We start from the raw sequence: 57,671 nt of genomic DNA on the forward strand, positions 1-57,671 counted from the left end.
CTGCTCAAAGCTCGGCTCGGCAAAGCCATAGGCAAAGCGCAGCCCGTCCCGGCCCGCCACGGTGCCGTGCTCGGCGCCGCCGGGCACATAGATGGCGATCCCGGGGCGAATCTCATGCGGGATGCCGTCGATGGTCACCACCCCGGCCCCCTCCAGCCCGAAATAGAACTCTGCCGGGTCATGGCGGTGCGGCAGCAGGCAGCCGCCGGGGCCGAATTCGGCGATGCCCAGCACCATGTCGCGCGGCGCGTCCTCGCTGCCGTTGATCAGCGTGCGCCAGCGCACTTCGCCGTAGGCCGGATCCGTGCCGCCCGCCAGCGGCACCTGCGCAGCATCCACCGCCAGCGGCGCATGCGGCAGGTTGGAGGGCTGATGCAGCTGTTCCGCATCGCCCAGATCGGCAGCCAGGGTGGTCAGTTCTGCAGTCATCGCAAGCCTCCTCGTCCTGCCGCCCAGTTAGAGGCCTTCCCGGGTTTCGCTCAATAGGGTAAAGCTGCACAGTAATATACGCTGAGGTTATGATAGATGGAGCGCCTTCCCAGTTTTTCCGGGCTCACCGCCTTTTATGCCGCGGCGCGCCACGGCACCCTGACCGCCGCCGCGCAGGAGCTGAATGTCTCGCAGCCCGCGGTGTCGCGCCGGATCGCGGCGCTGGAGGCGGACCTGGGCTGCGCCCTGTTCGACCGCAGCCGCAAGCCTGTGCGCATGACCCCGCAAGGAAAGGATCTTCTGCAGGCCCTGCACAGCGGCTTCGGGCAGATCGAGGCCTCCGTGGCCCGCCTGCGGCAAAGCGCACAGGGGCGGGTGGTGACGGTTTCGGCCCCGGCCGGCTTTGTCGCCTTCTGGCTGATCCCGCGTCTGGGCGCGCTGGAGGATGCCTTTCCCGGGGTGACAATCCGCATCCTCAGCCAGGAGTATGGAGAGGCTGTCCGCCCCGGCGATCTGCTGATCCGTTTCGGCCTGCCGGAAACAGGCGCCGGGCAGGAGCTGCGGCTGCTGGGGGATGAGGTCTTTCCGGTCGCCAGCCCGTTGTATCTGTCGCGCCTGGGGATGGCCGCGGACCGCCATGATTTTGCGCGTATGACACTGCTGACGATGGAGACCGCCCGCAGCCAGTGGCACGACTGGCCCAGCTGGTTTCAGGAGGCGGGGCTGGCAGTGCCGTCCGGCGCCCGCGCGCTCGACTTCAATTCCTATGCGATGCTGGTCAACGCTGCGCTGGCCGGGCAGGGGGTGTGCCTGGCCTGGGGCGGGGTGCTCGACAGCTTTCTGGGCACCGGCGCGCTGGTGCGTCTGCAGGGGCCAAGCGCCAGCTCCGCGCGCGGCTACTTCGCCTCTGCCCGCGATGGTCTGGCGGCGGGGCGCGATGTGCGGGAAATTCTGGCCTGGATCACCGAAAAGGCAGCCTAGCAAGCGCCGCCCGGGGCGGGTGATCATTGACTCATGCTGCACAGGCACAATAGAGGGAAGGGCCGGATGCATGGGGCGTCCGGGATGATCACGCGGCACCCCGATAGCTGACAGAACTGCCGCCGATGGAGAACACAAATGTCTGATGTGCGCGAAGAAGCTCTGAAGAGCAAAGCCTGGCCGTTTGAAGAAGCCCGCCGGGTTCTCAAACGTTATGCCAAGGGCGCGCCGGAGAAGGGCTATGTGCTGTTCGAAACCGGCTATGGCCCCTCCGGCCTGCCGCATATCGGTACCTTCGGCGAGGTCGCCCGCACCACCATGATCAAGAAGGCGTTCGAGACCATCTCGGACATTCCGACCCGGCTGATCTGCTTCTCCGACGATCTGGACGGCATGCGCAAGGTGCCCGGCAACGTCCCCAACCAGGAGGCGCTGGCAGAACACCTGCAAAAGCCGCTGACCTCGGTGCCGGACCCGTTCGGCACGCATGAGAGCTTCGGCCACCACAACAACGCCATGCTGCGCCGGTTCCTGGACACCTTCGGGTTCTCCTACGAGTTCTACTCGGCCACCGAATTCTACCAGTCCGGCCAGTTCGACGAGATCCTGAAGCGCGCCGTCGACAAGTACGACGACATCATGGCGATTATGCTGAAGTCCTTGCGCGAAGAGCGCCGCCAGACCTATTCGATCTTCCTGCCGATCCACCCGGAAACCGGCCGCGTGCTTTATGTGCCGATGAAGAAAGTCTGCGCCGAAACCTATACTGTCACCTTCGACGACGAGGACGGCAAGGAATGGACCCTGCCGGTGACCGGCGGCAACGTGAAGCTGCAGTGGAAGCCGGACTTCGGCGCCCGCTGGGCCGCTCTGGAAGTCGACTTCGAGATGTACGGCAAGGACCACTCCACCAACACGCCGATCTACGACGGCATCTGCCGGGTGCTGGGCCAGCGCGCGCCGGAGCATTTCACCTATGAGCTGTTCCTCGATGAAAACGGCCAGAAGATCTCCAAATCCTCCGGCAACGGCGTCTCGATCGACGAATGGCTGACCTATGCCTCGACCGAGAGCCTGGCGTACTTCATGTACCAGAAGCCCAAGACCGCCAAGCGGATGCATTTCGACGTGATCCCCAAGGCGGTGGACGAATACCACCAGCAGCTGCGCGCCTACCACGGGCAGGACCTGAAGGCGCAGCTCAATAACCCGGTGTGGCACATCCACGGCGGCGACGTTCCGCAATCGGACATGGTGGTCCCGTTCTCGATGCTGTTGAACCTGGCCTCCGCCTCCAGCGCCGAGGACAAGGAAACCATGTGGGGCTTCATCAACAAATACGCCCCCAACGCCACCCCCGACACCCATCCCGGCATGGATCAGGCGGCGGGCTTTGCGGTGGCCTATTTCAACGACTTCGTGAAGCCCGCGAAGGAATTCCGCTTGCCCACCGATCAGGAGCGCGCGGCGCTGCAGGATCTGGCGGATGCGCTGAAATCGGCGGACGCCGCCCTGGCCGCGATTGCCAAGAAGAACGAGATCGCAGGCAACGACGACCCGCTGCCCGAGGCGGATTTCGCGGACGAGGAATTCCTGCAGTCGGTGGTTTTCGCAATCGGCAAGATCCACGGGTTCGAGCCGCTGCGCGCCTGGTTCTCGGCGATCTACGAGGTGCTGCTGGGGGCCTCCCAGGGTCCGCGCTTCGGCGGCTTCATTGCGCTTTACGGCGTCGAGGACACCATTGCCCTGATCGAAAAGGCGCTGGCAGGCGAGCTGGCGTAAGCCTGCTCAAAGAACCAATTCTCAAGGGCGCGGTCTTCCGCGCCCTTGCTGTTTCAGCCCTGTTGCACAACGCCGCGCACCGCGTGCAAACGTACCGGCCTACGGCTTCCCTCTGCGCAAGAAAATTACCAGATCGCAAAAAAAGTTTTGACGCCACGTCACTCTGTCCTAACTTATGAAAACGGACCGGGAGGGACAGATGCGCAGTGTTCTGTTTGCGGGGGTTGGTATTTTTCTTCTGACCTTCCCGGTTTTTGCCCAAAGGGAGCCGGTCACAGCAGTGATCGGCTCTCAGTTTGAAGCCTTCCTGAACAATGATACCGAAACGGCGTTCTCCTTTGCCTCGCCGAATATCCGGCGCCTGTTCGGCACCCCGGAGCGTTTTGGCGAGATGGTACGCCAGGGCTACCCGATGGTCTGGCGCCCGGCTGAGGTGCGCTATCTAGACCTGCGCGACGTGGCCGGCAGCCTGTGGCAGCGGGTGATGATCACCGATCAAACCGGCGCCGTGCACCTGCTGGATTACCAAATGGTTAAGATGGAAAGCGGCTGGAAAATCAACGCGGTACATCTTCTGAAAGGGCAGGGTGACAGCGTCTGAACCCAGGGCAGCGTACGCACCGCTGGGCGGATTTTAAGGCCGCTCCTGTACTTCCTTTTCCCCGAACGCGAAATGCGCAGCAGGAAAGGGAACTTCCATGAACAAGGCAATCACCGAAGGTCTGCAGCTGATGCCCCCCGCTTTTGCGGACGGGCTGGATGTCTGGTCCAGCGGCGACGGCACGCCGGGGTCGGACACCTATGACGGCGCCGCCAATGCGGTTTTTGTGGCGGCGGATGCGGATTTCGGCGGCTGCCTGGAGATGCAGAAGACCGAGAACACCCAGAAGCTCCGCTTCATGGGCCAGACGCCGCTGGAGCCGGGCTGCTACCTGCAGATCAAGGTCCGCATCAAGGCCGTGAGCGGCGCGCTGCCGGCGGTCCGCGTCGCCGGCTGGGCGGGGGCCAGCGGCGGCAGCCACATCGGCGGCGTGTCCGAATACGGGATGCAATATGCGCTCACCGAATACGGCAAGGTGCTGGAAGTGACCGGCATCGTCGGCAGCGGCGAACGCGGCGGGGTGGAGATGGTCTGGGGGCGCGATGCGGCCTACGGCCATTTTGGGCTCGACCTGACGGGCGCCAACGGCGGCGTTGTGCGGATTGACGATATCGAGATCACCGACATCACCAGCGCCTTCCACCGCAAAATGCTGAGCGTGGTGGACGTTACCGACTATGGCGCGGTGGGCAACGGCAGCACCGATTGCGCAGCGGCGTTCGAGGCCGCTGATGCCGCCGCGGACGGGCGCCGCATCCTGGTGCCCGCGGGCGAATTCTATCTGGCCAGCACCGTGTCGCTGAACCACGAGACCGTATTCGAGGGCGCCGTCGACATGCCGGACGACCAGATGCTTCTGCTGACCAAGAACTTCGACTTTCCCTCTTACGCCGCCGCCTTCGGGGATGAGGGGCTGGGCTTCCGGAAGGCGTTCCAGGCGCTGATCAACAACTCGGACCATGAATCGCTCGACCTGATGGGCCGCAAGATCAGCGTCACCGGCCCCATCGACATGGCCGCGGCGGTGCCCAACAAAACCTCCTATGCCACCCGCCGCATCATCCGCAACGGCCAGATCGAGGCTGCCGACAGCGCCGCCTGGGACAGCGAAGCGGTGACCTCGCAGGCGACCTACAGCGCGTCTGACGCCCGCAAGCTGACCAATGTCGCCAATATCGCCAATATCGCGGTGGGCGCGCTGGTGGAGGGCGCCGGAGTCGGGCGCGAGGTCTATGTGCGGTCCAAGAACACCGGCGCGGGCGAGCTGACCCTCAGCGCCCCGCTTTACGATGCCGAAGGCACCCAGACCTTCACCTTCACCGACTTCAAATACCTGGTGGACTTCAGCGGCTTCAGCTCACTCAGCAAGTTCGGCGTCGAGGGCATCGAGTTCCAGTGCAACGGCCGCTGCAGCGCCCTGCGCCTGGCGCCTTCCGGCTCGGTGTTCGCGGTAGACAGCTGCTTCATCTCGCGGCCCAAGGACCGCGGCATCACCTCTATCGGGACCGGCTGCCAGGGCATCCTGATCGACAACTGCCAGTTCCTGTCGCACGAGGATCCGCTGGACGTTTCCGACCGCGTTAGCATCGGCCTCAACGTCAACAACAACGATGCCAAGCTGCGCAGCAACCGGGCCACCCGGTTCCGCCATTTCGCGGTCCTGGGCGGCGGCAACAACACGGTGACGGGCAACCATTTCTTTCAGGGCGACAGCGTCGCGGGCGGGGTGCGCACCGCCGGGCTGGTGCTGACTTCCAACAACTGCACCTCCACCGTGTCGGACAATTACATCGACAACTGCTTCATCGAATGGACCAACGAGTGGGACCCGACGCCGGACTTCACCGGCGGCTTTTCCTTCAGCGCGCTGTCGGTCACTGCCAATGTGTTCCTGTCCGGCGACGTCGCGCCCTGGTTCAGCTATATCGTGATCAAACCCTACGGCAGCGGCCACTACCTGAACGGCCTCACTGTCACCGGCAACAAGTTCCGTTCGCTGAACGGCAGCATCGACCGGGCGGAGCGGGTCGATACGAGTTTTTCGGACCTCGACTTCAGCCGGTCCAAAAATGTGGTTTTCAGCGGCAACATGTACCACAACGTCTCCATCCAGTCGGCCAATCCGCTGCGGGTGCTCCACGGCCAGTCCTCGGCGTCCGCCACCTGGACGGTCCCGGCCGGGGGCGAGCTGCCGTTCCAGGGACATGCGCGCTATGTCGACAGCGTGATGGCGCTGGGGCCGCTGCAGACCAGCGGCAACAGCACCCGCTACATCGCCCCCTACGCCGAGGTTCTGCAGGGCGCCGACAGCGACGAGATCCGCCTGCGCTGGCAGGAGGCGGTCAAGGGCGAGGTGCAGGTGCTGATACGGATGGACAGCTGATGTCAGCCGCTGGGCAGCAGGTCGGCGGCGGCAAGGCGGAAGGCCTTGCCGAACCCGCCGTTCAAATGCGCCGCCGTGATGCGGAAGCGGACAAAGCTGAAGTCGGCGAACTGCAGGTACAGTTTGGCCTTGGGATGCTGACGCAGATAGCCTGCCGCCAGCGCCGCGTGCTCCGGGTCCTGGCGCGGCACAAACTCTGCTGCCGCCATCAGGCTGAGCCGCGGATGGGTCAGCGCGTCGCCCTTGGCGCCCGGCTCCCCCACCATGAGCGAACAGGCCGGATGCTGCCGCAGCGCCTGGGTGTGCTGCGCCAGATCCGAGATCAGGCTGAGCGGGGCGCCCTGCGGATCCAGAGCGAAAGCCACCCGCGTCACCAGCGGCTGGCCTGCCTCCAGCATGACGCCAAGCGCGGCAAAGCGGGCCTCTGCCATCAGGCTGCGGGCGAGGGCGCGGGCCTCGTCATCGGTGGGGCGGATCGGGGTCGCCATGGGGGCCTCCTGCCGGCGGGGGTCTTATCAGAACTTCTGCCACAGCCCCAGTTTCAGGCCAAGGCTGCGTTCGCCTGCCTTGCGGTGCTCCAGCCCCAGGATCAGCTCGCGCCCGGATTTCAGAGGATAGCGCAGCGACGGTGTCAGCGTGTAGGAGAGCTGCCCGCCCTGCGGCTTGGCGGTCTCGATCTGCAGCATCGGGGCGATTTTGCCGGGCCGGTGCATCCCCAGCGTGGCGTCCAGCTTCCAGACCGTCTGCAACCCGCTGTTGCGCAGCTCGTAGGCGGCGTCGATCGCCAGCCAGCCGCTGGCGCTGCCGGTTTCAAACCCGCGCCCGTAAGACAGGGTGGCGCGCTGCATCATCATCCACAGGCCATTGTCGCGATGGCCGCCAAAGGCGGCTTCCGCCGCCAGCCTGGAACGCTTGCCGGCACCCAGCGGCAGCCGGGCAAACACCAGCGCGTGGCCGTACAGGTCCCCGGTGCTGTTCAGATCCACCCCCAGGGTCAGCTTGGGGGTGAGCCCGTAAGCGCCGTAGTAGCTCAGCTCATATCCGTTGCGGCCGCCGGCCTGGCGGTATGTTGCGCTGGCCGCGGCAAACCCCTGTCCCGGCTGCTCCAGCCAGGCGCCGGCAGCCGCCGTCTGGGCCAGCATCACGGCAAGACAGGCTGTAGAGGCAGATTTCATTCCGAAACCCCCGTGCGATTGAAGCAAGGGTTCGGGTTTATGGTTAAGGTTGTGTTAACCGCGGCGCGCGCTGCTTTGGCGTGTTCCGGAAAAAATGTCGTGCGCTTTATGCGTGAACAGGCGTAGGCTGGAACAGAGTCAACGGAGAAGCCCATGCCGAACATAGCAAAAACCGCGGACATCCAGACCGTTATCACCACATTCGAGATGACGCCGGGCACCTGCCAGGACCTGCTGGAGGCGCTTGAGGACGCCTATGCAGAGTTCATTTCCAAGCAGCCCGGGTTCATTGCGGCCGGCCTGCATGTGAATGACGCGCAGACCCGGATTGCCAATTACTCGCAATGGCGCCGCCGCGAGGATTTCATGGCGATGCTGCGCTCCCCCGAGATGCGCGAACGCAACCGCAAGATCAACGAGCTGTGCCGCAGCTTCGAGCCGGTGATGTATGACGTGGCCGAGGTGTTCGGGGCCTGAGGCGCCTCCGCACCGCGCGGTCCCGGCCGTTCAGAGGCCCGGCGCGATGATGCCGCCGCGGCCCGGCCGCACCGCCGCCGCGGCGCATGATCCCGGTCAAACCGCAGCGCCGAAATCCGGTGTAGGCTTTCAGCGAAGGGAGAACTGCCATGTATCATAATATTCTGGTGCCGATCTCATTTGACCCGGAGCGCGACGTGACCGGGCCGCTGAAGGTGGCGCGCCTGCTGTCCGCACCGGGCGCCAAGGTGACGCTGCTGCATGTGATCGAACAGGTTCCGGCCTATGCGATTTCCTATGTGCCGGCGGATTTCATGGAAGACACACGCGTGGCGCTGCAGGCAGAGCTGGACGGGCTGGCCAAGACCCTGCCCGACGCCGAGGGGGCGCTGATCGAAGGCCATTCCGGCCGCACCATTCTGGACTGGGCAGAACAAAACGGGCCGGACCTGATCATCCTGGCCTCGCACCGGCCGTCGATGCAGGACCTGCTGTGGGGGTCGACCTCAGGCCACGTGGTGCGCCACGCGGCCTGTGCCGTGCATGTGGTGCGCTGAGCCGGGCTGCGCTGAGCCAAGCCCGGCTGGCGGTGCGGCCTATGCCGGAACCGCCGCTTTCAGGATCTGCCAGGCCAGCCGGATCATCGCGCCGGGCAGCAGGGCAGAGCGCAGGAGAACCTTGTTGGAATTCACCGCCTCGGCAATGCGGGCGTAGTGCACCTGCTTGTTCGCGGGGGAGCGCAGCAGGATGGTTTCGGCCTGTTTCATCGCCGATTCCGCCTGCCGCTTGATTTGCGGCACCGCAGCGGGTTTCACCGGGCGGTAGAGGTTCAGCCCCTTGCGTTTGACCGGCTGGCCCGGGTCCAGGTTCTGCTTGACCGACCGGGTCAGCGTTTCCTCCACCAGCACCAGCGCCTCGCGGGCCTCGGCATAGGCCTGGTTTCCGTCCAGCTTCTGCGCCGCCAGCTTGTAGGTGTGGCGGAAGCAGTCGAACTTGTAGACTTGGGGCAGCTCGCCGCAGCGGTCGAAGCCGCGGGTCAGGGTGGTGACCACCGCCTTGGTGGCCCGGGAACTGAGGCCGCTGCGCTGGCCGCCGCCGCTGTTCATGCCCATGCCGTCACCGCCGCCGCCGCCCCCGCCGCCGCTGCGGGCCAGAACCGGGGTGCAGGCGAGGATCAGGGCCAGGAGCCCGGCGAGAATGTTTTTGCTGCTCATATGTGCCTCCGTGATTTGCAGGCAGCTTACCATGGGTCAGCTTTCTGAAAACCGGCGGAGTTCTGCAAATTCGGCGTGAATGCGGCAGGGTTGCCTTGCAGCCGCAGCGGCGGGTGCCCACCTCGGAATGGGAGACACAGGACAAAGGAGAGCGGAAAATGAGATGCCCGATCGACGGAACCGAACTGCGCATGACCGAGCGCGCAGGCGTCGAGATCGACTATTGCCCGGACTGCCGCGGGGTGTGGCTGGACCGGGGCGAACTGGACAAGATCATCGAACGGTCGGCGCAGCCCGCGCAATCCGCCCCGCAGCCGCAACGTTATGAGGAGCGCGGCCGGGATCACACCCCGCGCCACGAGAAGACATACTACAAGAAGAAAAAGAAGAACTTCCTGGAGGATCTGTTCGACTTCTGACCGCCCGTATCTGAGGGCCCGTACCTGAGGGCCTGTGGCGCCGCCCCGGCTGTCTGGGGGCGGCTGGCCGCAGGCATCAGTGCATGGTGCAGAAGGAGCCGTGTTTGGCGTCCTTCATCAGGGTGTCGAAATCGGAGCCCTTCATCTCGACCAGCGTCTTGTGGTCGCCGGCCTCGAACCAGACCTTGTCGAGCCCGCGCAGGCTGTCGTCGATCACTGTCGGCACCATATAGGCGGCGCCGACGCAAGGCGCCGCACCCGGGTCGCAGTCGTCAAAGACCTGGTCCAGCTCGATCTCCGGCGCGAGGCCGAGGCGGCGGTCGATCATCGACTGCAGCTTGTGCAAGTCGACCTTGTGGTTGGAGGGGATCACCGCCAGGAAGGGGCCTTCCTCCATGTGGATCAGCACCGATTTGGCCAGGTGGTCGCCCGGCACATGCGCGGCTTCGGCGCATTCCGATGCGGTGGCGGTATAGGGGTGGCGGACGGTGGCGAAGGGCAAGCCCTGTGCCTCCAGATGATGTTTCAGGCGTGAGGCAATCATCGAAGGGTCCTCCTGTCTGGGGCGGGACCCCGGCAGCGCGTGGCGCGGGTCATGGGCGCCGCGGGAGCATCCAGGCTCGCTGATCGGGCGGCGGCATCAGATCCGGGCGCAGCAAGCGGCAAGCCGGGGCGCGCGCAGGTTTCTGGTGCCCATCAGTCTGCGCCCGAAGGGGTGAGTCGGGCAAGAGGGGCGGGCGGCGGGTGTTGCGGGGTGCAAATGAAAAGGGGTTTCGCTGCGAAACTTTGTTTGTTGATAGGTGGTTAATGCGTTTGGGGTGGTTTTCGGAGGCCTTGCACGGCTTTGCTGTGCATCGCGCCCGACCCGCCCCCCAAGGCGGGCGCGAACGCCCACCCTCGGGATCGGGCGCGGGAGATCGAAAAAGATAGCTACCTGTAGGCTAGTCGCTTCAGAGCGCCTTCGTACAATTCAATTAGTATCTTCATGTCATCTACATCGTTAAAGAAGGCTTGGGAGTCCACTCCATTTTCAGGAGTAAGCCCGAGTTCCTTACGCACATGTCCCAGCCTTCCTTTCCCAACTTGGTTTTTCCAGCCAGGGAAACCGAGAACGCAAACGCGGCGTGTGACCCTTTCCCTTTGCTCTTTGCGGAAAAAACTGCCTTTCCTCGTTACTACCCACTCGGAACGCATAACATCAATTTGGTTGTCATGAGGGTTTTCTAACCAAGCGTCGTAGCGCTTTAAGATTTTGTCGAGTTCTCTGTACGTAATGAGGTACTGTCTGCGGTCAATTTTTCTGGTGTTTTGCTTGAGCCAATGAGCCAAAAAGCGAACTTCCGGGTCGCTCCCTTTTTTCTGCAGGTCTCTGTAGCGGGAAAACTTGGAAAGACTGTTGTTTGCGACATGTACAGTCATGTCTTCAAGTTCCTTTTCAGAAACTCCAATTATCAGCCCATTCTGGTAAAGGTACTGCACAGTACTGAGGTACGCAGTTCGTTTGTTGGCGTCGTGAAATGGATGGTTCTGGATCAAGCCAAACAGCAAAGTAGCTGCTTTTTCAGGAATGGTTTGCCATTTCTGCTCACCACCAAATCCAACAAATTGACGACTCAAGGCTGACATAAGCAAGCCTGTGTCTTTGGGGCCAAAGCCTCCGACACCTTCTCCTTCCCCTTGTCTTAAGAAATAATCAACTATAGCAAAGTGTGCTCTTAGCACTTCCGAAGCCTTAAGTTCACCAGCGGAAGTATTCTCTTCAAAGTACAATACTTCCTGCATTGAGCGGTCATACAGGAAGTGAAGCTCAGGAAGTAGTTCGTCTCTAAAGTCTAGCAATGTGACCATCTCATTGTGTGAGCGGTCTAAAGAAGAATTTGCACTGTGGTTGTCAAGTTGTGTTCCAGTTCGCCTGCCACTCTGACGTAGATGTCGCAGGCGTTCAGAAGCTAAACCCTTCAATTATATAGGCTTCAACCCATTACGAAAATTTCTTCTGCGATTTCCCCCGGTACGCCCGCGTCCCCGCTTTCCCCGCCGTTGACCGCCCACGCGATTTGACGGCGGCTTCGGACGCGGCCTCTACCGCCGATTGCCTTGCCAGCGGGTCGTCGGAGATAGCGAGGTCGACCGCCTCCAGCCGTTTGATCTCGTCGCGGAGCCGTGCGGCTTCTTCGAACTCCAGGTTCTCCGCCGCCTTGCGCATCTCGTCGCGCAGGCCGTTCAGATGCGCCTCCAGGTTGGCGCCGTGCATCGGCTTGCCGATCTGGGCGGTGACGCGGTTCATGTCCACATCGCCCTCGTAAAGGCCGGCCAGAACATCCTCGACGTTTTTCTTGACCGTCTCGGGCGTGATGCCGTGTTCGAGGTTGTAGGCGATCTGCTTTTCGCGGCGGCGGTTGGTCTCACCCAGGGCGCGCTCCATCGAGCCGGTGATCTTGTCGGCATACATGATGACGCGGCCGTCGGCGTTGCGGGCGGCGCGGCCGATGGTCTGGATCAGCGAGGTCTCGGAGCGCAGGAAGCCCTCCTTGTCGGCGTCCAGAATGGCGACAAGGCCGCATTCGGGGATGTCGAGCCCCTCTCGCAGGAGGTTGATGCCGATCAGCACGTCGAAGGCGCCGAGGCGCAGGTCGCGCAGGATCTCGATCCGCTCCAGCGTGTCGATGTCGGAGTGCATGTAGCGGACTTTGATGCCCTGTTCGTGCAGGTATTCGGTGAGGTCCTCGGCCATGCGTTTGGTGAGGGTGGTCACAAGGGTGCGGAAACCGTTGGCGGTGACCTTGCGCACCTCATCCAGCAGGTCGTCGACCTGCATCGAGACGGGGCGGATTTCAACCTCCGGGTCCAGGAGGCCGGTGGGGCGGATCACCTGTTCGGTGAAAACGCCGCCCGCCTGTTCCAGCTCCCACGCGGCCGGGGTGGCGGAGACGAAGACCGACTGCGGGCGCATGGCGTCCCATTCCTCGAACTTGAGGGGCCGGTTGTCCATGCACGACGGTAGGCGGAAGCCGTGTTCGGCCAGGGTGAACTTGCGCCGGTGGTCGCCGCGGTACATGCCGCCGATCTGCGGGACGGAGACGTGGCTTTCGTCGGCGAACACGATGGCGTTGTCGGGGATGAATTCAAAGAGGGTCGGGGGCGGCTCGCCCGGGGCGCGGCCGGTCAGGTAGCGGGAGTAGTTTTCGATGCCGTTGCAGTGGCCGGTCGCCTCCAGCATTTCGAGGTCGAAGTTGGTGCGCTGCTCCAGCCGCTGCGCCTCCAGCAGTTTGCCGTCGCCGACCAGCTGGTCGAGGCGCTGTTTCAGCTCCGTCTTGATGGAGACCACGGCCTGGTTGAGGGTCGGTTTCGGCGTCACGTAGTGGGAGTTCGCATAGACGCGGATCTGGTCGAAGGTGCCGGTCTTTTCACCGGTCAGCGGGTCGAATTCTGTGATCTGCTCCAGCTCCTCGCCGAAGAAGGAGAGTTTCCAGGCGCGGTCTTCGAGGTGGGCGGGAAAGATTTCCAGCGTGTCGCCGCGGACCCGGAAGGAGCCGCGCTGGAAGGCCTGGTCGTTGCGCTTGTACTGCTGGGCGACCAGATCGGCCATGATCTGGCGCTGGTCGTACATTTCGCCCGCTTTCAGGTCCTGGGTCATGGCGGAGTAGGTCTCGACCGAGCCGATGCCGTAGATGCAGCTGACAGACGCGATGATGATCACGTCGTCGCGTTCGAGCAGGGCGCGGGTCGCCGAGTGGCGCATCCGGTCGATCTGCTCGTTGATCTGGCTTTCCTTCTCGATATAGGTGTCGGAGCGCGGCACATAGGCCTCCGGCTGGTAGTAGTCGTAGAAGGAGACGAAGTATTCGACCGAGTTCTCCGGGAAGAAGCCCTTGAATTCGCCGTAGAGCTGGGCCGCCAGCGTCTTGTTGGGGGCGAGGATGATCGCCGGGCGCTGGGTTTCCTCGATCACCTTGGCCATAGTGAAAGTCTTGCCGGTGCCGGTGGCGCCCAACAGCACCTGGTTGCGCTCGCCCTCCAGAACGCCCTCTGACAGTTCCTTGATCGCGGTGGGCTGGTCGCCGGCCGGATCGAAGGTGGTGTTCATGACAAAGCGCTTGCCGCCCTCCAGCTTGGGCCGCTGCTGCGGCGCGCGCTGGGTCATCATCGGCATGGTCTTGTCGGAATGGGCATAGGGCATCAGGCGACTCCGTTGGCGGCTGGGGCCGATTTTGGTCTGTTTTTGTTCCGGTGCAAGGGGGCGGGGGGTGCAATCCGGGATATGGTGTCAGATTTTGTCAGCAGGCGCGGGGCGCAGCAGCTTTGCCAGCAGCTCAGCCAGCCGCCGCGCCTCGCCCGGGCTGAAATGCGGGGTGACGGCCTGCTGCATGGCCGCTGAATAGACGGCCCAGATGCGGGCGCGCATGGCGGCGCCCTCCGGCGTGATCACCAGCACCTGGCCGCGGCCGTCATCGTTGCAAGTCCGGCGCGCCAGCAGGCCTGCCTTGGCCAGCCGCTCCGCCAGGCGGGAGACCCCGTATTGCGGCAGCAGCAGTTTTTCCTGCAGCTCAAAGGGGCGCAGGCCCGCATCGCCCGCGCATTCCAGCTCCCACAGCGTGTCATACCAGTCGAGCCCCGGCAGGCCCGCCTGTTTCAGCGCAGTCTCCACCGAAGCCAGGACGGATTTGTGGGCGCGGGCGAGCGGCAGCCAGACGGCGAAAGGGTCGGGTGTCTCCATGCGGATTATTTAGATGCAAGTGCATTGACATGCAAGGCCGCACCCCCATTTGATATAGATGCAACTGCATTTACATGAGGATCCCATGAGCGACCTGCATCTGATCAGCCACCATCTGTGCCCCTATGTGCAGCGGGCGGTGATTGTGCTGAGCGAGAAATCCATTCCGCACCGGCGCACCAATATCGACCTGGCGGACAAGCCCGGCTGGTTCCGCGCCCTGTCGCCCACCGGCCGGGTGCCGGTGCTGGAGACCGGCGGGCGGGTGCTGTTCGAAAGCCAGGTGATTGCGGAATATCTGGATGAGACCACGCCCGGCTCTTTGCATCCAGCCGACGCGCTGGAGCGGGCGCGGCACCGGGCCTGGATTGAATTCGGCTCGGACACGCTGGCGGCCATCGGCAAGCTCTATAATGCGCCGGATGAGGCGGCGTTTGCCGCGGCTGCGGACACCCTGCGCGGACGGCTGGAACGGATCGCGCCGGAGGTGGCGGGGCCGTTCTTTTCCGGGGACAGTTTCCACATGGTGGACGGGGTCTGGGGCACCATCTTCCGCTATTTCGACACGTTTGATGCCATCGGGGACTTTGCCTTGATGCCGACGCAGGGGTGCATGGCGGATTGGCGGGCGGCGGTTGCGGCCCGTCCGTCGGTCCGGCAGGCGCCGCCGGAGGGCTATCCGGCGCGGCTGATGGCGTTTCTTTGTGCCCGGCAATCGCATCTGGGGAGGCTGGCGCGGGCGGCCTGTGGCGGGGCTGCAAAAGCCGGATAACCCTGTTCAAAATGCCACCTTGCCGCAGAGCCGCATCCGGCGCATAAAAGCGCTGGATTGAGACTCAAGGAGAGACAGCCCATGCAAGCGCGGATTTACCGGCCGGCACGCAACGCCATGACCTCTGGCATGGCCAAGACGCGGAAATGGGTGCTGGAGTTTGCGCCTGCCTCGGCCCGCGAAGTGGACCCGCTGATGGGCTGGACCTCCTCCACGGACACCCAGGCGCAGGTCAAGCTGCGGTTCGACAGCAAGGAAGCGGCGGTGGAATATGCCGAGGACCACGGCATCGACGCGGTGGTTGTCGACCCGAAGGTGCGCAAGGCCAACATCCGCCCGGGCGGCTACGGCGACAATTTCGCCACCAACCGCCGCGGCCCCTGGACCCACTGAGATTGTATGTAAATCTTGATCGAGTTCCCACCGTTTCGGTACGAGTTCTCACCAGGATCTACATATAGGGCGCCCGGCGGGCTCCTTTTCTATATCTGGGTTGGAGCATTGTGGCCGAGGCCGAATGCATTGCGGAAACAGAGCACAGGCTCTTTCGTTTTGCTGTGCCCGCATATTCGGGGGCCAGGTAGCTTCATGCACGGCGATGGGGGCAGCCGCCGCTTTCTGCAACAGTGAAAAGATAGAGTTTCACATCAGCCTGCTCCAAGACAGCAGGCAGCCCGAAGCGGTCATAGACTTGGTGTGACGCGGCAAGGATGCTGCCGGTGCAAAATTTTCGGGCCATCTCACCAAAAGCGGCCACTCACCGAACCCGGCGAGCTAATGCCAATGCTGCGGACCGCTTCAGGGGGCGCGATGCGCAGAAAGCTGCCGCTGCAAAGTTGCGAACCGTATTTGCACTTCGGAACCTGACCGGCCCATTCCGGACCTTCGCCCTACCTTCAAGTTGCTGCAGGCGCAGCCCGCTTTCCGGTCATTCGCCGCGCGAGCAAAATCCGGAGATGATCGAACTCACAGTCTGCCAGACTTAGCTGCCACCCGCTGCCAGCTCACCAAGGACAGCTAGCGCCCAAAGCAGACATGATATTTCAGCACGTAGGCGGAATGCAGACCTTTGCAAGCTGCGCGACATGGATTGCCGCCCTCGACAAAAGATAGACTGTCACCTTAAGCTATCCCCTATCAATTTGATAGAACGCCAACACATTCCCCATGGCCTAAATGAATATGAGACATAAAGTTTCTAGGGGCGCTGAGCCCAAAACGTTTATCGGTCGCGTTGAAAGCGTTGACCGTCACTCCGAAGGGAAGGCGAGCCGTTTTAGCTTTGTGATTGATGCCGTCGATGAAGGCTATGATCCGGACGGACACACGAGACCAGTTTTGGAATGGGATCATGAGAAATTTGCCCTAATCAGGGTCATGACCACTTTCAATAAGTTCGCAGCGATGGCTGGTATTTCTGAAATTGAACCTGAGAACTTGGTGGGCCAGTGGATAGCTCTTTCTTTGTTTCCCTACGGATCAGTATCTGGACCGCTCGCCCAAGTGTGTACGCTAGGAGAGGTAGGATATGACAGTGTAACGAAATACGTTGTTGGAGACATTTCTAATTTCGGAGAGGACCCAGATTTTCCTCGAACGCTCAGCGCCGCGGGGGATCCGCTGAAAAAAATTGCTTCTAGATTGGCAAAAGAGGGCCGTATTTCCCCACCGACCATTTCGAGGCATCAATGTATGGAGCTATGGCGTCAGCTTTGGATAGGGAAAGCACAACTCAAAGAAATTAGGGTTTCCGACGTTGGTCACGCAAACTTCACTACGATTTTTGATACGAACCATGAACCGGTTCTCCATTTCGATGTGGGATGGCCAGTAGGTTTCAACAAACGTACTTTGAGCGGGACGCCGCCAGCAATAGTCGCCGCTCCATTTGTGATACTGTCTCATTGGGATTGGGATCACCTTCACGGATACCATGTGTGGAAACAGCTGCAGGACAAGATCTGGGTGGCACCCATTCAAGATATGGGTCCTGGAGCATCGAAGGTGGCTCATGAGCTTCAAAAAAAAGGTAAGCTCGTCAGCCTTCCTTCGTCGAAGAAGCTTGCGAAGTGTAAGTCAATATTCTTAGGGCATTGCAACCCATCACATGCAAAGACTAAAGCAAAACGGCGAAACAACTCCGGACTGTTTCTGGGCTTGAGGCTTGCAAGTGGCCGGGTCGCACTACTTCCCGGTGATGCCGATTATCGAGGTATTTCTTGGCCTTGTACGACAGCGCCAGACCTCCTAGTCGTTTCACACCATGGTGCCGCTGTCAGTGGTGGAGTGCAAAAGCCACAAAATCCGAACTCAACGGCCGTGATTTCGATGGGAAATGGAAATGTTTATCGACACCCCTGCCTGAAAACGCTCAAAGATCATCAAAGACTAGGTTGGAAACTTGTTTTCACATCGAAATGGAAGGGCGTACCCCGAGGGGACCGAGTGCTGAGCTGAACCCTCCCATCGAACATTTCCCCAACCATTGTTTTGGTTTAGCTACGCCGTTTCATTTCTCACAATGCGTGCTTGGGCTCTTTACGGTCATCGGAGGCAGCGCAGCATCCCGCCGATTAGATTCCGGCTAAGCGTTGAGGACGGCCCATTCCGGACCTTCGCCCTACCTTCACGTTGCTGCAGGCGCAGCCCGCTTTCCGGTCATTCGCTGCGCGAGCAAAATCTGGAGATGATCGAACTCACAGTCTGCCGGACTAAGTGAGCTTTCGCTGCAGCTGTGCGAATGGCGGCATTGTTATTGCAGGGCAAAGCTGTGATCTGCGCCGACGATGGTATGTTGTGCCGTAGTCTCACAAAACCACTTGGGCCTTGCATCGGTGTGTGGGAAAGTCAGGGAGAGAACACTAATCTTGGAATACCTTGATGCCGAAATACAAAGCACCTAGCCATCCGCATTGCGAAATTGAATGTGAAGGACCTGGCTACGCAACTTACGTGGAGCCGGACGGTCCATGTTTGACAGGGTGTGGCGAGACCTCAGTTGGTAGGCTCTTTGCTGATCTGGCTGAAAGAAATCGTTGGGATGCGAAATTGAAAATTACGATCGGTATGGACGCGCATGCTGTTGAGAAACTAGCATTTTTTGTTGCTGGAGCTCGGGTGTCGGAAGATGTGCGGGATTTTGCCCGCCTTATTGAACGTCGGATGTCAAACTTCAAGGACTATGACCGATACAAGTTCAATCGAACTTACAAGGCTGCTACGCCAATGAAAATTCTCAACGCGGTGTGGAGCTCTCTCAAGTGACGGACGGCAACGGCCTTCTGAAGTTGTTAGAGGGAAAAGTTGGCTGGGCTTTTCTGACGAAACTCAGGGACTCCATGGTTTCGAAAGCAATAAGCGCTATCACGATTTCAACTTTCATTTTGAGTAACTCTCCAGCATTTCTTAGCTTCTTCTCCGACGGCTCACCCAAAATGATGTTAGTTCTATTTGGAGGGCTGGTTTTTCTAGGCGGCTACGTATTTTGCTTCATAAGGGCGCCGTCTGAGTTCAAAAGTGGCCGCGACATCCCAACTGTCATCGGGCAAATGTTACAGGTGTCGACTTTTCAGTTTTTTCAAAGCCGGGTGCATCTACTAGAAGGATTGGTGGATGAAGTTTCTCAAAACTCGATCGCTGACTTGCCATTTGGACGTATCATCTACGCCAAAGAACGATTAGCAACGAGTGCAGCTGCGGCTACAGAGCGTAACTGGTTGAACTATGCGGGAAGTGTATATGATGCCGACTTGAAATTGCGCGAGTTCGTAGATATGAAAGGAAGATTGATCTGCGCAGCACTATTTTCAGCCGGCCTTCTGCTTATCACACTCCCGACACTGATTTCTGTGACCCAAGTATTCTATGCAACAATGCAACCTGGATACGGGGAGATCGCGATCGCTCGTTGTGTCACCGATCGATCGCCAGCCAGAGACACTGAAGTTTCTTGTACGACAACCCTTGGCAGATTCTGATCATTCTTCGTCATTTTTCTGGTCCGACATTGGATAGCGGATATTCGTGTAGGGTGCAGCATCTGGTAAAGTGGGCTCGTTGCTGCCCTTCGCTGACTTCCGCAGCCAGCAGTCCAGAAACCGCCCGGGTGACCGACATGGACATGAACAAGCCCCTGAAACGATGGGAACCAGAACCGGACGTGCCGTGCCCCAGCCACTATCCCTGGGAGGCACACCGAACCGCAGATATGGACGAAAGCCTTTCGAACGTGATCTGCCCAGGCGCTGGCATGATCATCGCAAACAACCTGCCAAACCGGGTCGCAATGCAAATCGTTGACGCTCACAACGGCATGTTCACCGAACACGGAACAGACGAAACCAGTCTGATCCACGACTGATCCAGAAACCGCCGGGCACGAACGACTGCAATGCGGGACCGAGCGGGCATTCGCTGCGGCTGCAGCATGGGTTTTCAAGTACATCAGCCTGCGCAGGACACCGACATTGGTGCCACATGCAGCGCACGGCAGGAGGGCGTTTAACGACGAATGCTGCGCCTTTGTTGAAGGGGCAATGTTCCAAGTCCTTATGCCATTCACTGACGATTGCGATTGAGCTTGTTCGGCCCTGAACGTTCTAAATTGTTGAAATCGTCAGGGAAATTTACTTTAGGTTGAAACAGTGTAAAATTATGGAAATCCATCCGTCCGATTGGTTTTTCGAATGGCAGTTCTTTGCAGATTGATAATTGGCGCGATTTTTCTGCTGACGCTATTATCTCCGCCCCCTTTAACAGCCGGGGACACCTGGACGGTTCCGCAACTTGACGCAACGGTGCTGGAACCGTTGCACGTCGAATATCACCCCAAATTCAAGAACCTGGTGTTGATTGTAAACAGGTCAGGTCGGATCGAAGTTCTGGATGTCGCCAATCCCAATAGCCCTTTGAAACAACTGGAATTTCCAGCAGGGGCGTCAAGTGCTAGTTTTCATCCTATGATGCCCAATATCGTCTCCGGTGGGATTGACGGTACGGTGCGGCTCTGGGATCTAACAGGTAAGCAGGTGGCGCAGCTCTTTGAGGGGCATGCGGGCCGAGTGAGGAGTGTCGCCTTCAACCATGATGGCACGCGGATCGTCTCCGGCGGGGATGACGGCACGGTGCGGCTCTGGGATCTGACGGGGAATCAGGTGGCGCAGCCCTTTGAGGGGCATGAGGGCTGGGTGCTGAGCGTCGCCTTCAACCATGATGGAACGCGGGTCATCTCCGGCGGGGAAGACGGCACGGTGCGGCTCTGGGATCTGACGGGTACGCAGGTGGCGCAGCCCTTTGAGGGGCATGGGGCCCCGGTGATGAGCGTCGCCTTCAACCATGATGGCACGCGGATCGTCTCCGGCGGGGAAGACGGCACGGTGCGACTCTGGGATCTGACGGGGAAGCAGGTGGCGCAGCCCTTTGAGGGGCATGCAGGCCGGGTGATGAGCGTCGCCTTCAACCATGATGGCACGCGGATCGCCTCCGGAGGGGATGACGGCACGGTGCGGCTCTGGGATCTGACGGGTACGCAGGTGGCGCAGCCCTTTGAGGGGCATAGGGATTTGGTGCGGAGCGTTGCCTTCAACCATGATGGCACGCGGCTCGTCTCCGGCGGGGATGACGAAACGGCGCGGCTGTGGGAAATGGCGGGTAAACAGGTGGCGCAGGCCTTTGAGGGGCATGGGGACCCGGTGACGAGCGTCGCCTTCAACCTTGATGGCACGCGGATCACCTCCGGAGGGAATGACGGCACGGTGCGTCTGTGGGATCTGACGGGCAAGCAGGTGGCGCAGCCCTTTGAAGGGCATGGGAACCCGGTGACGAGCGTCGACTTCAACCATGATGGCATGCGGCTCGTCTCCGGCGGGGATGACGGCACGGTGCGGCTCTGGGATCTGACGGGGAAGCAGGTGACGCAGCCCTTTGAGGGGCATGGGGGCCGGGTGCTGAGCGTCGCCTTCAACCATGATGGCACGCGGATTGTCTCCGGTGGGAGTGGCGGCACGGTGCGGCTCTGGGATTTGACGGGGAAGCAGGTGGCGCAGCCCTTTGAGGGGCACGGGGACTGGGTGCGGAGCGTCGCCTTCAACCATGATGGCACGCGGATCGTCTCCGGCGGGGATGACGGCACGGTGCGGCTCTGGGATCTGACGGGGAAGCAGGTGGCGCAGCCCTTTGAGGGGCATGAGGGCTGGGTGCTGAGCGTCGCTTTCAACCATGATGGCACGCGGATTGTCTCTGGCGGGAGTGACGGCACGGTACGCCTCTGGGATCTGACAGGGAAGCAGGTGGTGCAGCCCTTTGAGGGGCATGGGGGCTGGGTGCGGAGCGTTGCCTTCAACCATGATGGCACGCGGATCGTCTCCGGCGGGGAAGACGGCACGGTGCGGCTCTGGGACACACACGGCAAACAGTTGAGTTTTTTCTACGTCTGCCCGGCCCATGTTGCTTTTCTTACCAATCTGAATCAACCAGCAACACGCATTACTGCCCAATGCAAAGACAGAGTGGTGTTTCTTGATGGTCAACTTAACATGCTGGCTCAGATGTTTCTGATTCCAGGTGATGGCCTAACGCTGATTACGGGCGAAGGGGTCAGTTGGTATCGAGGTGCGCCGCTCAGGAAGTTCAACACCTATGAATTTATCGAGCGTGAAGAGACGGATCCAAATCGCGACAATGTCTCGGTTTTTCAACGGCCACTTGCCAGCAATGTCAAAGCTGAGCGACTGCGGCAGGTGTTGCTTGATGACTGGTCCCCTTGGCAACGCAGCCTGGACAAACTGTTGACCATCCGAAATCAGGTGACGACAAACTATGACGAGCATGTATATGGCTGGCGGGTATGGGTCTTCTGGCCGTTCCTCTTGTGGATCTGCACAGTGTTGAGTGCCGGGTTGCTATGGCTTTTCGTTCCTGCCAAATTCTGTCATTGGATGCTGCCCTCGCCGAACGCGCCGGAATTACCGCCGCTTCACAAGAAATTCGGCACGATGATCAGTCTTTACGGATGGTTGAGCCGCACCCGCAGACCGACCAATGCCTGGTTCCATCGCCATCGCGCCCAGTTGGAAGACAGCGTTTTCATCGGTCGTAGGCCCGTGAAAGAGCGGCGGCGCTATGCCGAGGTCTCTCTGGACCGGCCCTGGGCACCTTTCCCCGCACGGCCAAAACGTAGTGAGCGCATGTTGGGCTGGGTCCACGGCACTGGTGGTAGCGGCAAGACCGCTTTTGCTTGCGATTATGCTTTCCGGTACCTCGTCGGTAGTCCCAAGGCGCCCTTGCCGGTTTTTGTTGATGAAGACTGGACGGGCGAATTGGCCGATCACGTTGCCTCTGTTCTTCGGCTACACTCCTGGGACCGGGGCCTGACGCCCAATCTCGTAAAACGGTTAGGTGCGCGAGGGTTGATCTGCCCAATTGTCGACTCGCTGTCCGAGCGGTCGAACGATGATGCCCTGACTAAAGTGGAGACAGCCGCCAGCGAAAGCCACTTCCGGCATTTAATTGTCACCTCACGCCTGGCCCCGCCCTCGACCCAGTTTTGGGAACAGGCTCATGTCACGGAAACCAGACCACTCAGTTCAGAGGACGTGCCAAAATTCATCGACAAATACGTGGATGACGAGAAGCAGCGGCCTCTAGTTTCAAATCGCATCGCTGTACTTGTGGACCAAGAGCCAATGCCAAGCCCATTGTTTCTGCGCTTTGCCATTGAGCAAGCTTGTTATGAGGATCTGAAGTCTCCGACCCGGATAGGGCTCGTTCTCAAGTATGCCGATGCCGCGCGGGCGGGCAAAGTCGATATCGCCAAAGAAGACTTCAATCGGGCGGCGGGACTCGCTGCCGTTGAAGCGGTACGCGGTGAGGACCATTTGCCAAGAGAATTCACCCATGATTTCTTGCGCGGCGTATTACAACGTGCGGCGGACGAGCAAGTTTTCATGAATGAGCAGAAAACGGAGGAAGTGACGCCCGCCAAACTGATCGATTTTCTTGAGACCTGCGGCATTCTAAGCCGTAACCTAGTGAATTCCAGGCTGCAATTCACCTACGACCCTGTCGCCGAGTATCTGGCGGCGTGGTATGTCGCCGAGCAAGAGGAGAAGAACGGTGTGGTTTCTCAACAAGGGTTTGAAGATCTTCCTGAAAGCGCTGTTGCCAAGGCAATAGTGGAAATTCGAAAGCAACTCCAGCTCAGCGCCGCGTCACATGCATAATATGACAACCGTCTCAAGAAGGATCGAGCGAGCAGACGCTTGAGGAGCACAGTTGTCGACAGTCACTTGAAGGTCCGCGTTTCCAAATTCGCGACGTGCTGCACACGCGAAGACCTGACGGGTTATCAAAGACTGCATTGGGCTCGTAGTTCCGTTTGCCTCACCCTAGAGAGCGGCGAAGGCAAAACCACGTATCAAATGTTTCTGGGAGGGGGTAGCGATACTCTCTCTTGACCAAGAAAGACAACGGGGTGAAAAACGCTACGACACTAAAAAGACTGATTCATTTTCGAGGACAACTTTGAGCAGCTTGGTAGATTTTTTGGATGCTCCTGCGAATTCACACGCAAAAGAATCCATCCTGATGAATAAGTTGTTTTTAGATGTCAAGACCAGCGCGGCGAGGCGCGGTTACTATCTGAACACCTACTTCGACACGGTAGATCACGATGGTTTTGACGTCATTTTCGATGATCAAGATGTCTTGATTAAAACACAACTAAAGTCAGTTCGCTCAGATGCCAAAACGAGGAAATGGAATATCAAAAAGAAAGTTCTGCGACCCTCTCTACAGGATTCTGAGTGTCTAGGCTTTGAGTTTTCCCCCTTAGGAGTTGGAGTAGGTGGCGGAGCGCTGCTTATGAAATATGGGGAGTCGAGCGGTGAAATTGTTGCAGAATACTATTACACTGACGCATACATACTTTCCGCGTTTCAGTACGATGTAATCCGTCGCAAACATGCCAGTAGCAACAAGGCAATCCAAGAATGCCTCAAAGGCTTGCGGCAGGGTGTTGGGGCAACATTTCTGACGGTGCCAATTTCAGCCTTTTTGAAAGCCAAGGATGCAGATCGCCTTTTAGCACTCATGTGCTTACATGGGCCAGTCAGCTCTTTTTGGTCCTCAAATCTAGTGCGCCTCATCTCTTATGAATGTGGGTACGAGAAAGAAGAAAATCTTCCAGCTCCTCCTGAAAAATTGAGGAAGTACATTTGGGAAGAAATTTCAGATTTGGTTAATGAACCGAGATTGACACAAGGTGATTATGAGCGGAGCTAAGTAGAATGAGCTACTCAAATGCACCCATTTTTGGGAAAGCAGTCTTTAGTTTGTTCGATCGGTATTACAACTATGTTCCGCTCAGCAGTGTTTTCTTGAAGGGCCTTGCAATGGCCGCTTTGGTCCGTTCGCAACGTGCTGCGCGCGCGAAGACCAAGCTGTTATTAAAGACCGCAAAGGGCTTATTCCGTTGAAAAACTCCGCTGTGCCGCCGCCTTGAGGCTTTCGACAGCAGGGAGCGTTCTCCGCTCTTCATGCAGAACGGGGCGTTTGCGGTTGGGGCAGCAGCTTTGCGAGCTTTCTAAGGTTCTGGGCGGTGGCTGCGAGGTGGATCTCGTCCCGCGCACCGCATGGGCCGCGTAATCGGAGCCGGTCAATTCCAAGGATTCGTTTCAGGTGCGCAAACAGCATTTCCACCTTCTTCCGGAGTTTGCAGGAAATCGCGTATTGCGTTGTCTGGGCGATTGCACGAGCCACATCGCGGGAGGGTTCATAGATCGACCGGGTCACCTTACGCTGAGGGGCTTTTGGACAGCAGCCTGATTTCAAGGCACAGGCATCACAATCGGACTTACGGGCCCGGTAGCGCAGCATGCCATCCTGATCCGGCTTGGCTTCCCTTGGTTTCGAGAACGCCCGGCGATATTGCCTGAGCTCCTTGCCGCCTGGGCAGACGTAAGCGTCGTTCGCGGCGTCATAAGTGAAGTCGGCTCGCTCGAATGTGCCGTCCTTACGGCCGGATTTATCTACCACCGGGATATGCGGTGCAATCCCTCGCTCTTCAACCAGCCAGTTCAGCATGGGGCCGGTTCCATAGTCCGTATCGGCTATCAGCCGCTCGGGCTTAAGGCCAAAAGTATCAGTGACCCGGTCCACCATCGTCCGTACGGCGCCAATATCGGCCTGCCTGATCGAACGGGTGGCCTCGACATCCAGGATCACAGCATTGTCGGTGTCGATCAGGTAGTTCGCGGAATATGCAAAATAGGCAGGTCCGCCCCGCGCGCCGGTCCATTGCGAGGCAGGGTCAGCATGCGATGTGAACTTCGGCTTCACCGGGCTGGCCGCGCCAAAGGCGGCGTCATCAAGTGTGTCCAGATACTCCCTGACAGCGCGCGGCGCATCCGTCGGGCCAAGCGTCGCCGGTTCCCAATCGTCCTGCGGCGAGGAGTTCTGCCGATTGGCATCCGCCTGGATCAGGCTGGCATCCGCGGCAAAACGCTGGCCGCTGGCTAGCCCTTCCTCAATGCAGCGCGCGACCACGGTCTCGAAGACATGCCGCAGGAGATCGCTGTCGCGGAAACGCCCATGCCGGTTTTTCGAGAAGGTCGAGTGATCCGGCACCGGGTCGGTGAGATCGAGGCGGCAGAACCAGCGGTAGGCAAGGTTCAAGTGAACTTCTTCGCAAAGCCGCCGCTCGGATCGGATGCCCATAGCGTACCCCACCAAAAGCATCCGGATGATCAGTTCCGGATCCACAGACGGCCTGCCGGTCGTACTGTAATAGGGAGCTAGGTGCTGGCGGATACCGGACAGGTCCACAAACTGGTCAATCACTCGCAGCATGTGGTCACTCGGCACATGATCCTCAATGGAGAACTCATAGAACAGCGCACCTTGCGCTTCCTGCCTCGGTCCCATCATCGCCATCAATCCCTGATACCAATGTGAAGATTGAATCAGCGCTCAGACCGCAAGGCAACCTGAGTTTTTCAACGGAATAAGCCCTCAGCAGACATATCGAATTTTCGCCGCGCGCGCTCGCAGCACGAAAATCGCCGCGACCGAATCATTTTTGGCGCGGCTCTGCGGCGTGAAAACCAGCCGTTCATCTATTTCGCAGCGAAGAAGATAACGTGATGCTACTCAATCCGCTTTACGCGGGCTTGCCACCCAATCCTAACTTTACCAAGGCTTCACGGTCGCAACCATCGATTTGACAGGGACAAACCCGTGCCATGTTGAGACAATGCAGCACATCTTGAACCCACATCTAGACATACTAAGAAATTGGAAGCTGAGCTTTGCGGGTTAGAACCAGCAAAGACAAAAGAGCGACCACTGCAGGTAAGAGCCGAGCAACAAGGATGACAAGGCTGCCCGTGCCAAAATACCCCACGATTGCCGTAAACACGATCAACGCCAGAACCGTCAGATGAACTTTAGACTGGACGTTGATTGTAAGAAAAAAGCTTAAGGTCAAGCCAACGGCTATGCTGAAATTGTAAGAAGCGAAACTTGTCCCAACTGCAGCCGTTTTTATGACGGCGGCTGGATCAGATATGCCCAAGAGACGGTCAGCAACGACCCCCCAAGCAAACGCTTGCATGCCTGCGAAAACCAAATGACCCAGGATGACGAGAGCGATTGAGATCTGAAACAAACGACGCATATTTCTATTCCTTTTTGAACGCTTCATCGCGTAAGAATTGAGTTCCGAAGCGCATCATCGCGCGCACAAACTGAGTACGATTGGCGCAGCCGGATTTGGAAAGGATCGACTTCATTTGAGCGTTGATGGTCGTTACCGCCCGTTCGCGTCGATCTGCGATTTCCGGGTTTGTCAAACCTTGAGAAATGGGCTCCACGAGAGCTGTTTCGGCTTTCGTGAGACCGAACGCGCTTCCCACTCGCTCGACATTGCAATGCATCGGAAGGCTAGTGTCTGTCGAACAGATCAGAAAACCATCGAAGCTTGCGGTTCCTATTTCATCGGCATTGTTTAGAGGAGAAACCTCGACACAAAGCGCGTCGCTCGGACCACTGATCACGCTTTCCTTTCTCGGCCGCGCACCAAACTGACCGTGGCGCTCGACATGCTCCATGAGGTCTGTGAGGTGCTTGTTGCCATCGGCGCTACCCAGCAGCAAACGCCCGTCCGTGCCCACGCGAATGCTACGGTATGACTCCTGTTGGCGTTGGAACTCTTCATTTCGGGCGACGATCAAGCCGCGGCGGTCCAAGACACAGAGACCAATGGTCAGTTGATCCATGGCCGACAGAACGGCCCTGTAGCGCTGGTGAAGTTGTCGAAGCGGGATCGAGAGATCCAAAGCCTTTGCCAGGTGGGGCAGTTGCGGGCTCAAAAATGCGCGTTCTTCTGCGTCGAGCTGTGGTCGACCTGCGCCAAGCTGCAATGAGAATAGGGAAATCCATCGATTGTCTTTGTTCATCACCCCCGCCGCGCGATGAAAGATGCCGATCGATTCCAGAAACTTGACATGCTCGGTGTTTCGCAGACCTTCTGGGGTAGAGGCGATCAACGTGTCGTCCAACAATTCTACGGCGTCATGGTTGGAGGTGTGTTTGCGCACGATATCTTGATCCCGCTCTTCAAGATGGGCGCACTTATCGAGGTATGACGATAGCAGGTTATCTGGGTATCGACCTGAATGCAGAGGGGCCACGAGATTGCGAGAGGGTCCCTCTTCATGCCATTCAAAGACGATGCTCCCGTGCGCGCCCGTTCGATCTACGACTTCATCCAAGACAGGCTGCCATGCCGCCGGATCTGCAACGGCGTCGTAAATTTTCAGAGTAAGATCTAGATCGTTCGCTTTCATAGCTCTCAACCGCCCATAGTTAGCAAAAGGATAGTCGGAATTTTTTCACAACGCATAGCCCAAATGAACGATGCGCGGCGGAGAAGACTTCTGGATGCTACAGTAAATGAAAAGTTGCCAGCCGAAAGTAGTACCACGCATTACTTTTGGTTTCTCTTGCCTGAACGGAAACTTTCCGCCTATGGTTGAGAAAGCTTGATCTGCGCATGCAAAGGAGAATTTTCGCCAGGGGGTCACAAAATGCTTTTGGAAGAACTTTCGACGTTTATCGACGAGTTGCCAATTCCACCGTCGATAAAAACAACTGAGGCCTTGGGGGCCGCCGAAACGACTCCTTCGATAGATACAAATAATCTGCCGCAAGGGATCGTGAGTGGTTCAACTATGATTGGGTTCGAGCCGAACCTGTCTGAAGAACTCCGATCAAGCGTTGCCTTATGCCTTACCGCTGCGCAAAAAGTGGCCAATACTGACAGCGTAGCGTCATCGCCTGACCTTTGGGTCCAACGTCATCAGATGGTTCTCGAAGGCTTAAACTGGGTAACCACAGCTGGCGGCGACGTCTACACTGAACGCAGTGTTTCAAACATAGCTGTTCACAAGGCAATCATTCCCTTTCTCACCGCCGCGTTTGGACCTTCAGCAAAAGCTGCTTCGCTGATTATCACTGCAATTGAGCAACTACAGAAGATTGAAGAAGACAAACCGTGGATTACGCTTTTTGAAAGGGAAAGCCGACGCTTTGACATCTCAGAGTTTCGTTTCGCAACTGCCGGGATGGAAAGCGGGAACGTCGTTCTGAGGTTCGCCGCTGCAAGGTTTCTCGCCAAGCAGGAAAGACTTCAAATCCTGTTTTTCAAGAAGAACGACATCGATGTACGCTTCAAGCTCGCCAGTCGGACGATGACAGCTAATCCCGATTTATTGGAGTCGATGAATGTCAAACTCAAGTCCAAGCTTGAGGGCGCAACAGATGACTTCATTTCATCATTGGATTTTTGAAGACAGAAAATTCGGGTTGGGGAGACGCGGCAATGGAACGAATGAATGACGAACAGATTGAGCGCCATCTCTTCGAGGGAACAAATAAATCGGAGCTTCGGGAACTTTTGGGATCTGAGGTCTATGATTCGCTTCGTGTCGAGGCGGTCCCGCCAAAAAGCCATGACGGCGATCTGACTCAAGAAATTTTTGGGTTTGGCACAGGAAACAAACCGAACGTATACATTCTACCGGGAATAATGGGGTCAAAACTTTCTGCCCGGGTCGGCGGTAATGATGATCTGATTTGGTTTGATCCGGTGGACATCGGACGCGGTGGCGTTGCCCGGTTGGAGTTTGGCAAGGAGCCCGATCCAGTGGTGGCCAGCGGAACGTTCTGGGCGGCATACGGAACCCTACGACTAAGGCTACGAGTGCGTGGTTACTCCGTTAAGTTTCTGCCATACGATTGGCGCAAGTCTATCTCCGATATCGCGGATGAGCTTAGGTCGAAGGTCGAAGGCAACGAAGACCACGGCGCCGTTTTGGTTGCACACTCCATGGGTGGGTTGGTCGCAAGGCAAATTGCAGCTTTGGACACAGACGAAGTAGTCAAACGGGTCGTGACAATCGGCACACCAAATTTTGGTTCATACTCACCTGTCCAAGTGTTTCGTGTGGCCAGCGACATGCTCAACAAGATTGGCTGGTTGGACCAAAAGCACACACCAAGCGATATCGCCAAAAAGTACCTGCGACATTTCCCAGGATTGGTCGAAATGATGCCCGACCCGTCAAAGCGCCCTTCAGAGCTTTATTACGACGCATCCTACTGGCCTAACGGAGGCGCAAGGCCAAACAAGAGCACACTCGAGTCTGCACTTGCAGCTAAGTCCAAATTGCCTACTCCGGACTACCGATTTCATCAGATCATAGGATTCGGCCAAGAGACCGCAGTGGCGGCCGACAATAACGGGTCAGAGCTAACGTATTCATATTCGAATCGAGGCGATGGCACCGTGCCTGTCGATTTGGCGCAAGTCAAACACGTCCCACAGTACTTCGTCGAAGACACGCACGCGGGCATGTTGAACCGCCAGGATGTCGCAAGAGCCGTCGATGATCTCATAGCAAACGGCGAGACAAATGTCATATCCAGTACCGCACCATCTACACTGATTGAGGCAGAAACATTCTCAGTCAGCAGATCAGACAAAGAAATCCGAGACGCCAATAGAACGGCTCAACGCCCCGAAGACCCAGATGCGTTGGAGATCCTGTCAGAATATCTGCCGAAGCCTACACCGCAACCGAAAGGAAACGATCAAGACAGAACGACGGGTGGCGCGAGAGGAACGGAAATGGCGGACATGTTCAAAAAAATTGGCGGCTATCCACTCACTGTACTCTTGCAAGCCAGCGCCACCTGGCGTGGCGAACCTGAGACGACAATTTTTGAAACTACCGGACGACACGTACGCGAGACTGAAACTCGGATGCAGAAGTACGCCGAGCGCAAGTTACAACAGCTTCGCTCCATCGTGGAAGAAGCACCGCTAGAGCGCGTTTTACCTGAACGGTTGCAAAAGATCGTCGCGGATTCTGAAGAAAACCATTTTGGAGCCATCAACTCTCTTTTGAACGAGCGTGTTATGGGTGAAGCGGAGGAATTCCTGTCTGTACTCTATCTCAAGCGCGCGCCTATCGTATCGAGATCGGTTGGCCGCGTTGTTCGAAGGGTCTCGGGAATTGGCTTTGGAACAGGATTTCTCGTTGCGCCCGGTGTTTTGATGACAAACCACCATGTGCTTCCAAACAGCAGTTCGGCCCGAACCGCCGCAATCCAGTTCGATTTTGAACTCAACTTTCGCAATCGAGAAATGGCCCCGGAACAATTTGAGCTGTTGCCGGACAAACTGTTCTACGCTGACAAAGCACTGGATTTCGCCGTTGTGGCTGTCGAGCCTGTGAGCTCAAAGAGTGGTCGCCCCCTAGACGACTTCGGATACCTTCCGCTTGATGGAGGAGAGGGAAAGATCACGATTGGTAAGCCAGTCAATATCATTCAACACCCGAACGCGGAACAAAAACAAGCTGTGTTCCGGAATGCTGAACTGAAGGACTTGCCGGCCAACGCACTCGACGCAAACGCACAATTCACAAGTTCTCCTTCAGATGTGGCGGCACATTATGTCGCCGATACCAAACCTGGTGCATCTGGCTCGCCTGTGTTTTCAGATGCTTGGGAGGTCATTGCTCTGCATCATAGCGCAGTAGCGATCATCAAGGATGGCAAATTCCGGATGAAGGATCAGTCTTTCCGCCATCCAAACGATATTACGGATGATGACGAGGTAGACTGGCAAGCGAATGAAGGAATTCGAATTTCGCGAATTACAAAGCACCTCGAAGACTTACTTACAAAGAGTTCTCCCCTCCTCTCGCGGTCCGAAATTGACTTGGTTCAGCTTATATTACGTGTTGGTAGACAGGCGAAACAATGCGGGCACTTCGTACGCCCGATGCCGTACCCAGTTCTGACTCAATTCGAAAACGAGCCTGTTTCAAGTGAAACTGGCAACGGTGCTGCGCAGACGGCGCCAGAGAGCGAAGCTCTCAAAGCCAAAGCCCTCGAACTTGAGGGCTTGCTCGATCGAGTAAAGAAAGCGATTGCCAGAATTGGCGGTGCCAACAGAGCGATGTCCCCAACAGGGTGGGACGGTGCAATGTCAGTTGATGGATCCGGGGTGGCACACGGTTCTAATGGATTGGTGATTTCTTACAGAGGCGATGCAAACTCGCCCTATGGGAAGAGTGCAACTCAGAACCAGCGTCCATTCAATTCGATCGTTCTGCACCACAATTCGCCGACACATTCCACAAACTGGCTGATCAACTACCAAATCGATGGCGATATGGCACGTGGCGGACACTTCGGCTACCACTTCTACATCGATCCAAATGGGGAGATTTTCCAAGGCGCGCCACTCACGAAACGCACCAACCATGTTAAGCGGCCCAATCACGCCAAACGCAAAGCATTCGGTCGCATCGCCAGCAACAACGGCTCCATCGGTGTCACTTGTGTAAAAGCCGGGCCTCACTATAGTCCCACTCATGCGCAGATTGCGGCTCAAGACGCACTGGTGACTGCGCTGGCTGCTGCGTACGATATTCCCTTGTCCAATGTGTTTGGCCACGGCGAAATCCAGAGCGACCGAGATCATCGCGAAGGCGCTTCGCAGGCATCCAAGTTTCGGGGATCAGGCAACGCATTCTCTAGCAACGAAGCATTCAGACCAGACGATGATTTGGACGATTCCGCATTGGAAATGGATCTCTACCCACGTCCCTCAGCCGACGACGGTTACGAAGGTGCTGCACGTAAGATCGATTGGGAGGATGATGATGACTTGTCGAAAGAAGCGATACCCAAAAACGTCAGCGCCATCCAACCGCCTGCAAACTTTTCTGTTGGCGCAGAGTCACTCTCAACAAGCTTAGTCTACTCAAATGCTGGTGCCATTCGTAACAAACCCTGCACAGCTAACCTCGAAGCTCGGTTGGTACAAGCCGTAGAGGCTGTGTACGGCCCTGGCTACAAAATTAGCATTTACAGCGGGGGCCAGGATCGGAAAGGCCATGGCAATAAACGTACCGGGAGTATCCGACACGACGACTATGGGCAAGGTGGCCGAGCCGCGGACATCTATCTGCATGACGCTTCCGGAGCACAGGTAACCGGGATCAACCTAGCTAAGCTAGGGCAGTACTGGCTGGCGGTCGGATATGGCTGTGTTGGACACGAAATGGGTGGAGGAGGCATACATCTAGACGAATGGGTTCCACCGCCTCAGGGTGGTGGAAGGTTCTGGACATATCGCGCAAGCGATGCACAACCTTGGGGTGCTCAGGCTCGATCGATGTTGGCGAGGGGTGCAAACGGGATCTATCCCTAAAAATGAGCTACGGAGCGCCAATTTACCTAACTGCTTGTATGACAAAATCTACAACTGCATGAACTACGAGTAACCTGTGATGGAAGCCAATATCGACGAACACATAGAAGCACTTGAGGCTTCGCTCAGTGAGAAATTCGACACAGGGTTTCAAAAACACCTCGCCAATTACGTTGAGAGCGCTCAAAACAGGAGTGGCAAGCTTATTGAGCAGGAGCTAGAGACGACAAAAAAAAGAGTGGAAGAACGCTTAGGTGACATCCAGGAAGCAATCCAGCATTGGAAAACGTTAACTACAAGAGTTCTCGATCACCTTTCTGGTTCGGAGGTTTGGCCTGAAAGTAGAAAACGTTCTGAGGAGGTCACATCAAGATTACCCAAAGATATACTACTCTTGGTCGAGCGATCCTCGCAAATCTGCACATCCCTCTATCTCAACGCGTTCAATCCGGATGACTTAGAATCGCAAAGAGCAGAGATATTGCAACTCTGCGTCCCGGCGGTTGAAATTGTGTATCGCCGAAAAATACCTATCAACAGCGGCGATGTCTTAGGATCCAGACTAAAAGAGCTGTCGCATAGGCTGTCTCAGATCAAAGTTGACACGGACAAGACTGAAACAGACACCGATTTCCAACGGCTAAGGAGCATTGACGATGCCTTCGAGAGAAACAGAGCTAGAAGGCACAAAATCGGGCCAGAAGATTACTTAACTCTGAGCCCCAATCACAATTCAGAAAACCTAAACAGTCATACCTACAACACTTTACCCCGGCATGCAAAGGGTGAGTTGGATGGATTCTTACATGATGTTTTTCGCGGCCAAGGGGAACAAAACGGGCCACTTGAACTAAGACGGAACTGGGAAGGCCGTGATTTTCTTGTAAAGACGTTTGCAAGCTTCGCACTCCGAAACACTGACATTTCGGAGCCCTTTTTTGACCAATTCCAAGACTTGAAAGAAGCTGCTAAACGCGCATGCAGAATCTCTGACGAAGAAATTCTGTCGGCTCACCGAAGCCACATCAACAAAGTTGAATTGCTTTTTGATAACTTGAAATCCGGCGGCCTAAATAGGCTCTCAGAGATCTTTTCGAGCCGTAATGCAAGAGATATCAACGACATTAGAGATGCCGACTTCTTTCGTGGTATCGCGCGCCTCAAGAATTCGCTGATCGCCACCAGCAGAGAGCAATGGATCGATACTCAGGAAAACCTTGTGGAGGGACTGCAAGAAGACAATTCCTCACCCGATCAACAAGACTACTCTTTAGTGATCAAGGAAATAGAGAGTAAAGGCGCCACCTTTCTTGAAAATATTCCGAGCACTGTCGATAGGTGGATTTCAAACAGATTTTCGGAAGTGGCCGAGGAACTATCATCGCGGCATGAGGAGGCGGCAGCCAAGTATGAGCGAGGCCTTACGGTTCTGAGCGAGTCTTTGGACACAGGCACCAGCCTATCCAGCATTGAAAGTGAAGCGACCAGGGAAACAGAGACACGATATGCCTCAATTGAGAGGCACATCGAAAGGCGGGATGAACAGCTTCGTTCAAAACTCCTATTTCTTTATCGCGACATATCGCTTGAGGTAGTGATCCCGCAATGGCGAACCTTTGGCATCCTAACGAAACCAGAGCTACTCTACTACCTTCTAAAGGTCGATCTAAGAAGGGCAAGGGATCATGGTGTGACCACCGACGACCTTTCGAACAATCGACAGAAACTTTCTGCTATGAGTGAATTGGTATCCTTGGGGTGTGCCGCACGCGTCATAAATGGTATGGGAGAGACTATTTTCTTTGCGGATGACCTACTGGAACATTTGGATGACATGTCACTAAGAGAAATGGGTGATGGGAGCACTAAGACTTTCAGTTTAGAAAGTTCTTTTGACGTCTTGGAACGGCGCCAGATACCGGCAATAACCGATAGAAAAGTGCGCAATTGAGATGGTTGTTTTCGAGTATATCGACTGGACGCAGCGTGTCAGCACTCAGAGGATTTCCTCGGTTAGGTTGGAGCTTGGTGCGAGCCAAACCGAAATAGACCTCACCAAAATCCTGAACGACTTTACCATGCAGGTGACGGGTCTGCCGTCGAGGCCCGACATTTGGCCGGAACCAAATACCAGCATGTCTGGTTTTGGGATGGTTTTTTCTTATTTGCATGGTCAGGATCGAACGATCGATATTGCGCTGAGCAGCCTTGGCGTACTGGCCATCTCATTTGCTGACGCAACCGTCCAGGATCATGATGCCGAAACTGCGGCTCGTCGTATCGATAACTACTCAGTTGTTGTGTCACACCTGATTAGACGGTGCCTAGGAGAGCAGATTAACTCGCGTGAAATTCAATATCGCGGAGGGGCGTCGGCTAGCAGCACCAAAGGTTACCACGTTCATCGAACGGATGCACTACCCATCCCACTTCATGAGCGGAGTTTGGGTAGTCCTGACAATAGGGCTTCAACCTTATTGTACCGAAATACACTGCCTAGTCGTAAAGTGCGGCAAGACCGAAACGCGGAGGCAAGATCGACAGTCTCTAACGCGTTAGTTGCGCTCACACAGCGCAGGCTTCGCCTTCGTGACAAGGTGATTGCTGCTGTAGAACGCTACTCTGAAAGTTATGCCGATTCCTTTGCGACAGCAGGTCTTTATTCCAACTTGGTTACTTCGTCGCTTGCGCTATGCGGAATACTCTTAGGCATCCTATTTTCCGACACTCTGTTTGGAAATCTTGGGTCTGTTGAGACACGCTTTCTACAGTTTGTTGACGTGCGCACTGTTGCCTTATGTTTGGTACTATTTTTGTGGTGGCTCCCATTATTTGTGAGGTGGCTCTCACTTTTTCTCAAGAGAAAGGAAGTACAGAGCCCAGAACGAGGCATCATTGGGACCAGGCTCTTTTGGGGAGCCGCGGTAACGACAGGATTCATTTTTTCAGCCTTTTTAGCCTTTAACCATTTAGACTACATAGAAAATCTAATAAAAGAAGACCGTCCGTCTCCACGATTTCAAGTAGTGTTCATTTTCGGTTTTGCTCTGTGGTGCTCCGCAGCACTCTTGTTTCGCTCGACTCTGCAATTATTTGAGCAGACGGGCAGAAGCGACTACCCAAAAAAAAGTCGAAGTAAGTTTGCCTTACCTCGGTTAGTTGTGATTTTGATGGGGTTCTCCTTAGGGGTAACTCTACCCGGCCTAGTCGGGACGCCGCTATTTCCAGGCCATTCACCAGAACTTTCGCGTTACGAAGCAGCAGCCTTAGGATACTGCTTTTTGATTATTGTTTTGGTACTGTTTTGGACCGTCACAGCATTCCAAACGGAGGCCGAGAAGTGGCATCAGCTCACAACGAATGATCAAGTAATTACACCTAGTCTAAGTGTTGACGATCTGGTTACAAGTCCAAGGGTCGATCAAGCACGTAAACAAGCCGTACTTAGTTTGACTCTCGCTCCAGTTCTATTGCTGGGAATCGCATTGTCTTTGGCTTTGTTCAATTTTTTCGACTATAGCGGGAGCAACCTTCGATCAGGAGCAGTGACCTACAAGGGGATTGCTGAGAAGATTGGCTGGGGTCTGCCGGTCCTTTGCGTGGGGATATTGGCGGAGTTGATGTCCCGCTTCGCCAACAGTGGTTCTCTCACATTGATCCACGACGTTACTCTGTCGAGGCTAAACCGAATTAAGGACCTAGTCGCAGCAGACAAAGAACTGATCGCTCGGCTGAAGGCTGACGAGAGCCTCAGCGGCAATGCTACCTTTATGAGGGAGCTTGAAGCATCACCCGAAATAGATCAGGCTACGAAACTTGTTGACCCGCAGATTACCAAGATTTCTTCTTTGAAGGAGGCCGTCAAATCGAGCTATCTACGAAGGAGTGCAGTAATAGCTGCTAGTGTATTTGCCGTCCTCCAAATTCCAGCAATTCGTCAACTAGAACCAGATGGAACCGAGAGTTCTGGAGGCACGACAACAGTTGCACTTAGCTTTGTTGACGACAAAGGAAATCTGGTTGCGTCGGGAACGCTACCCGTAGAGGGCGGAATCGCTAAATTACCAGTACAGCTTCCAACCCAAGGTGTACCGGCAACTACTGATCTGCGGCTTTCAACATCTGATCCAGGCCAAGAACCGATCGTGCTTGAGATCAGTGGTGATGATCCAACCGTGGACCTTACAATCAATGTACCTACACCGACGGCAACTGTCGCCGTAAGCGTCGCAGACAGCGATGGAAACCTAAAATCTGTCGGCTTGCCTTCAGATAATGGAGTCGCGGAACTGCCAATGCAGCTTCCATCTCAGGCTCTAGAGATCACCACAGCTGGAGGTGGTCTTAGTCTAAGAGAGGTCGAGGGTCATCTGACCTTATCGGTGCCAGAACGTACACTCAATGTTCTTGGTCCATTTCCTGAGCGTCCGGAAGCTGCCGAGGGCGATGAGATCAATTTGGTCGTGATTGAACCCAAGATGCACATCTCGACGCCAGACCAGGAACCGATCACGCTTGCGGTCAGTGAAGATGATCCAACCGTGGACCTTGAAATCAATCTGCCAGAGCCGACGGCAACCGTCGCCATAAGCGTCGTAGACAGCGATGGAAACCAAAAGTCTGTCGACCTGCCCTCGGAAAACGGAGTTGCGGAGCTGCCTTTGACGCTCCCGGCCCAAACCTTAGAAATTGTCTCATCGGAAGGCGATTTCAGTCTTCAAAAGGATGAACGACAGCTGACCCTGCTGGCTCCAGAGCGCACACTCAATGTTCTCGGTCCATTTTCAGAGCGTCCCGTCGACTCCGAAGGAGACGAGATCAACTTGGTCGTGATTGAACCCGAGATACAGATCTCGACGCCAGACCAAACACCGATCACACTTTCAGTTGGCGAAGATGATCCAACCGTCGATGTTGAAATAAATCTGCCAGAGTTGTCGCCCCCGCCAATAGTGATTGTATCTTTGCACCCACAAACTTCGGCCGGGTCGCCAAGTTCGCCTAAAAATACGCTTGTCCTTCCATTGTTTCCGGGCGAAGTACCAGCCAACAACGAAGAGGAGGCCTTTAACTGGGGGCTTAAGAATAATCTCGTTAATCCAAAATACTACGAAGGTTCGACGCTGCTAGAAACCTATTTCGCCCCTTTTGACGATTGCATGCTGGCTGAATCAGTGGGTGAAGCCAAAATCGTTATTGATGTCATGGGACTAGCAAGTTCGAGTTGGAATAAAAAGATTGATCCCGAGTTCTATGATGCGAACTTGGCGTTGGCCGAAGGACGAAGAATAGCTTTCTTGCGGCTTCTGAATAAGTTTACTGCAATCTCGACGTCGAGTATCTTTGTCCGCGTTTACAGCCCGGATAAAACCGAGCGCTTACAGCCGTTGCGGGAGTTTGCTGAGGGTGTGAAGAATTGGGTTTGGACCAACGAAGGCCTTGTTCCCGCGGGCTTCCAGAGATTTGCGAACTATAGTCAGATGAAAAATGAACGAGACCGATGGATGTCATCAGTTCCTGAAGATGCCGATGTGGCAGTTCCATTTGAAGAACTCTTTGGCCGCTCCGTCGTCTTTCAAATCATCTCCATGAGTGGGACAAATTGTGATTTTAGTGTTACGCTCAATGATTGGGAAACACCAGATTTTGAGAACTGAATAGGTACTTACATGGAAGGCTCAAACTTCTGGGATGTTTTGTCCGCTCCTAGTTAGCCGCATGCAGCATGCAGCGAATGTGCAGTTTCGTTTCGGGCAAAATCATCACTCATAAATGACCGGATTGGCGACATGCGCTGCGTTGCGACATCAAACGTGCCGCAGTTGCGAACCGATGCTGCGTCAGCAACAGCCGCATGAGCAAAAGTCCGGAAAGTCCCGCGAAGTGTGAGTTCGAGTTGCTCTTGAATTTGCGCTCGCAGCGAATGGCCGGATCGCGGGCTGCAACCGCAGCATCAGGGTGCTTTTACCAAGGCTGGAAATGGGCTGGAAGAGTTGTGCATTCAGCAGATGGAGGGGCAGCAAAACGCTGCCCCTCCTGTCATTTCACCTCTTTGAATTGTCTCCCTTCAAAGGTCCAGCGCGGCTCACCGCGTTGAAGTTGTCCGTGGAGCGCCCAGGTTTCGCCCTTGCGGGTAGCATCGGCTTCTGCCTTCTCGGCTGCGGCCAGGGCGGCCAGCCGTTCCATCGCCAGACGGCGGTTCTGGTGTTGCGAGCGGGTGTCGCGCACGACGACGGCGTAGACTTGCCCATCGGCGCTGGTCCAGCGCGCCCTGATCGCGCTCGACGTCTTGTTCTGGTGCTGGCCGCCAGGGCCTCCCGCGCGAATGGCCTGCATTTCAACGGAGGCCGGATCAATCCGCACTGCATCAGTGGCCGCAGGTGTGCGGAAAATCTGCACAAACCAGTTCTTCCGTTTGTGCCTGGGGCGCAGCTCGCTCTGGCACCGCCAAAGGACGGTACCTTCGACAGCGCACGCCAATTCGGCAGCCCGAGCACCGCTCAGGATCACCACCGCTGAGGCGGGGCCGTGCGTGGCGTCCCTTGTCGCGACATCGAGTTCCACACCGTATTGCGTGGCCTTTGCCCCCAGCCAGGACATCAGATGGCCCACGGCCTGGCGGCATTCGCCCGGACCATTGCCGCTGGACAAGAGAAGGGCTTCCCTGCCGCTCATGCTGCACCTCCCGTCGTCTTGAAGGTGACAAGCGGCAGAAGACGCGCCACCGCATTTGCGATTCCAAAGTCCGCCAGGTTTTGCAGTACCTGTTCCGGGTCTTTGTAGGCCTGGCCGGCTTCTTCCAGCAAAAGATCGCGGTCCCCGCAAATGACACGCCCGCCGAAACGGGTGCGGGTCAGGGCTGCCAGATCAGAGCGGGTCTTGCGGATCCGCCCATGCATGGAGGACCGGTCATACTTCCTGCCTGCCCCATGAGAGACGGAGCCAAGCGCCTCGGGTACGGTATTCGGCACCTCCAGGAGATAGCTCGGCGCTTCGCGCGACCCTGCGAGCGGAACGAGGCCCCCCTCCGGGCAAGCCGCCCCTTTGCGATGCAGCCAGCTATCTGAATGCGGCACGACGTGATTATGCACGGTGTCGCAGATCAGCCGGGCCTCACAACCAAGCGCTTCAGACGCAGAGGAGGCAATCAGCGCCCGATTCACGCGCGCCCAGCGGATTGCCGCATCATGAAGGGCGAGATAGCGCGCCGCCGCATCGCTTTCCGCGGCGAAGCCCTGTTTCCAGCTGTCATCCAGCCCTTGAAAAATCCCGGCGCCGCGCCCGCGCGAACCTGAATGCACCAGCAGGCACAGATCATCTTTTTGCAGGTCAGTACGGGTGTGATCCATGACTTCGTCGACCACCTGCACTTCGCAGAAATGGTTGCCGCCGCCGATGGTGCCGAGTGCCTCTGGATTGATCAGTCCCGTCAGACCAGCTGCATCCAGTGCTGCAAGCGCCTGATGAAGATCAGCCCCGTCTTCCAGTACAGCCAGCCGCCGGGCTGCCTTGTCGAGTCTTAGCCGGCGCCGAGGCAGATCGAGGCGAAACAAAGCCATTCCGCAGCCGATATCCGGCCCGACAAGCTGTGGCCAGATCCGGTCGGCCAGAAAGGCTGCACCAACGGGGCCGAAGCGGCCTGGATGCAGATCCGGAAATCCGGCGACGGCCGTCATGCCCGGCCAGCCAGCCACCTGTTCAAGTTGCTCTTCTGCACGCCCGTCGATCCAGGCCGCACGATTGTAGAATTTGGAGATACGGGCGGGCGCGGCGCTCCGTTCCCCGGAAATGGGATTGCCCATCGTTCATCTTTCCATAGCAATAGAAGCGGCCCGAGTGGGTCGCGGATGGATCGGCACGATGTTGGGAAACCCCGAATTGGGGATCAGAACCGCGTCAGATCCTGCGGAAGGGAAATGTTGATGGTTACGGTCATGGCTTACCCTCCTGTCTGTTGCGGGTGAAAAGTTGGGAATGGATAAGCCGCAGATGCCGCTCCCGGAAGTCGTTGATCTCAAAATCTGGGACGGTGATGCAATCACGCGACAGGGAGGCTTACCCAAGATGTGACGGCAGATGGCTGTTTGCCACTTACCAGGTCTCTACGGAACCGCCCATGAAATGCAGTTGATGCTGCACCATACTTGATTGGCCGATTTGGTGAAGCTGCGTCGCGGCTTAGCTGGGTACTGCGAACGGCATGTGTGGGTGGCGGCTGCATTGCAAACGTTTTCTGCGGTGATTGCGGCGGCCCGTCAGTACCGTCGTATGTCCAGCCTGTTTACACAGCCAGAGTTGAGGGCTACTGGCTTTGATGAGCTCCCCAAGCAAGGTTCCTATCGGCTAGCGTAATCCTCGAGTACTCCAAGGTATCTTTCCAAGGAGTAAGGTATTCCACCTAGGGATACCTGTGCAGCCCTGGGATTAATGGATTGTGATCATATCACACTATAGGTGTGGTGACCTTACTCTAGGAAAACCCAAGAAACTGAAATCACCCGAACCGAATGCGCCGGTAGATTTCATGACAATTGAAAAACCTTCCTTACGCTACGCTTGTGTATCATTTTCCCTCCCCAAGAACGTGAACCCCAATTTCGCATCTGCGGCGCCGTTCGATATCGGCTGATCCTCCCGGATCGGGCGCAGGGTACTGTTCAGTTCACCGTTCCTGCTCATAACGAACTTCACCGAATCAGTGGCTGCGGACTGCCGTATTCAGCCTCTGAATTTCGCGAAGACCAATGAGCCGGAACGCGTGAGACAGATCATTCCCTATCCTTGAGGCCAGACCATTTGCGAAAACACGCAGCGGCCTTTCACTTTTCGAACTTCTGCTTGGCCAGAAGGACTGCTGAAACTTGTGCCGCAACCTGGCGCAGGCACAATTTGTAAGGTGCTGATCTAGCGGCCGGGAGTGAAAACGGAACTTTGATTTGCGTTGTATCACGTTGAATAAAAACAACAAAAATTCTTCCCGGATAGGGGGCAGATTGCTATCCTCCCCGAATGCCGGAAGAGGGGCTCCCGCTCGGCTGCCGGCCTTTTTTGAACCCAACTAATCCAGGAAAAACGCCGATGCAGAAATGACCCCTCAAAATGAAAACGCCCGGATCTCAATAGAGGACCGGACGCGTTCACAAGGCAGATCAACGTCTACCCAAGTAGCACTGGTTCGATAGCAAATCCGGCCTCGGATTTCAAGGACGGCGACTGTCTTCCCCAATACGACTGCATCCAGCTCGGACGTTTTAGCGCCCGGGTGCGATGGAGCATACGTTGACCAAGTCAGCCGTCACGTTTCGCTCGGAGCTTCCCTTGAGCGGCACGCAGACGGAGTTGTGCCTTGTTTCAGCGAAGAGCGATCACCGCTGCCCAGTTCCGGGCAGCGGGCCACTCAACTGTGAGAAAATCAATGTTCTGTTGTTTTCAGCAGGGAAGCCCCGTGCTTCCTGGTTCACCCCAGATACAACCAGTTCGCCATGCGCAGGCGGATGCCCCTGGCTTCGTGCGTCAAAATGAGGACGCAGGCTCTGCGGCGCTGAGATTTGCGCTCGGATTTTGGATCGATCCTGGCCTCTCCGGATGAATACCGCCCTCTTTGACACCATCAACCCCTGCCGAACTTCATACCGCAGGCTGCGCCTGCTTTGCCCTGACGAGAAAAGACCATGTCCAAAATAAGGTTCATTCATAGCAAGTTCCCGGATCCAGAAATGGCTGCGCCCCGGATTGAAAAGCGCCTTTCCAAGCACCTGCAGCGTTTGCAAGAACGCAAGGCCAAACAGACAGGCGAGACAAGCCAAGAAATACCGGAAGACGATGCCTCCCCGGGTCAGACTAAGTCGCAGTTCTATTTGCATCAGGCAAGGCGGCGTGTTGCTCGCAGAGCCGGTTTGATCAGCGAACGGTACCGGGCAAGCCTTCCAATTTCCCGTCTAAAAACCGAAGACCGTAAGCGACTTGAAGCGCGCAGGGATGGTGTTCAGATAATCCAACTAAAATCTGAGAACCATGCCGATGAGATTGCGGCGCGCCTTCATGCGGAGTTCCCCTGGCTGGCGATTGCGACCGAGCAAGTGTGGCACTCAATGCTTAGTGCGGTGCGCTCTGATACTCAGGGGCTTAGGATCCGACCGCTTTTGCTCGATGGGCCGCCAGGAATAGGTAAAAGTGCTTGGGCTCGGCGTTTAGCCAGCTTGATTGGTGTGCCAAACCTGTTTTTGGACGCCACGGTCGAGTCTGCCAGTTTCGGACTGGTTGGAAGTCAGCGAGGCTGGAGTAATTCGGCGCCAGGGCGGCTAGTAAACCTGGTCCTTGAACATGGCGTGGGGAACCCGCTTGTCATAATTGATGAGGTGGAAAAGGCGGGGAAACCGACTTCCCAGGGGGGACACACCTTCAATCTGCTAAATGCCCTGCTGCCGCTTTTTGAACCGCAATCAGCCCGGCGCTGGTCCTGCCCGTATTTTCAGGTGGAATGCGACATGAGTTGGATAGGCTGGATTTTGACTTCAAATGACTGGCGGCAGTTGCCTGACCCCATACTGAGCCGATGTCCACCCATCAGATTGCAGCCAATTTCTGCAAGGGATCTGTGCGGCTTTGCGATGAGAGAGGCAAGCGAACGTGGCCTCAGCGATGAAACTGCAGAGGCAATCTGCGACACGATAGCCTGGGCTTTCACCAAGGAGCACCGCTTAGATCTGCGTGCAATTATCCGGATGCTAGAGCGCGGCGAGCGGTTGGAGCAGAGGTCTGCCCGGAACTGACCTAGTTTCGCGGCGAATCCCAAGGTGCTGGATTGTTGCTGTTTCCCGGAAGGTTTCTCTTTGAAATCAATGTTCTGAGAGGAGATTTCCTGGCGCCGAGAACGGCCGCGACAGTCGCTCGATTCCAAAGTTGTGGACAAGTGGCAGTTAAGTGGCTGTTTCGACTCAAGATTTTCCCGGAGTCGGGCCAATATACATTCAAACGGCAAAAAGGAGTGCCCCAGACCAGCTATTAATACCCGAAAAGAAGAAGGCCCCAATCCGGAGGATGGGGCTTGAGTGAGCCGGGAATCCCGACTGTTTCCATGGCATAAGCCTATTCACTTCAAACGAAAGTGCAAGCGGTTTACCCGGCATGTTTGTCAATTCAGGAACTGAGTTTCCTGGAAACGGAGAAGTCATGCTCAAACTCAAAGCCCGCATTGGGCAACAGCAAGAAAGCCGGCGCGCTGCATGCAAATGGCAGCGTGAGAAAGGGAACTCGAAGGGGTTCTGGAAGCGGCGCGATGACCGCCGAATGGCTACGAACACCTTAGTGCTCTAGCGCCAAGGCGGCCACACCCCGCCGAACCTGAAGACAACTGACACCTTACAAGCTCCTGAAAGCGCCAGCTTTCAGGAGACGGAGAAGGTGTGTCCAAGAGTGATCTGAAATGAACTACGATGACAATTATCGCCCCGGCCGCGGGCACCGCAAAATCGTCAAACGCTCTCCCTACCATTGGGTTGGCCAAACGACCTTCACGGCAGCAGACGGCCGCCAGCAAGCCTTCGGCTTCGGCAGCTATCTGGAATATCAAGCCTCGCTGTGCTGCATCTATCGGCCTGGTTTTCTCGATCTAGAGGAACAGCTGGCTCCTGTGCTGGTCCGCAAGCTCTCTGGCGCGACTGCTCCGCACTGGCTCGATTTCCGCCTGACTTTGAAGAGTGGCAAGCGCATTGCATTGGCTGTGAAGCCCAAAAAGTTTGCAGAAAGGTATGAGTTCCGCGCTGAAATGCTGGCCGTCGCCGATGCCGCAATCCCTGCAGTAGCCGACGAATTGTGTGTTGTGACCGAGCAGAACATCGACCCAATAGAATTTCACAACGCCAAGCTTTTTCATTCCGCGCGGTTTCCGGAACCAGTCATGGACGAAGCTGTGGCTGAAGCTCTGAAATCGCTCAGGACGCCAACAATGATCCGCCAGTTTCTGGCGGAAAGCGGTATCGGCCCAGCTGGCTTCTACAGTGTTGTTCGCGCCATACACAAAGGTTTGGCAAAGGTCGCCTCAAATGAACGTATTGGCGCGGCAACAGTGATCTCCGGGAAAGCGATCCACTGATGGCGGCCCCATTCAAAAAATACCGATACCTGCTGGAACCGCGTTGCCGGTTCCGCATCGGTCCCCGGCACGCTGAAGTCATTGAACAGCGTGAAGAGGGGTATCTCGTCCTTTGGGAGGAATGGGTGGATCCCGATACCGGCGAGGTGCATGAGCGAAAGCCTAGTATGCTCACGCACGAGCGGGTCGCAAACGAAAACAACTATGGGCAGTTGGTCGTAATCCAGCGCCCCAAAGTGATAGTACTCGACAAGCAAACAATCCGTCGGCATTGGCGAACCCGCGACGAGACCTCACGTATGCTGGTCAAGAAGGCTCATGCCCTGGCCGCGGAAGAATTGATAGCCGAGGACATGTTCCAGGGGCGCCGGGCCGAGTTTGAACGCTTTGCCGAGCTGATTACGTCTCGAGCACGGAGCATTCACGCAAAGCTCGTTGCTGAACTGGGAGAGCCTAAGGCGCGAAACGGAAAGCGTGCAGTTTATGGCTCTCTTCAGCGGCCAGAGCACCAGTTCAAGCTCAAGTTGCGCGGCGGCAGCAATGGTGGTCAGTCGTTTTACAACTGGTTTCGGACGTGGAAATCGAAGGGCGAAGATGGCCTGTTTGACAAATACCGCAATTGCGGCGGCAACACGCCTTATCCGAGCGAACTCGACGATTTCGTTGCTGACATTATTGACGCCCTGGTCGACAGGGAGCGACTGGATTTCTCAGCGCTGAAGGATAGCGTGCGTGCGGCCATTCAGGCGGAAAACTCCCGCCGTTTTTCACAAACCCCTCCGCAACCATTACTGCCCATGCCGGGCTACAGTTACGTCCAGAAGCAGGCGAGGCGAATGGGGTATGCTGCCCACGCCGGGCGTTCTCACGGAATTGATGATGCATACAAAGACTTGCATGCATTAGGGGTTGGAGTCGAAACGTCCCGCGCACTGGAAAGGGTCGAAATCGACGAATACACGATCGACCTGACCCTATTGATGAAGATCACAGGTCTTTTTGAATATCTGACACCTGACGAAAAAAAGGCGCTTGGACTTGATGGAGGCCGCCGGCGAGTTGTCATCTCGGCGGCCATCGACGTTCACACTCGCTGCTTGTTGGCTTTGCAGATCGTTCCAGAGGGGATCGCGGATCCGCTGCGCCAGACCCTCGAAATGATTTACACCGACAAGTCCCGTATCTCGGACGAACTCGGCTGCGAGCACGATTGGTATCAGCACGGCAAGGTGGAGGAGCTCATACTCGATCGGGCTGGTAAGTACATTTCAGATGAAGCGTATCACATCCTTGCATCCTTGGGGATTACCAACCTGGGGGCACCTGCCGGAAAACCTTGGCTGAAGCCGTTTATCGAGCGTGTGTTCCGAACTATCCATCGCAAACTCCTGGCGCGGTTTTCAGGCCGGAACTTCTCCCACCCTGTGGAGAGGGGCAGCAACGACCCTGCTGAAAGGGCAACCCTGACGGTGGAGGAATTCCTCTCTTGGCTGGTTCGCTGGACAGTTGATGCCTATCACAATGATCGGCATTCAGGGCTTGGCATCACTCCGCTGCAGGCCTGGGAGCGGGCCACCGCCGATATCCGTCCACACCAGTTATCAAACCGTGAGATGCGCCTTGCTTTTGGCACCCGGGTGACACGGAAGTCCGGGCGGCATGGCATTCGGATGATGTGTCTGAACTATCAGACAGACTTTGTAATAAAGCGGTTCCTCGACAAAGGACCTGAGACCGCCGAGATTTGCTATTGGCACGGCGATGTCGGAGCCATCGAAGTGCGCTACGACAAGGGCGATTGGACAACTGTCACGGCTGCCGACGAAGAATGGATCGGCAAGACAGATGATGATCTGCGTGAATGGCTTGTTGAACGCAACGAAATCAATCCAGAAGCCGAAGAGGCGCGCTTGCGCTTGATCCACGGACTGGACAAGCGTTCCAACCGGTTGAAGTGCCTGAACAAACTCTACGCCCGCCCTCGGGAGGCACAGGATCTGGCGAATGCGGAAACGTATTTTTCCCAGTTCACGGATACAGCCGAGCGCCGTCATTTGGCTGGCCCAGCAGAGGATCTGTTCGCTGGAAAGGTTCAGCCCGCTAAGGCACCGCACACATTAAACGCGGACAACGGCGCCGCGGCCACGACCCCCCAAACTTCCGAAAACCCCGACGACGACCTGATGGAGTAATCCAAGATGAATAATATCCAACCCACATGCACTGCCGCTCCCGATGTTTCCAACCTGCAAACTTGGCTTGCTGACAGGTATTTTCGGCTCGATCGCGACGAGGCACTGGCCGACTGCCTGACAGATATCTTTACCATCGATGGGGCCGGGGCGTTGACCGCCACGCCGGTTCGCGACCCGTTGAATGGTGAGACCGCTGGGCTGATGCTGATAGGGGATTCCGGTTCGGGCAAGTCGTCGCTTTTGCGGCGCATGCTGCGCACCAATCCAGCGTTCTCAGTGATTTCTGAGACATCCGAAGGGAATACGCTGTTCGAAACAGTGAAGCCTGCCGCGACTATTAAGAGCCTTGCCATCACGATCGCAGAACGAACCGGCTATACAAAGATGAAGTCGAACATTCACGGCGACGAGGCCTGGGAGGTGGCGCGCCACCGCATGTCTGTGTGCGGGGTGAGCCTTCTCGTGATCGATGAAGCTCATCATCTTCTTCGGAAGGGCAGCGGCAGGGACACTGAAGGCGCGGTTCAGACGATGAAGAACCTGTTGCAGGGCGACAACTCCGTGGCGGTCATTCTCTCCGGTGTTCAGAAGCTTTACGAGGGGGTCTTGTCAGACCCAGAAACAGACCGGCGGTTTATCAAAATGCGCCTGCGGCGCATTCAGGAAGGGTCTGGTGAGGCACATCGTTTCGGCCTTTGCGTCGCAAAATGTGCCCAGCATCTCGGGCTCGATCTGCCAGCGGAAATGTGCTTCGCGGAGCGCGTTCTGTTTGCAGAAAATGGCGATGCCGGCCGGAGCATTCGCCTCGCCAAACAGACCCTGCGCCGTGCCATGATCATGAACAGGAGGGCCGTTGATCTGAGCGATGCAGCCCTCTGTTTCGAAAAGCTTCATCTCGGACGAGAGCCCGCTCCATTTGCCAGTGGTGATTGGTCCAACATTCGCGAGAACCTGGAAAGCATGGGGTGGGTCCGATGAGCACCTTAAGGCCCTACATCCCTTTCGATCTGCGGGAAACCCTTCTGTCTTATGCGGCTCGCCTTTCTGCGGTCCACACTGGAAAGGGCATGAGACGGCTGTTGAATGATCTCCGCATCCCAGTCGAGAATTTCCTGATGGGCCGCCACGAAGCCGTCGAAGCGTTTGCCAGCGCCACCGGCGGTGACGCCGAAATCCTGAAATCTGCTGCTCTGACAGGGAAGAAAGACCACGTCGAATTTCGTGGTGCGAAAATGGCGAAAACCTTCGTTGTGCGGCAAGCAGACAAGTACTGTCCTGTCTGCCTTGCCGAGGACGGCAGCCCATACGCATGGCGGCAACAGCTGATCTGGTGTTTTGCACCGGCCCACCGATGCGTCCATCATAACACATCGCTCTGTCGGATTACCCAGAAAGGGTTCGATCTGCGGGATGGACTGGTCGCGCCGGGAGCAGGTGCAGTCACACCCTGTGACGGGGACCAGCCTGAGTATCTGGCCTGGCTGGACAACCGCTTGCACGGACCACGGGAAGAACCAAAGTGGCTGGCCGGTCAAACAGTCCAACAGGTTCTTGAGACCTCCATGATGATGGGCGCGGTGTTGGAGCATGGTCACAAGGTGCGCCCTCACAAGCTCCGCGCAAATGATCAGGAAGCGGCTGCCGACATTGGCTTTGCTATTTATCGGGAAGGCGCAGGTGCCGTGACCGAGGCTCTCGACACTATCCGCCGCAGATCTCCGGCGACTGCGGTTCAAGCTGGGCCGCTTGCAAAGTATGGCCCCCTTTTCGATTGGCTGGACCGCCGCTGCAACGCAATTGACCCCGGCCCGGTACGGGATCTGTTGCGCAACCACATTATCAAGCATGACGCACTAAGCCGAGGTGACACGGTACTTGGATACGAAATCAAGGAACGCCGGTACCACTCTGTCCATAGCCTGAGCGAGGAAACCAGTATTCCCCGTGTTCGCATGTCCCGGATGTTGCAAAAATTGGGGAAGATACCTGCGGGGGCGACCCATGCCGAATGTGGTCTGTTGCGGTTCGATGCCCAGGAGATCACCGGATTGATTGCTGATTTCCAGACTGCCATCGAGATGAAGGACGTCCCGGCCTATATTGGCGCATCCAAGAACCAGTTCCAAACTCTCTACGCTGGCGGGATCATTCGCCCTTTGGTTCCTCGCGATAAACCTGGCGCTGTGCGGAATGTTGTCTTCTCGCGGCGCCATCTCGACACATTCCTCGAGACGCTCAACGCGCTCCCGGTGGCATCGGAAACCGGAAAGGAACTGCACACAATCGCATATGCCTGCCAGCGCGGTGCTGGGACAACGCTCAACTTGGTCTACGGAATACTGTCAGGTGAAACCGCTGCGTGGCGCCGGGACACGCCACCAGGATTGTCGCAAGTTCTGGTATCTCTGACAGATGCTGTAGGTGCCGAATAGCAAATAGCGAAATCAGGATTTGCCGTTTCGAGGGTCCGCTTTGCGGGCCCTTTTCTTTTGGCGGACGCAGTGGTTTCGGTGGTAACTCGTGCCAATTCTGGTGGGAACTCGAGCCGAACGGAGAATGGGTGGTCGCATAACTATTTGATTTTTAATCAGTAAATTTAGAGCCAGTGGAAACTCGATCAAGATTTACATTGTAAATCTTGATCCAGTTCCCACCGTTTCGGCACGAGTTCTCACCAGGATCTACATATAGGGCGCCCGGCGGGCGCCTTTTCTATATCTGGGTTGGAGCATTGTGGCCGAGGCCGAATGCATTGCGGAAACAGAGGACAGGCTCTTTCGTTTTGCTGTGCCTGCATATTCGGGGGCCAGGTAGCTTCATGCACGGCGATGGGGGCAGCCGCCGCTTTCTGCAACAGTGAAAAGATAGAGTTTCACATCAGCCTGCTCCAAGACAGCAGGCAGCCCGAAGCGGTCATAGACTTGGTGTGACGCGGCAAGGATGCTGCCGGTGCAAAATTTTCGGGCCATCTCACCAAAAGCGGCCACTCACCGAACCCGGCGAGCTACTGCCAATGCTGCGGACCGCTTCAGGGGGCGCGATGCGCAGGAAGCCGCCGCTGCAAAGTTGCGAACCGTCTTCGCCCTTCGGAACCTGATCGGCCCTTTGTTGCCGTTGGCCACTGCGTTCCTTCGCTGCACTGCGGCCGCAATTGCGGACATTCGCTGAGACGCCGAAATCTGATGCTGGGTGAATTCACACACTGCGGGACAGACCCGCCTTTGGCCCTTGCAGCTATTGCTGCCGCAGAAACCCCTCGCTCCTGCAGCGCGAGACTTTCGGCTGTGTGGCGAACTTCCTGTTTGCGGTCATTCGGGCCCGCGGAAATCGGCGCAGCGCAAACCGCCTTTCGCTGCAGCCATGTCAGGCAAACGAGACGCGAACCAAGCGTCCAATTGGAAGACCAGACTAATTGCAAGCAGGTAAAGTCTGGTAATTCTCTACGTCGCAGTGATTGGCATCGTTGAACCTGAACCAATTAGTACTAAGCAGGCTGCGCAACTGTGGCACCAGCACGGGTCCAGACGATGGAACATGTCAGGCAGGGGCTGTGCTTTTAGCGGCCAAGTAACATTCCAGCCAATCCCAGCAGAACACCTGAATTCTTGCCTTGTCGACAGCCTTTGGGTTCAAGCAGCTTTCAAACCAGACACCTTCGAGGAATACCAATAGGAAAGTAGCGAAAGTATGCGAATCTACAAAAATACTGCGTTCTTCGATAAGGCCTTGAATGAGGAGTTCGAAGGCTGCCCGCTGCTCCTGAAACGTTTCCTCGAAGGCAGATTTTAAAGCCGGGTTTGTCTGTGAAAGACTCCAGAAACCTGTGTAGGTTCCAATAACGCCGTCGTTTGACCATTCGTTTGAAAAGTACAGCTGAAACAGTTGTTTCAGCCGCTCTTCGGCGCTCAGTTCTGTGTTGCCGGTGATTGCGCGGACTTCGGCAAGGTATTGCCTTGCCATGTCCTGGTAAGCCTCGAGAAACAGGCTGTCCTTGCCGTCGAAGTAGTGGGTAAGCAGGCCCGGGGAAACCCCCAGGTCCTTGCAGATTTCCCGGACACCAGTGCCTTGGGCGCCGTATTTTGCAAGCGAATCCCTGGCTCCTTGCAGCATCAGCCGACGCCGGTCCTCGGGGTTGAGGCGCTGTCTCTTCTGGTTGGCCAAGATTGATACATCCCTGCCTGCTTCCTGGTAATTGAATACTTGTACAGCAATCGGCGGGAAGTGCAAACCATTTGCCCGCTGCCGAAAAATACTCAATTGTACAGTTGGACAGTAAGTCTTGACGTTAGCTGTACATGTGTACAATAGTTTGGAGCGGCACAGTTGGAATTGCAAACAGGAGCACGGGATGTCTGTCAAAATCGAATCTCTTCAGGTGTCTGGCACGCAACTGGAAATTTGCTGGACCGGCACCGGCCGGGTCACCCGCTATCCGGCGGTTTGGCTGCGCGACCACTGCCATAGTGCCCGCAGCATGAATCCGGAATCGCAGCAGCGGTCAGTTGACACCTTTGCAATTCCCGCTGATTTGGCGCCTGTTTCCGCGCGGCTGGAGGCCGGGACGGTTTACGTTGCCTGGCCGCAGGAGGCTGACGAAAGCGAGTACCCAGTATCCTTCCTGGAGGCGATGGCAGAGCCGGGCCTGTGGCAGGAAGACCGCCCGAAGAGCCTGTGGGTGGCGGCAGATCTGGAGGGCGGGCTGCCGGAGGTGCCCCACGCTGCGGTGATGGCGGAGGACAGCAGCGGCTTGGCGGAGTGGCTGGATCTCGTCGACCGCCACGGGTTTGCGCTGGTGACCGGCGTCCCGGCCACGCCGGAGGCCACCGAGGAACTGCTGAAGCGGGTTGGCTATATCCGCCAGACCATTTTTGGCGGGTTCTGGGATTTCACCGCCAACAAGGCCTTTGCTGATACCGCTTATTCGACAGTGGAAATCGGCCCGCACACCGATGGCACCTATGCCATCGACTCTCCCGGTTACCAGGCGTTCCACTGCCTAGAGTTCGACGGCACCGGCGGCGAGAGCATCTTTGTCGATGCCTTCAAGGTGGCAAAGGACATCCGGGAACAGGACCCCGAGGCCTTTGAGGTGCTGGCCAAGGTGCCGGTGCCAGCGCAGTACAAGGGCGACGGGGTGCATCTAATGGCGGAAAACCCGGTCATCGGTCTGGATCGCTACGGCGGCCTGCGCAAAATCACCTACAACAACTATGACCGGGCGCCGTTCCGGCTGGAGGACAGCCTTCAGGCGGCTTTCTACAGGAGCCTGAAGCTGTTCAACAGCCTGATCAATAACCGCGCTTACCAGCTGCGGTTCGGCCTGCGTCCCGGTACGGTGGTGCTGTTCGACAACTGGCGGGTGCTGCACGCGCGGGAAGCCTACGAGGGCCACCGCCGTCTGTGCGGGGCTTATCACAACAAAGAGGATTTCCTGTCCAAGTTGCGGCTTTTGCGCAAACGGGGCTGATCCACTCCGGTGACGGCTCTGCCGGGCCGTGAAACCTGCCAGCCGGCCGGGCCAACGGGCTGGCTGGCGCCATTGCAATCAGGCTGGAACAAACTGTGAGGAGGCTGGGATGCCCAAGAATAAAGTGATCAGCAACCACGATCGCAGATGGCCGGTACGGATGGACCGGCAAGAAGGGCCTGTGCAGCACGGTGCGCTGGACCATTCCGACGCGCCTGCCGACCTGGACGATGTGCGCCGTTACCGGCTGGGGCGGCTGCAATCGGAAATGCAGCGGCAGGACGTGCCGGCGCTCCTGCTGCTGGACCCGATCAATACCCGATACGCCACCGACTGCACCAACATGCAGATATGGTGCATGCATTTCGAGACCCGCTGTGTGTTTGTGCCCGCCGACGGGCCGGTGACCTTGCTGGATTACGCCGATATGCCCTTCCTGGCGGAAGGTCTGCCGACGGTGGACAAATACGGGGTGATGAAAGCGCATTACTTCTTTGCCGCCGGCAACCGGATGGAAGAATGGGCCGAGGCCTTTGGCACCCAGATCGGCGGGCTGATGGCCCGCTACTGTCCAGGTGAGAAGCGGCTGGCGATCGACCGGCTGTCGCATCTGGGCGGCAGCGCCATTCAGGGCCTGGGGTTCGAGATCGTAGACGGCCAGAGCGTGGCCGAGGTGGCGCGTTCGATCAAGTCGCCGGGGGAACTGGAACTGATGAAGGCGGCGATTGCGGTCGCCGACAAGGGGATGCATGCGATGCGCGATGCGCTGCGGCCGGGCATAACCGAAAATGCCCTGTGGGCCAAGCTGCATGCGGTCAATATTGCCGAAGGCGGCGAGTGGATTGAAACCCGCTTGCTGGCCTCTGGTCCGCGCACCAATCCCTGGTTCCACGAAAGCTCAATGCGGGTGATCGAGGCGGGCGACATGGTGTCCTTCGATACCGACCTGGTCGGGCCCTACGGCTATTGCGCGGATATTTCCCGTGCCTGGGTATGCGGCGATGTCTGGTCGCGGGAGCAGGCGGAACTGTATCAGCTGGCGCGCGAGCAGGTGGAGTTCAACATGGAGGTGATCAGGCCCGGCATGTCCTACCGGGAGATTGCCGAGAAATCCTGGCCCATCCCAGACCGGTTCAAGAAGAACCGCTATGGTTGCCTGGCGCATGGGGTCGGGCTGTGTGATGAGTACCCGTCTTTACCCTACCGCGAAGACTTGGAGGAATACGGCTATGACGGGGTGGTGGAGCCGGGCATGGTGCTGGCGGTTGAATCCTACATCGGTGAGGAAGGCGCGATGGAAGGGGTGAAGCTGGAGCAGATGATCCATGTGACCGAGACCGGCTGGGAGCTGCTTTCCCATTACCCGTGGGAGGAGTTCGAGGCATAGCCAAAGGAAGCCGCGGATACCATAAAAGGCCGCCGTGTTCACTCCTGGCGGCCTTTTCTTTCAGTAGGACTGCTGGATAGCTGCTGCCGCGTCAGGCGGAGAGGGCTGCCGGCAGCGGGGCCCCGTCTTCCAATACGGCAGCCGCGGTCGTCTGCACCGCCAGTCCGAATTCGGCGGCGGACATGGTGAGCCACTCCCAGAAACTGGCGGCGTGGCTGGCGGGGATCAGAAGGTCGAACTCTGCGTCCGCGCAGCGGTGCAGGTGAATTTTCGTGTGCGCCATCAAACTGACAGCGCTGCGGCCGGGTACAAACCGGTCCAAGTCCAGCACGCAGCCCTTGGCCATCAGGGCGCAGGCGGCGGTGCCGCTGATCCGCAGGCGAAGGAACCCGCCGCCGGCGCTGCTGACGGCGGCCAGCCCGGCAAGCACCTGTTTCAGCTCTTGTTCCAGCACCAGAGCAGGGTGCGGGCTGATCAGGTGCCAGCAGTTGCCGGCTGCCCAGGCCAGGCGGTTTTCGCTGGCCTCAGCAAAGCGCCCCGGGCCGGGCAGGTTGGTGAAGCCGAAGGGCGTCAATGCGGCACCGGTTGCAGTCGCCTTGCCGTGGAAGGGCATGATCCGCAACACGGTGGTGCCGGTCACGATCCGGGCCACGACGCCGGCGGGCTGGGCGGAAGGGACGCCGGTCAGTTCCAGACCTTCGAGGCAGAACGGGGGGCGGGCTTCAGCTGCGCACACGGGTATTCTCCGGATCATAGAAATGGTGGGACACGATGGTGGCCGGGACGGGGTCTTCGCCGTGCAGGGGGTCGATGATCTCAACCACTTCGCCGAGCCGCTCGCGGCCGCGCCGCACCAGAGCGATTGCGATACAGCTTTCCATCGTCGGGCTCCAGGCTGCGGAGGTGATGTAGCCGTCGTCATTCTCTGGTGCGAGGGGGGCGCCACTGGCAGTGATATGGGCGCCCTGGCGGAAGCTGTGCGAAGGGTCCAGAGGTTTCAGCCCCACCACAACCTCGCGGTCGGGGTCGGTCAGCCCAGGGCGGCTGCTGAGGGCGCGGCCGATGAAGTCTTTCTTGGCGGACATCAGCATGCCAAGTCCCAGGTCCGCCGCGGTGGTGAATTTATTCAGCTCCGAGCTGACATGCCCTTTTTCGATGCGCAGCACGTCCAGCGCCTCGACCCCATAAGGCGTTATGCCGAACTCGGCGCCTTCGCGCTCCAGCGCCTCGGCCAGGGGGCGGCCATAGGGGGAGGGCACATATATTTCATAGGCCAGCTCGCCCGAGAAAGAGATCCGGAACAGCCGGGCGGGCACGCCGTCCAACACGGTGCATTCGCGCGCGGCCAGGAAGGGCAGAGCGGCGTTGCTTACATCCATCTCCGGGGCGATCCGGGCCAGCACGTCGCGGGCGCGGGGGCCTGCCAGGGCGATGCCCGCCCAATCCTCGCCCGCATCGGCAAAAACAACGTCCAGCTCCGGCCAGAGTACCTGATGGCAGTATTCCAGATGGCTGATAACACTATCGGATTCTGCCGATGTGGTGGTGATGAAGTAGTGATCCTCAGCCAGCCTCGAAACGGTGCCGTCGTCCATCACGATGCCGTCCTCGCGCAGCATCAGCCCGTAGCGGGACTTGCCCACCGGCAGCTTGGCGAAGCCGTTGCTGTAGACCCGGTCGAGAAAGGCCGCAGCATCGGGGCCTTGCAGGTCGATCTTGCCCAGGGTGGAGACATCGCAGAAGCCCACCGCGCTGCGTACGGCCTGAACCTCGCGGCTGATGGCTTGGCTCATAGTCTCGCCCGGCTTGGGGAAATACTGGCTGCGGTGCCAGAGGCCGGATTCGATGAACACACCGCCTTTGTCCTCGACCCAGCCATGCAGCGGGGTTCGCAGGATGGGGCGCCAGTGCTTGCCGCGGGAACGGCCCGCCAGCGCGCCGAGGCTGACCGGCCGGTAGGGCGGGCGGAAGCCGGTGGTGCCGACCTGGCTCATCGGCTTGTCCAGTGCCTTGGACATCGCGGCGATGCCGTGGATGTTGGAGGTCTTGCCCTGATCGGTTGCCATGCCAAGGGTGGTGTAGCGTTTGACATGCTCGACCGAGCGGTAGCCCTCGCGGGTGGCCAGCGAGACGTCGCCCGCAGTCACGTCATGCTGCAAATCTATGAATTTCTTTGACTTCCCGGTGCTGGACTCGAAGTAGGCGAATTTGGCGGCGCGCTGTTCGCTGGCCTCCAGATAGTTGTGGTAGTCCGCCAGGCTTGCGCTGTCCGGGGCGGCAAAGCGTTTGCCGGCGGCCTCGCCCGCTATGCGGCCGTGGGTCTGGCAATCTTCGTGGGCCTCAAGCCCGACGAGGCTGCCGGTGCAAAGGAAATCCGCGCCCGCCATCTCCTGCGGCAGGAAGGCTTGCAGGTTTTCGCTCCAGTGCGGTTTCTGGCCGCGCTGTGCCAGCAGCTGCACCGCCGGGTTCCAGCCGCCTGAGACGCAGACCGTATCGCAATCCACGGTGCGGCGGCTGCCGTCCTTCTGGCGCAGGGTGACGCCCGTGACTGTGGTGCGGCCATGCACGGTTTCGATCTCATCGCCGTTGCGGGCATCTGCCACCGCGGCGACGGTGACACCAGCCGCCCCCAGCGCCTTGACTAGGCCTGTGGTGCTGTCGTTGGTGGTGAAGATCACCGCGCGGCTTCCGGTGCGGACGCCGTAGTCGCGCAAGTAGCGCTCCGCGGCGGAGGCGAGCATCACGCCGGGGCGGTCGTTGTTGCCAAAGACCAGCGAGCGTTCATGGGCGCCGGTGGCCAGGATCACCTGGGGGGCCACGATCTTCCACATCCGCTGGCGCGGCTGGTGAGCGGCGGGGACGGGCAAGTGATCAGAGACCTGCTCAACCGCGCCGAAGGTGTTGTTGTCATACCAGCCGAACACCATCGTGCGGGGCAGGATGCGGACGTTCTCCAACGCCTCCAGTTCGGCGATGTCCTGTTCCAGGCCGGTGCTGTCAAAACCGCCAAGACGGGCGTGTTCCTCCACCAGGGTCACCCGGGCGCCGCTTTGGGCCGCAGCGCGGGCGGCGCTGATGCCCGCGCCACCGCCGCCGATCACGAGAATATCGCAGTGGTGGTGGATCTTTTCATAGGTGTCGGGATCGATGCCGCCGGACAGGCGGCCCATGCCTGCGGCGCGGCGGATCACCGGCTCATAGAGATTGGTCCAGAATTTTGCGGGCCATTTGAAGGTCTTGTAGTAGAACCCGGCGGCAAAGAACGGCGAAAACAGCTGGTTCACCGACAAGAGGTCATAGCGCAGCGAGGGCCAGCGGTTCTGACTGGTGGCCTCCAGCCCATCATAGAGCTCAACCATCGTGGCCGGAATGTTGGGTTCCTGCCGGGCGCCGCTGCGCAGCTGCACCAGGGCGCTGGGTTCATGCGGGTCGCAGGTGAAGATGCCGCGCGGGCGGTGGTACTTGAAGCTGCGCGCGACCAGGCGGACGCCATTGGCCAAGAGGGCAGAGGCGAGTGTGTCGCCCTCGTAGCCGCTGTAGCGCTTGCCGTCGAAGGTGAAGCTGATGGGCTTGCTGCGGTCGAGGCGGCTTCCAGCGCCGTTTAGCCGGTGGGTCTGGCGGGTCATCGCTGGACCTCCCCGCCGGGGCGGGCCTGAATGGCCTGAGTGATTTCATGGGTGACGGTGTTGCGGTCCACAACCAGCCAGCCGCCGCAGCCCTGGGCGTGGCGCCAGTGTTCGCGGTGGGGGCCCTTGGGGTTGTCGCGCAGGTAGACGTAATCGACCCAGGCCCCCAT

44 protein-coding genes (2 of these 44 running past the window's edge) are annotated in these 57,671 nt (G+C 57.7%); 27 read left to right on the top strand and 17 right to left on the bottom strand.

Annotated elements, in window-relative coordinates; genetic code table 11:
* A protein-coding gene (locus tag KUW17_RS18740) for a cupin domain-containing protein (protein WP_222481822.1) crosses the window boundary here: on the bottom strand, positions 1-429 show its 5' portion. 30 nt of this gene lie to the left of the window's left edge; only the first 429 of its 459 coding nucleotides appear in the window; it begins with the start codon at positions 427-429; its stop codon lies off the left edge, out of view.
* Positions 430-525: 96 nt separating this feature from the next.
* Between KUW17_RS18740 and KUW17_RS18745 the strand changes: the two genes are divergently transcribed.
* The 4 genes from KUW17_RS18745 to KUW17_RS18760 all read left to right on the top strand — a co-directional run bounded on the left by KUW17_RS18745 (position 526) and on the right by KUW17_RS18760 (position 6,176).
* A complete protein-coding gene (locus tag KUW17_RS18745) occupies positions 526-1,410 on the top strand; it encodes a LysR family transcriptional regulator (protein ID WP_222481823.1) in 885 nt (294 codons plus the stop codon).
* A 138-nt stretch (positions 1,411-1,548) separates the two neighbouring features.
* On the top strand, positions 1,549-3,192 hold the full coding sequence (locus KUW17_RS18750) for a lysine--tRNA ligase (RefSeq protein WP_222481824.1): 1,644 nt from the start codon (positions 1,549-1,551) through the stop codon (positions 3,190-3,192).
* A gap of 199 nt (positions 3,193-3,391) precedes the next feature.
* Positions 3,392-3,793, top strand: a complete 402-nt coding sequence (locus tag KUW17_RS18755) for a DUF4864 domain-containing protein (protein ID WP_222481825.1) — start codon at positions 3,392-3,394, stop codon at positions 3,791-3,793.
* A 97-nt stretch (positions 3,794-3,890) separates the two neighbouring features.
* Positions 3,891-6,176: a glycosyl hydrolase family 28-related protein gene (locus KUW17_RS18760; RefSeq protein ID WP_222481826.1), complete on the top strand. Its 2,286-nt coding sequence runs from the start codon at positions 3,891-3,893 to the stop codon at positions 6,174-6,176.
* A gap of 2 nt (positions 6,177-6,178) precedes the next feature.
* Here the strand turns inward: KUW17_RS18760 and KUW17_RS18765 are convergent, their stop codons facing one another.
* Together KUW17_RS18765 and KUW17_RS18770 are read right to left on the bottom strand one after the other, a co-directional pair.
* Positions 6,179-6,664: a HugZ family protein gene (locus KUW17_RS18765; protein ID WP_222481827.1), complete on the bottom strand. Its 486-nt coding sequence runs from the start codon at positions 6,662-6,664 to the stop codon at positions 6,179-6,181.
* A gap of 27 nt (positions 6,665-6,691) precedes the next feature.
* Complete coding sequence (locus tag KUW17_RS18770; RefSeq protein ID WP_222481828.1) at positions 6,692-7,351, bottom strand: hypothetical protein; 660 nt, start codon at positions 7,349-7,351, stop codon at positions 6,692-6,694.
* A gap of 153 nt (positions 7,352-7,504) precedes the next feature.
* Here KUW17_RS18770 and KUW17_RS18775 point away from each other — a divergent pair, with 153 nt between their 5' ends.
* On the top strand, positions 7,505-7,828 hold the full coding sequence (locus KUW17_RS18775) for an antibiotic biosynthesis monooxygenase family protein (RefSeq protein WP_222481829.1): 324 nt from the start codon (positions 7,505-7,507) through the stop codon (positions 7,826-7,828).
* Between the two features lie 149 nt (positions 7,829-7,977).
* Entirely contained in the window at positions 7,978-8,385 is a 408-nt protein-coding gene (locus tag KUW17_RS18780; protein ID WP_222481830.1) for a universal stress protein, read from the top strand.
* Between the two features lie 39 nt (positions 8,386-8,424).
* On the opposite strand, the gene KUW17_RS18785 is transcribed toward KUW17_RS18780, so the two are convergent.
* Positions 8,425-9,042, bottom strand: a complete 618-nt coding sequence (locus KUW17_RS18785) for a hypothetical protein (protein ID WP_222481831.1) — start codon at positions 9,040-9,042, stop codon at positions 8,425-8,427.
* A 158-nt stretch (positions 9,043-9,200) separates the two neighbouring features.
* Between KUW17_RS18785 and KUW17_RS18790 the strand changes: the two genes are divergently transcribed.
* Positions 9,201-9,461, top strand: a complete 261-nt coding sequence (locus tag KUW17_RS18790) for a zf-TFIIB domain-containing protein (RefSeq protein ID WP_222481832.1) — start codon at positions 9,201-9,203, stop codon at positions 9,459-9,461.
* 76 nt (positions 9,462-9,537) lie between these two features.
* Here KUW17_RS18790 and KUW17_RS18795 read toward each other — a convergent pair whose 3' ends face one another.
* From KUW17_RS18795 to KUW17_RS18810, 4 genes are all read right to left on the bottom strand, one after another.
* On the bottom strand, positions 9,538-10,005 hold the full coding sequence (locus tag KUW17_RS18795; RefSeq protein ID WP_222481833.1) for an aminoacyl-tRNA deacylase: 468 nt from the start codon (positions 10,003-10,005) through the stop codon (positions 9,538-9,540).
* A gap of 386 nt (positions 10,006-10,391) precedes the next feature.
* A complete protein-coding gene (locus KUW17_RS18800; protein ID WP_222481834.1) occupies positions 10,392-11,309 on the bottom strand; it encodes a type II toxin-antitoxin system death-on-curing family toxin in 918 nt (305 codons plus the stop codon).
* Positions 11,310-11,442: 133 nt separating this feature from the next.
* Positions 11,443-13,641: an excinuclease ABC subunit UvrB gene (uvrB, locus tag KUW17_RS18805; RefSeq protein ID WP_222481835.1), complete on the bottom strand. Its 2,199-nt coding sequence runs from the start codon at positions 13,639-13,641 to the stop codon at positions 11,443-11,445.
* An 87-nt stretch (positions 13,642-13,728) separates the two neighbouring features.
* Complete coding sequence (locus tag KUW17_RS18810; RefSeq protein WP_222481836.1) at positions 13,729-14,178, bottom strand: MarR family winged helix-turn-helix transcriptional regulator; 450 nt, start codon at positions 14,176-14,178, stop codon at positions 13,729-13,731.
* An 85-nt stretch (positions 14,179-14,263) separates the two neighbouring features.
* On the opposite strand from KUW17_RS18810, the gene KUW17_RS18815 reads away from it, so the two are divergent.
* From KUW17_RS18815 to KUW17_RS18855, 9 genes are all read left to right on the top strand, one after another.
* The gene (locus tag KUW17_RS18815; protein WP_222481837.1) at positions 14,264-14,950 is read left to right on the top strand and encodes a glutathione S-transferase family protein; all 687 of its coding nucleotides are present in this window, start codon (positions 14,264-14,266) and stop codon (positions 14,948-14,950) included.
* Between the two features lie 81 nt (positions 14,951-15,031).
* Positions 15,032-15,343 (top strand): ETC complex I subunit, encoded by a 312-nt coding sequence (locus KUW17_RS18820; protein WP_222481838.1) that lies wholly within the window; start codon positions 15,032-15,034, stop codon positions 15,341-15,343.
* A gap of 783 nt (positions 15,344-16,126) precedes the next feature.
* Positions 16,127-17,407, top strand: coding sequence for a hypothetical protein (locus tag KUW17_RS18825; RefSeq protein ID WP_222481839.1), 1,281 nt, complete (start codon positions 16,127-16,129; stop codon positions 17,405-17,407).
* Between the two features lie 423 nt (positions 17,408-17,830).
* Positions 17,831-18,214 (top strand): hypothetical protein, encoded by a 384-nt coding sequence (locus KUW17_RS18830; protein ID WP_222481840.1) that lies wholly within the window; start codon positions 17,831-17,833, stop codon positions 18,212-18,214.
* The gene (locus KUW17_RS18835; protein WP_222481841.1) at positions 18,211-18,927 is read left to right on the top strand and encodes a hypothetical protein; all 717 of its coding nucleotides are present in this window, start codon (positions 18,211-18,213) and stop codon (positions 18,925-18,927) included. Before KUW17_RS18830 ends, KUW17_RS18835 begins: the two co-directional genes overlap by 4 nt.
* Positions 18,928-19,064: 137 nt before the next feature.
* A complete protein-coding gene (locus KUW17_RS18840) occupies positions 19,065-19,310 on the top strand; it encodes a hypothetical protein (RefSeq protein WP_222481842.1) in 246 nt (81 codons plus the stop codon).
* Between the two features lie 325 nt (positions 19,311-19,635).
* On the top strand, positions 19,636-23,169 hold the full coding sequence (locus tag KUW17_RS18845) for a WD40 repeat domain-containing protein (protein WP_222481843.1): 3,534 nt from the start codon (positions 19,636-19,638) through the stop codon (positions 23,167-23,169).
* Positions 23,170-23,470: 301 nt separating this feature from the next.
* Positions 23,471-24,229, top strand: coding sequence for a hypothetical protein (locus KUW17_RS18850; RefSeq protein ID WP_222481844.1), 759 nt, complete (start codon positions 23,471-23,473; stop codon positions 24,227-24,229).
* Positions 24,230-24,234: 5 nt separating this feature from the next.
* Entirely contained in the window at positions 24,235-24,423 is a 189-nt protein-coding gene (locus tag KUW17_RS18855) for a hypothetical protein (RefSeq protein ID WP_222481845.1), read from the top strand.
* 58 nt (positions 24,424-24,481) lie between these two features.
* On the opposite strand, the gene KUW17_RS18860 is transcribed toward KUW17_RS18855, so the two are convergent.
* The 3 genes from KUW17_RS18860 to KUW17_RS18870 all read right to left on the bottom strand — a co-directional run bounded on the left by KUW17_RS18860 (position 24,482) and on the right by KUW17_RS18870 (position 27,792).
* Complete coding sequence (locus tag KUW17_RS18860; RefSeq protein ID WP_222481879.1) at positions 24,482-25,873, bottom strand: IS1182 family transposase; 1,392 nt, start codon at positions 25,871-25,873, stop codon at positions 24,482-24,484.
* A gap of 358 nt (positions 25,874-26,231) precedes the next feature.
* Positions 26,232-26,621, bottom strand: a complete 390-nt coding sequence (locus tag KUW17_RS18865) for a DUF1304 family protein (protein ID WP_222481846.1) — start codon at positions 26,619-26,621, stop codon at positions 26,232-26,234.
* Positions 26,622-26,625: 4 nt separating this feature from the next.
* A complete protein-coding gene (locus KUW17_RS18870; RefSeq protein WP_222481847.1) occupies positions 26,626-27,792 on the bottom strand; it encodes a helix-turn-helix transcriptional regulator in 1,167 nt (388 codons plus the stop codon).
* A gap of 240 nt (positions 27,793-28,032) precedes the next feature.
* Here KUW17_RS18870 and KUW17_RS18875 point away from each other — a divergent pair, with 240 nt between their 5' ends.
* From KUW17_RS18875 to KUW17_RS18890, 4 genes are all read left to right on the top strand, one after another.
* Positions 28,033-28,794 (top strand): hypothetical protein, encoded by a 762-nt coding sequence (locus tag KUW17_RS18875; protein WP_222481848.1) that lies wholly within the window; start codon positions 28,033-28,035, stop codon positions 28,792-28,794.
* Between the two features lie 32 nt (positions 28,795-28,826).
* Positions 28,827-32,732 (top strand): alpha/beta fold hydrolase, encoded by a 3,906-nt coding sequence (locus tag KUW17_RS18880; protein WP_222481849.1) that lies wholly within the window; start codon positions 28,827-28,829, stop codon positions 32,730-32,732.
* Between the two features lie 79 nt (positions 32,733-32,811).
* Positions 32,812-34,683 carry a hypothetical protein gene (locus KUW17_RS18885; protein ID WP_222481850.1) on the top strand — a complete coding sequence of 624 codons (1,872 nt, stop codon included), beginning with the start codon at positions 32,812-32,814 and terminating at the stop codon, positions 34,681-34,683.
* Between the two features lies 1 nt (position 34,684).
* Positions 34,685-38,389: a hypothetical protein gene (locus tag KUW17_RS18890; RefSeq protein WP_222481851.1), complete on the top strand. Its 3,705-nt coding sequence runs from the start codon at positions 34,685-34,687 to the stop codon at positions 38,387-38,389.
* A 382-nt stretch (positions 38,390-38,771) separates the two neighbouring features.
* Here KUW17_RS18890 and KUW17_RS18895 read toward each other — a convergent pair whose 3' ends face one another.
* Both KUW17_RS18895 and KUW17_RS18900 read right to left on the bottom strand, forming a co-directional pair.
* The gene (locus KUW17_RS18895; protein ID WP_222481852.1) at positions 38,772-39,407 is read right to left on the bottom strand and encodes a peptide chain release factor-like protein; all 636 of its coding nucleotides are present in this window, start codon (positions 39,405-39,407) and stop codon (positions 38,772-38,774) included.
* Entirely contained in the window at positions 39,404-40,534 is a 1,131-nt protein-coding gene (locus KUW17_RS18900) for an RNA ligase RtcB family protein (protein ID WP_222481853.1), read from the bottom strand. Before KUW17_RS18900 ends, KUW17_RS18895 begins: the two co-directional genes overlap by 4 nt.
* 1,869 nt (positions 40,535-42,403) lie before the next feature.
* Here KUW17_RS18900 and KUW17_RS18905 point away from each other — a divergent pair.
* The 5 genes from KUW17_RS18905 to KUW17_RS18925 all read left to right on the top strand — a co-directional run bounded on the left by KUW17_RS18905 (position 42,404) and on the right by KUW17_RS18925 (position 49,453).
* Positions 42,404-43,504: an AAA family ATPase gene (locus KUW17_RS18905; RefSeq protein ID WP_222481854.1), complete on the top strand. Its 1,101-nt coding sequence runs from the start codon at positions 42,404-42,406 to the stop codon at positions 43,502-43,504.
* Between the two features lie 653 nt (positions 43,505-44,157).
* Positions 44,158-44,826: a hypothetical protein gene (locus KUW17_RS18910; RefSeq protein WP_222481855.1), complete on the top strand. Its 669-nt coding sequence runs from the start codon at positions 44,158-44,160 to the stop codon at positions 44,824-44,826.
* Positions 44,826-47,018, top strand: coding sequence for a hypothetical protein (locus tag KUW17_RS18915; RefSeq protein ID WP_222481856.1), 2,193 nt, complete (start codon positions 44,826-44,828; stop codon positions 47,016-47,018). Before KUW17_RS18910 ends, KUW17_RS18915 begins: the two co-directional genes overlap by 1 nt.
* 6 nt (positions 47,019-47,024) lie before the next feature.
* Positions 47,025-47,999, top strand: coding sequence for a TniB family NTP-binding protein (locus tag KUW17_RS18920; RefSeq protein ID WP_222481857.1), 975 nt, complete (start codon positions 47,025-47,027; stop codon positions 47,997-47,999).
* Positions 47,996-49,453, top strand: coding sequence for a TniQ family protein (locus tag KUW17_RS18925; RefSeq protein ID WP_222481858.1), 1,458 nt, complete (start codon positions 47,996-47,998; stop codon positions 49,451-49,453). The genes KUW17_RS18920 and KUW17_RS18925 overlap by 4 nt, the downstream gene beginning before the upstream one ends.
* A gap of 1,105 nt (positions 49,454-50,558) precedes the next feature.
* On the opposite strand, the gene KUW17_RS18930 is transcribed toward KUW17_RS18925, so the two are convergent.
* Entirely contained in the window at positions 50,559-51,182 is a 624-nt protein-coding gene (locus KUW17_RS18930) for a TetR/AcrR family transcriptional regulator (RefSeq protein ID WP_222481859.1), read from the bottom strand.
* Positions 51,183-51,369: 187 nt separating this feature from the next.
* Between KUW17_RS18930 and KUW17_RS18935 the strand changes: the two genes are divergently transcribed.
* Both KUW17_RS18935 and KUW17_RS18940 read left to right on the top strand, forming a co-directional pair.
* Entirely contained in the window at positions 51,370-52,488 is a 1,119-nt protein-coding gene (locus KUW17_RS18935) for a trimethyllysine dioxygenase (protein WP_222481860.1), read from the top strand.
* 109 nt (positions 52,489-52,597) lie between these two features.
* Entirely contained in the window at positions 52,598-53,875 is a 1,278-nt protein-coding gene (locus tag KUW17_RS18940; RefSeq protein WP_222481861.1) for a M24 family metallopeptidase, read from the top strand.
* Positions 53,876-53,966: 91 nt separating this feature from the next.
* Here KUW17_RS18940 and KUW17_RS18945 read toward each other — a convergent pair whose 3' ends face one another.
* The 3 genes in view from KUW17_RS18945 to KUW17_RS18955 are tightly spaced (each overlapping or abutting the next) and all read right to left on the bottom strand, a layout consistent with a single transcriptional unit that may run on beyond the window.
* Positions 53,967-54,611 carry a sarcosine oxidase subunit gamma gene (locus tag KUW17_RS18945; protein WP_222481862.1) on the bottom strand — a complete coding sequence of 215 codons (645 nt, stop codon included), beginning with the start codon at positions 54,609-54,611 and terminating at the stop codon, positions 53,967-53,969.
* Positions 54,598-57,501: a sarcosine oxidase subunit alpha family protein gene (locus KUW17_RS18950; protein ID WP_222481863.1), complete on the bottom strand. Its 2,904-nt coding sequence runs from the start codon at positions 57,499-57,501 to the stop codon at positions 54,598-54,600. The genes KUW17_RS18945 and KUW17_RS18950 overlap by 14 nt, the downstream gene beginning before the upstream one ends.
* A protein-coding gene (locus KUW17_RS18955; protein WP_222481864.1) for a sarcosine oxidase subunit delta crosses the window boundary here: on the bottom strand, positions 57,498-57,671 show its 3' portion. 96 nt of this gene lie beyond the right edge of the window; 174 of the gene's 270 nt are visible here — the last part of the coding sequence; its start codon lies off the right edge, out of view; it ends in the stop codon at positions 57,498-57,500. Before KUW17_RS18955 ends, KUW17_RS18950 begins: the two co-directional genes overlap by 4 nt.

The sequence above is a fragment of the Leisingera aquaemixtae genome, from assembly GCF_019801145.1.
Classification (GTDB): domain Bacteria; phylum Pseudomonadota; class Alphaproteobacteria; order Rhodobacterales; family Rhodobacteraceae; genus Leisingera; species Leisingera aquaemixtae_A.

Coding starts and splice junctions, on each gene's coding strand:
- KUW17_RS18745 (WP_222481823.1), top strand. CDS start 526: ATGGAGCGCCTTCCCAGTTTTTCCGGGCTCACCGCCTTTTATGCCGCG.
- KUW17_RS18750 (WP_222481824.1), top strand. CDS start 1,549: ATGTCTGATGTGCGCGAAGAAGCTCTGAAGAGCAAAGCCTGGCCGTTT.
- KUW17_RS18755 (WP_222481825.1), top strand. CDS start 3,392: ATGCGCAGTGTTCTGTTTGCGGGGGTTGGTATTTTTCTTCTGACCTTC.
- KUW17_RS18760 (WP_222481826.1), top strand. CDS start 3,891: ATGAACAAGGCAATCACCGAAGGTCTGCAGCTGATGCCCCCCGCTTTT.
- KUW17_RS18765 (WP_222481827.1), bottom strand. CDS start 6,664: ATGGCGACCCCGATCCGCCCCACCGATGACGAGGCCCGCGCCCTCGCC.
- KUW17_RS18770 (WP_222481828.1), bottom strand. CDS start 7,351: ATGAAATCTGCCTCTACAGCCTGTCTTGCCGTGATGCTGGCCCAGACG.
- KUW17_RS18775 (WP_222481829.1), top strand. CDS start 7,505: ATGCCGAACATAGCAAAAACCGCGGACATCCAGACCGTTATCACCACA.
- KUW17_RS18780 (WP_222481830.1), top strand. CDS start 7,978: ATGTATCATAATATTCTGGTGCCGATCTCATTTGACCCGGAGCGCGAC.
- KUW17_RS18785 (WP_222481831.1), bottom strand. CDS start 9,042: ATGAGCAGCAAAAACATTCTCGCCGGGCTCCTGGCCCTGATCCTCGCC.
- KUW17_RS18790 (WP_222481832.1), top strand. CDS start 9,201: ATGAGATGCCCGATCGACGGAACCGAACTGCGCATGACCGAGCGCGCA.
- KUW17_RS18795 (WP_222481833.1), bottom strand. CDS start 10,005: ATGATTGCCTCACGCCTGAAACATCATCTGGAGGCACAGGGCTTGCCC.
- KUW17_RS18800 (WP_222481834.1), bottom strand. CDS start 11,309: ATGGTCACATTGCTAGACTTTAGAGACGAACTACTTCCTGAGCTTCAC.
- uvrB (WP_222481835.1), bottom strand. CDS start 13,641: ATGCCCTATGCCCATTCCGACAAGACCATGCCGATGATGACCCAGCGC.
- KUW17_RS18810 (WP_222481836.1), bottom strand. CDS start 14,178: ATGGAGACACCCGACCCTTTCGCCGTCTGGCTGCCGCTCGCCCGCGCC.
- KUW17_RS18815 (WP_222481837.1), top strand. CDS start 14,264: ATGAGCGACCTGCATCTGATCAGCCACCATCTGTGCCCCTATGTGCAG.
- KUW17_RS18820 (WP_222481838.1), top strand. CDS start 15,032: ATGCAAGCGCGGATTTACCGGCCGGCACGCAACGCCATGACCTCTGGC.
- KUW17_RS18825 (WP_222481839.1), top strand. CDS start 16,127: ATGAATATGAGACATAAAGTTTCTAGGGGCGCTGAGCCCAAAACGTTT.
- KUW17_RS18830 (WP_222481840.1), top strand. CDS start 17,831: ATGCCGAAATACAAAGCACCTAGCCATCCGCATTGCGAAATTGAATGT.
- KUW17_RS18840 (WP_222481842.1), top strand. CDS start 19,065: ATGGACATGAACAAGCCCCTGAAACGATGGGAACCAGAACCGGACGTG.
- KUW17_RS18845 (WP_222481843.1), top strand. CDS start 19,636: ATGGCAGTTCTTTGCAGATTGATAATTGGCGCGATTTTTCTGCTGACG.
- KUW17_RS18855 (WP_222481845.1), top strand. CDS start 24,235: ATGAGCTACTCAAATGCACCCATTTTTGGGAAAGCAGTCTTTAGTTTG.
- KUW17_RS18860 (WP_222481879.1), bottom strand. CDS start 25,873: ATGATGGGACCGAGGCAGGAAGCGCAAGGTGCGCTGTTCTATGAGTTC.
- KUW17_RS18865 (WP_222481846.1), bottom strand. CDS start 26,621: ATGCGTCGTTTGTTTCAGATCTCAATCGCTCTCGTCATCCTGGGTCAT.
- KUW17_RS18870 (WP_222481847.1), bottom strand. CDS start 27,792: ATGAAAGCGAACGATCTAGATCTTACTCTGAAAATTTACGACGCCGTT.
- KUW17_RS18875 (WP_222481848.1), top strand. CDS start 28,033: ATGCTTTTGGAAGAACTTTCGACGTTTATCGACGAGTTGCCAATTCCA.
- KUW17_RS18880 (WP_222481849.1), top strand. CDS start 28,827: ATGGAACGAATGAATGACGAACAGATTGAGCGCCATCTCTTCGAGGGA.
- KUW17_RS18885 (WP_222481850.1), top strand. CDS start 32,812: ATGGAAGCCAATATCGACGAACACATAGAAGCACTTGAGGCTTCGCTC.
- KUW17_RS18890 (WP_222481851.1), top strand. CDS start 34,685: ATGGTTGTTTTCGAGTATATCGACTGGACGCAGCGTGTCAGCACTCAG.
- KUW17_RS18895 (WP_222481852.1), bottom strand. CDS start 39,407: ATGAGCGGCAGGGAAGCCCTTCTCTTGTCCAGCGGCAATGGTCCGGGC.
- KUW17_RS18900 (WP_222481853.1), bottom strand. CDS start 40,534: ATGGGCAATCCCATTTCCGGGGAACGGAGCGCCGCGCCCGCCCGTATC.
- KUW17_RS18905 (WP_222481854.1), top strand. CDS start 42,404: ATGTCCAAAATAAGGTTCATTCATAGCAAGTTCCCGGATCCAGAAATG.
- KUW17_RS18910 (WP_222481855.1), top strand. CDS start 44,158: ATGAACTACGATGACAATTATCGCCCCGGCCGCGGGCACCGCAAAATC.
- KUW17_RS18915 (WP_222481856.1), top strand. CDS start 44,826: ATGGCGGCCCCATTCAAAAAATACCGATACCTGCTGGAACCGCGTTGC.
- KUW17_RS18920 (WP_222481857.1), top strand. CDS start 47,025: ATGAATAATATCCAACCCACATGCACTGCCGCTCCCGATGTTTCCAAC.
- KUW17_RS18925 (WP_222481858.1), top strand. CDS start 47,996: ATGAGCACCTTAAGGCCCTACATCCCTTTCGATCTGCGGGAAACCCTT.
- KUW17_RS18935 (WP_222481860.1), top strand. CDS start 51,370: ATGTCTGTCAAAATCGAATCTCTTCAGGTGTCTGGCACGCAACTGGAA.
- KUW17_RS18940 (WP_222481861.1), top strand. CDS start 52,598: ATGCCCAAGAATAAAGTGATCAGCAACCACGATCGCAGATGGCCGGTA.
- KUW17_RS18950 (WP_222481863.1), bottom strand. CDS start 57,501: ATGACCCGCCAGACCCACCGGCTAAACGGCGCTGGAAGCCGCCTCGAC.